The following is a 44,031-nucleotide window of genomic DNA, read 5'->3' on the forward strand; positions in this document are numbered from 1 at the left end:
TTATATCTAATGATTTTTAACTTTAAAATTATTTAATTATGCTCATCTCTATATTAAATTAATGGGAAATAAAAGTAATTCTCATATATTTAGATTTTATTAACGTCACATTAATCACACATAGGGCATATGTACATATAGTATATAATTCATCTACCAATATCTCAACTATACAACAAAAAAACACATTAGGATATGGTCCAAATGGACTTTTAAGAATTTAAATATAATATTATTAGGTTCTGTAAGTTTTACTTGTTTGCCGCATATGCCCCCTATTTTTTTAATCGTTCAGAGCTAATTAAAAGTGATGTCTGCTTTATCACGTTTGACCGTTATTCAATAACGGCCGTTTAATTGTTGCGGCATGCTTAATGAACATAAAAATACCCTTCAACTTTGTAAGTTTGGAGGGGAAGGGTATAAAATACATGATAAATCTCCCGCCAAACTCACGTTTTTTTGTTGGGCGGGTTGCGCCTTATCCTATTTAACCTCTATGTAAACCGTATATATACAGCCTATTTATAAATTTAAGGTGATAATATCAATGAATTTGTTCTCTCTGTATTTCCTTGATTTCCATCTTTTCAATATTCCCTTCAATTGCTTCAAGATAACCCTATATTTTGTGGAGTAATACTGTATTGTTTTTTAAATGCCGCACAAAAATTGCTTGCATTGGAATAGCCTCTGTCATAAGATATTTCATTAATTGTTTTTTCTATATCTAACAGCATTTAGGCAAGAAGTGGGCATAGAGAAAAATTATCTTAATAAACTTTTTAAAACTATTTTCAGTTCCTTAATATTATTATCAAGAATATTAAGTATATTGTCATTAATAATGTCTATTGGCCAATTCCACCATTTTATATCAAGCAGTTGATTTATTGTATCTTTATCGAATCTTTGCTTTATTTCTTTAGCAGGATTTCCTCCAACTAACATATATGGTGCTACATCTTTTATAACAACGGAATTAGCAGCTACTATTGCACCATCCCCAATTTTTACTCCTGGCATTATTATAACATCTTTTCCTATCCATACATCGTTACCTATTATAGTATCTCCTTTAATCGGTAATTGATCTAATCTTGGCATATGTTTCTCCCAACCATTACCAAATAAATTAAATGGATATGTTGAGCCATCCATCCTATGATTTGCTCCATTCATAATAATAGTTACACCAGGTCCTATAGAGCAAAATTTACCTATTTTTAATTTATCTTTTAAGATTGGATAATGATATAAAATTTGCTTATCAAAAGTTTCTCCATTCTTAGAATCATAATATGAGTATTCTCCAACCTCAACGTTATCTAAGTTTTCTAAAATAGGTTTGATAAACTGTACTGATTTGTTTCCTTCTATAGGATAGATTTTGTTAGGATTCGGTCCCATAAAATTAATACCTCCTTTAGTACATGGTTGCTTTTAGCATAGTTTAATTATGCGTGGGACAAAGCAGGAAACATTATCCGATTCTTTTCGGAGTATGGATTAGATTTGGCATAATATCGTTTCAATAAAGCGCAATCCTCTACACTCCCCATGTCAAGTTTCCTTACGTGTCCTTTTGTTGGAGTGATTAGACTGCTGCACTGGTATTCAATGACTTTTTCAAAACCAAACTTAGGATAAAAGTCAAGAACACTATCGTTAGCAAAAAGGTAAATGCTATCGCATTTTTCTTTCCATTCCTTCAAGATTCTTTCAATCAAATATCTCGACAAACCCTGGTTTCTATAATCAATATCTGTCATTACAGTACCAATTTGAAGGCATAGCCTTTCTTGCCCATAATAAAGAAACTTTATAATGTTCACAGATACATTGGCTATTACTTTTCCGTTATCAACTAGGGAATACGGAATATATTTATCTGTCCAATACCCGTTCTGATAGAATTCCTCAAAGGACAGGTCAAAGGTCTTCTCAGCTAAACTGTTATAACTATGCCTCAATGTATCATTGTCCTTAATGTTGCTAGTCAAAATATAATTCAAATAATCACCTTCCTTAACTCTATTATTATCTTTAGATTTATTATTTTTCATTAAACTACCTTTTTATATAAATTAATTACTTAAAAGTTAGCGCTTAACATTCAGTGTCATACCAACAGAAAATTTTTTAAATCCCAATTTTTCATAATAAGGCTCTAACGCTTCCACACAGAGTAACTGCGGAATTGCCCGTTTTTGTTCACAATATTGAACCAGTCTGCTTATTATTTCCTTACCAATTCCTTTCAATTGATAATCGGGTAACACGCAAACGCCACATATTATTCCTGTAATAACTCCATTGGATAGGACACGCCCCATACCTATCAGCTTATTCTCCATAAAAGCATATACTGCATACCAGCTATTCATACACATTTGTTCTAATCCATCAGCTGTTAAATTGAGTGAATTCCATCCTAAGGCTTTATATAAATCCAATAATTCTTTAAAATCAACAGGCGGTTCTACTCTATAATCAATTGTTTTCGTTATTCTACTTGTCATAAATAATTCTCATCTCTTATATCCAATAGTTAATCTCCTTTATATTGATTAAACGGTACCTTTTATTCAATATCCCCATTTTTTAGTATCCCAGATAATTTTATACTACTGATATATATTATAAAAATGGTGCTACGCTAATATGTGTATGCTTTATTTTTAAGACATACTTTTATTTTCTCAATCTCAAATAACATCCTATTTATTATCTGAAGCTAAACACATAGCATCACAACGATATTCTCATGGTACTTTTTAAATGTTCCATTGTTTTATTGTCTATTTCATCTGCCTTTTTACTTCCCTCAATAATAATGTCTTTTACCTTGTTTTTGTTTTGATCATAATAGCACCTTATACCACGACTGGAATTTACCAATTGTTTATAAAGACATCTTCGAGCATATTTAAATAACACGTCTGAATAATGTTCTGTTCTTTCAGCCTTAATAACAATTGATAAAAACCATCTCTATAATTGGAATAATGGGATATTTCTGCTTTTTCCATCATTGTTATAAACCGTTTCGAAAACTGCGGTGCATCACGCATCATACACTTGTAGTTCATAACCCATAGTTTTGTCAGATGGACCCATTGGTTATTTTCAAACAGAGTTTTATCATAGACTAATTTCTTATCGCTGTTTAGAATGCCAATATCATAAAATACAAAAGGATTATTTCCTCCAATAAATGTGGATACTAAAAATTTATCGGGCATCAGGCTGTTTGCAAAGTCATACCACACTGCCCTGAATTTTTCTTTTACACTTTCTGTAAGTTTATACAATGCTGTATCCTGTGTGATATCTTTAATTTTTATCAATAAATCTACATCCGAGTAAGCATCTGTAACTTGTTCAGCATGACTTTCTATAACATCTATTCGGGTAATGAAGTCCAATTTATTCAAATGGTCTATCAACTGTTCGATCAGGCCCTCATTTATTAATTTTTCCACAATATCTCCTCCACAAAGCTCTGTTTATCTGCGTCTATATGTCCAAGCCATAGACAATATAAATTTCTCTATGGAACAGCTATGTTTTACTGTTGCAATTGTTTGCTCATTTTCTCCATTAAAAAAGAAATTTCGTTTTCCCAGTATTTTTATCAATCTGCTCTCACGACATAGTAAATCCTTCTCTGAGGTAAGATTTTACTGATCGATTGTTCATATTATAAACTCACAAAGAAAACCTCCAACTCAAGTACAAATCCTACTACATTGTCATTTATAAGTGGCCATATCTAATAAATACGATTTCTCCAACCACTTCGAATTAGTTTACTTTTGAATGATATCCTGCAACTTATCACTGGAATTTTTTATGTCCTGAAGATGATTATAAATAATATCAACATTCCAAATTAAATGAATAGCAATTATTAACAGTAGTATGACCCCAAATAAACTCTCTTCTTTTGCAGGGGATAAGTCAAAATTGTATCTAATCCACACTTCGTTCCCTACAGCCGTATCCCCTTTAAAAGGAAGCTGCTCCTTTGTAGGCGTGCTCTTTCCCCAGCCGCTATGAGATTGAATGAATAGGTGGTGACTGAGTATGAAATTGTTACTATTTCTCTATCTCTCTTATTTTTGATACATTTTGATTCATAAGTTTACGCCCAATATGCTGATAAAACCATTTTTTTAGCGTTGACAGTTCTTGGCTATGCATGCTAAAGAATTCATCTGGCGAATCAAATACGCCAAAATCTTGATTAATACCTTCTTTTTGTATATAAGTATCATTTTTATTCCAATAAATTTGAGGATTTTTGAAATCATCAGTTGCTATTCCATATCCACAAAAGCTTCCTTTGCATTTAGAAAACTTATCTTGAAGTTTATTCAAATATGAAACATCAAGAATAAACCCCTCTAAATTCAACCAATTTCCATCAAATAAAATTTCTACCCAGCTATGAACAACATTTTGTGGCGCAATTTTATACATTAATCCTGTCATAGCTCCTTTTTGCAGCTCTTTATTAATTGTAAAACCGTGAATTCGACAAGGTATATCAACGGCTCGAAGTAAAGCCATAAACAAAGTGCCTTTAGTATTACACTGTCCATAGCCGTCTTTTAGAACCCTGCTCGCAGGTAATGTATCATCAATATTATAGCCGAATTTTATTTCATCTCTGACAAAGTTGTATATTTCAAGAACTTTTTGAAATTCATCTTTTTCTTTCCACTTTCTGTTCTTCACCAACTGCTGTATCTCATTGCAATTATAATCCAACATATGTGTTGTCTGTAAATACTTCTTCATAATATGACCTCCTACTTTTTAGTATAGTCATATTATAGCAATTCATTTATAGAATTACTTTCAAAAATCTGCTTTCCTTCATAATTTCCCTTGCTGACATTCCAGTCATTTTTTTATTAGTAAATGCCAAATGTGCAGCAGAATCAAATCCTGCCGCTATTGCTGCAGCTGTAATACTTTCACCGTCAAATATCTTTTCATACGCTTTTAGCAACTTGTGAAAAACAATATAACTTTTCAGCGGAATACCGGTTTCTTCTTTGAAAAGATGAGATAATCTACTTTCAGATATAGCCATTTCCTTTGCTATTTGTTTCACCTGATGTTCTTCCTCTTCGCAACCGCAAGTGTCTAGCCTTCTTAATATTATCTCAGTTCTTTCATCATATCCTTTGAAGTTGTCATCTTTAAAACAATAGACAACATTTCTTATAATCTCTGAATAATCGGCGTTTTCATCCTTACTAATAGCACTTGTAAGTTGCTTTTGCAATTCGATTGCTATATCTTCGCATAAAATATAGTAGGGTTTCTCATTTAAAAAATGTACTCGTATTGTTCTGCCTAATTGAGTAGTTGGATTGATTAGCATCGTAAAGTGAATTTGGTTGCCAGAACAAAACATATGCTTTGTGTTCATATTAACAACAATGGCACGACAATGTATTTTTTGATCATTTACATTAATCTCCAAATTTCCACCATTGCTAATAAACAATTGTATCATCCAATGCTTATGCACATCTGCTTTAACCATATTAGTTACAGCACCAAAATTTCGTCCCCACATAAAAATGTCATTTATATTCCTCACCTCCTGCAATACACATTATATAAATAATCTCTTCATAAGAGTTATTACATTCCCTTCTATATATCTTTGCAAATTATATTATCAGCTACCACTTTATGTATTTTACTTAATTCAGACTCAACAAGTGACCAAGTATTGTCTGCAACATATTCATGCTCTACATCTAAAATCTTATATTTCCTATTATAAAGGTTTCTTGATCGTTATGGTCCGTTACGAGACATTGCACCTGAACATGTTTGTATCCTTCTTAAATATCAGCAATTATACTTCATATCACATTACATTTTATTATAGTATGATCACATGATTAGTCCTAACAATTGCAACCGAATTCTGGCTTCATCGCTTTTATAATTAGAAATGTAGGTTTAACAAATTCCTTAATTAAATCTGGCTTTTCTTTTAATGCCCAGGCTTCTGGTATAGGTTCTATCATATCCTTAATAATAAAACCGGTATGGGCTAGTGTCGATATGATTTCTCCCATAGTACGATGGTAGTTAATTACACCATCGACAAACCACGGGCCAACACGTTGACCGCTTTTCGCATAGTCAGAAAAAGTATAGGAAATAAAGCTCCCGTCCTCATCCATGTTATGATGCCCTTTACAATCCATAGTGGCAGTCACAATGGGGTGTTCCTGCGAATAAATCAAGTATCCTCCCCTATTTAAGAGATCATAAATATCTTCTATAAGTTTTTGAAAATTTTCAGCGTAATGAAAAGCAAGCGAACTGTATACTATATCAAATTTTTGAGTAAACGCAGATAAATCTGACATATCCATGTGGCGGTACTCAATGCAAGGGTGGTCAAATTCCTTTTTTGCTACTTCCAGCATCTTTTGTGAAAGATCAATGCCGACTACTTTTTTAGCCCCATTTTGTACAAGTAAAAGACTGTTGTGTCCGTATCCACAACCTATATCTAAAATCGTCTTTCCCTTTATATCAGGTAATAATTTGCTTATTGCCGGCTGTTCTAATAAGTCATTATAGCTTTTTTCGTTCCTTACTTTCATATACTCCGTAAAAAATACTTCATTGTCGTATATGTTCTGGCTCATACAATTCCTCCTTAAAATTACTGTTTGTTTGCATCTATATCCATGTTTATTTTAAATTTCCTTGTTATCATTTTAGTAAAGTAAATACCATTGTTCGCCATGAAGGGTTAGGCTTGTCTAATAGATCTTCTTTTTCTGTGGCTACTGATACAATAAAATTATCTTCTGGTAAACTCTCTACACTGCTATCCTCATCTTTTCCCAAGGCTTGCAAGTATGTACTTTGAGTTAAATGTTCGACCAGATAATCCACATCTTTTCTGCCCAGCTCATGTAATACAAGGTCAATAAATTCCTTTTGTCCTACAATATCACTACTAGCTAAATGATAAATACCTTTTTTATTTTCTTTTATTAAGAACTCTATTGCCAGTGCGACATTTTCACCTGTATTTAAACTAATATACAGATTCTCAAAAATTGTTTCTTGTCTCTTTGCCACCCTCTCAACCATTTCTAATAAGCTACACCGTGTATATGTGTGAGGCAAACGAATAATAACCAGATTTTCTCCAAGAGCATTTTTTAATAAACGTTCACATTTAAACTTGAATATTCCATAGTCGCTAATAGGGTTGGGGTTATCAGATTCTGTTGCTCTTTTAGATGGATCTCCATCAAATACATTTGCAGTAGAAAGGAAGAAACATCGTCCCTCTGTCTGCTTTAAATATTTCGCAACAAGTTCGTGGGTTTTTAGTTGGTCTTCAAACTCACCACGCAAACAGGAAATAACAACGTCTGGTGAAAACTCCTTCAATATAGAACTGATATGTGAAAAGTCCTGTGCATCAAAAAAAAACAAATCGTTTCTACTTATGTTTTCTGGAATATTCTTGAAGTAAGTTCCTTTTACATTATAATTTTTATAAAAACATTGGTAAATATTTTTACCAATAACTCCACTCATACCTAATATTAATATTTTCATCTCACTTCTCCCTTAAACTATTAATTATATATTTTGCTGCGTAGTTTCTTGTTGTAAATCTTCTCTCATAACTAAATATAATTCCTCGATAGCGTGAAACATTTCTTCAGTAAAAATCCAAAAAATCTTTAATAAACAAAAAAGAGGCTAAGTCTGAACTAGTATAAGTAAGCGAGTTTTGAGACACTATGCAAAATCCTAAAACTCTTAATATTCCAGCTGATAATATTTTTTATTTCCGATTTACTATACATATTTCAAAATTCAACGAATTATAATTTAATGTAACTAGCTCTTTACTTAAATTACCTAATTCTGAATTAAAAATAATTTTATTTTTAGTAATTTCTTCCTCTTAGCGAATCATTGGAAATAACTTTTCTACTTTTTTATTAGATTTTCCCGATAGGATTATCTTCTCCAGATTCTTAATCTTGTATTTGCCACCATGAAAATCTTTGAACTCTTGCTCTATCCTATTTCTCCATCCAGTTGTGTCAAAGTGATATTCAACTAAGAATATCGTTGGAAAAAGTTGCTCTTCATTTATGGTCACTGTTGTATGAGCTTTAATATCCTCACCAATGCGATAAAAAATATTTTGTTCTTTTAACAAGTTGAACGTTTCTTCCAGTGTTTGTGATGGAATAAAAGCAACACCGCTTAAACCAGTAAAAGAATGTGCTTTCTTACCAAAGCGAAGTTTGAACCTAATAAACTCTATGTTAATTTGCCCAAAATTAATTCCTACACTTGAATAATCCTTTCCTTCAGAAAATGGGCATGCATATGGAAGTTCAAAGGTTTCTGAAAACTCTTTAGCCAATCTGAAATTAATTTAATGGGCAAGCCAAAGGTTATTATTTGCCCAGTTACAGTTACTATCTTTATAACTGAAGCACCAATACTCACTAATACGGCTAAAAACCTCTTAAATTGATATAGAAATAGCAAAATTATTGTTTTCATTCCGCCTGTATCTCTGTTTTACTTGTTAAGATATTGCAAATTAAGATTAATACAATTTATTTACTATCTATCTCTTTGTATGAAGTTAATCTTTTTTCTAATGTTTCCGTATGAAGTTCAAATAAATTATTGTCATAGTCATAAAAGTATATAGAATATCCTTCTCCTGGTACTCTTTCTCTTGGAGGCTTTAATTCCAAATTTAAATTTTTAATTTTACTTAAATAAATATCTACATCAGAATCTGATATTTTGAATGCCACATGATGATAGGTTCTGTTAAGTATATTTGTATCTTCCATAATAACAATCCATTGATTACCGATAATAAAAAAACGCTCCTTAAATAAAGAATGTTTTTTTTCACCACTATAATAAACTTCTTTTGCACTAAATAACTCTTTAAATAATTGAGTAGTTTTATCTAAATTATTAACAATAAAAGTAATATGACTTACGCCTTCAATCATAATATGCAGTCTCCTTTCTTTTAATTTAAAATGATGATAAAACATACCGAAGGAGCCGTTTACCTCGGTGTAAATGTCTTTAATGGATGTGTTCTCATATCCTTTTTCAATGAATAACTTTTCAGCAGCATCCAATAATTCATCTTTTCTTATTTCTGGCTTTTTACTACTCTGGACATAATTATAATCTACAACAGAGTTATGCTCTGTTTATAATTATACTTGACAGAGCATAACTCTGTCAATCTGGTTTTAAATACTTAGATCAAAATTCAACTTCTTGAAAGACTCAGGCAAAAAGCCTAATAAGAATTTGAAATCCGGTAATGAAAAATGAAGGCAGGAAAAATCATGGTAAAATTGAGGGATGCGATACCAGTTTGCTAACATTTGTTATTCCTTCCTTGTAATCAATTCTTGTACTGAATAAGGACAGTGTACAATCTAACTGTATGACACCTATTGAATACAGAAATCACCTGAAAACGACTGTATAAATAAAAATGCATCTTCGATTTCGTACTTCTTTGGTTCATGCTCCCAGGTTGATTACGTCCTAATACTTTTCATGGCGCCACATCATAAAGTTTTTTCTTGAATTGATGATAAATATCCATTTCTTCATGGCAGCTCATACTGCCCAGTTTGATGGTTGGCTTTGTTTTCCCATGGAAATCTCTACCCATCGTTTTCAGTAAATGAAATTTTTCAGCCTGCTTATTATAAAAAGCAACCATCTTTTCATCATGATAACTACTGTATACTTCTATCCCATCAACACCACAAGCAACAATTCCTTCTAGAATCTTCTGATCCTGCCCGATATTAATCCCTGGGTGAGCAAGAACAGCTATGCCTCTTGCTTTTCTAATCAATTGTATGGCTTCGTTCAGTCCAATAAACTGAACAGGTACATAAGCCGGCTTCCCTTGGGAGCAAAAGTCCCAATAAAAATTTACATAAGGATTATCACTACGCTTCCCGTTCTTTCTATATGGTTCCAGAAGTAGATTGTTTTGATTTCTTTTATCCTCAATAGCGATTTCAGCAATCATTTCACCCGTCACTACACCTTCTATGGAAAAATCCAAAACTTTTTCTATTTCAAAATGAATTCCTAAATCTTGCACTAGATGTATACGTTTTGAAGAAGCGTCTTGTTCTTTCTTTAAGATATCCATTTCATTTTTTTCAAATTCAGATACTGTTGGATCAATCCCATACCAATCAGAATAAACCCCAGTAAGTTGACATAGTTTTGATTAGAAATCAATAATAAGATAGCCCCAATACCAATGATGAATTGACCACTTCGAATCAACGTAGGATTACTCCACTTGGCAGTAATAAACCCATTGACTAACCTGCCTATGGTGATGCCAAGGTAATACAGGGATATCCAACCCGCGGCAACATCAGCAGAAACACCTCTTGTCTGCACCAGATAACTGGCACCCCATAAACCGGTGGTAGCCTCTAATGCGCAATAACAAAAGAAACCAAGAAGTGCTGAGCGTATCCCAGGCAATTGAAAGACATAATAGTTTTGATTTTCTACAATTATACCTTCTTGTCCATTTTCACCAAACAATCTCCAAAGCGGTAATGAAATCAGCAAAATTATCACTAAAAAAATCTGAATGATAGTAACAGATAAATAGCCCTGCTGCCACAACCCGTTATGAGAAATGGCAACTGACATAATAACGGGACCAGCTGTTGCACCAATTCCCCAAAAACAGTGAAGCCAACTCATATGTCTAGCTGAAAAATACAAAGCCACAAAATTATTCAAAGCAGCATCAACGGTCCCTGCTCCTAGTCCCAATGGAATTGACATCAGACATAACCATACATAGTTTTGACTAAAGGAAAACCCCAGCAAAGCCATGGCTGTCATAAATACACTGATTAATGTGAGTTTACCAGTACCGAGTTTCTGAATCAGTTTGCCACTCAGAATACTGGAGATTATGGTTCAATCATGGAGATTAATCCTGCGCCAACCATTGGCAAAGATAAATCAGCCCGAACCGTTGGCCATGCAGCTCCAAGCATAGAATCAGGAAGTCCCAAGCTGATAAATGCAATATAGATAATAATCAATAATAATGTCATCATGGTATCTTCTTCCTTATCGTTGCCATTTTGGTTCCAATGGTTTTAATGAGATTTGTTTAATACCCTCTGCAAAATCTTCGCCAAAGTTACTTGATACAATAATATCAGGCATCACTTCTGATTTGATCGTTTTTTTACAATCCTCAATAATGAGATCAATCGCTACTTCGGTGAGATTTTCTCTGTAAATGACTAGGATATCTGGATTTAAAAGACAGGTGAACGTAATGATTAATTTCTTAAGTGCCACTGAAATATTTTCCGAAACATATGCTGGATTCTTCCAATCAAATCCATCTGAAAGAAATTTAGCTTCACCTGCAAAGCCATCTTTTCCTTTATACATATCACCATTGATAAAAATACCTGCACCTAAAGGATATTTCTCTGGAATATAAATGCCAACCACGTTTTTATCGTCACATTGATTAGAAGTACAATATCCCAATACAGCTGCGTTAACATCATTTTCAAAGACTACAGGTATTTGAAATTGGTTCCTCAAATGTTCCACGAAGGATTTCCCTTCAAGAGATATATAGTCACTGTTCTTCATCTTCCCTCTGATTTCTTGTCCTGGCATACCAATGCCTATCAATTTAATGTTAGGATATTTTTTCAGCATTTTCTCGATTGTCAAATCGAAACTACGTTCCGATATTTCATTCAAGACAATCTCGTTACCCTCAATCACTTCTCCATATAGATTGATAACGGCAACATGGGTTAAATCCTTCATTTCATACTCATTTGTATAAATGACTAACGCCATACTGTATTCCTCATTAAAGGAATAAATTACTGCTGGTCTGCCACCACTGGATACTTCTAGCTCATCAACAAGAATCTCTCCATTTCCTAAGAGCACTTCAACAAGTGAATTAATTGTTACCACGCTTAATCCCGTCAAATTTGCCAACTGAGGTTTTGTTGCTTTTTTATTTTCTTTTATCACCCTTCTAACCGTGTCTAAATTGATTTGTTTCATCAAATTTACATTCCCTACAGCCATACTATTCTCCTTTATTAAATATACTTTATAAAGCATCTTTAACATATCAGACATGTAGCTATCTGTCAAGGTTATTATATAGCAATGCTATTCATACACTTTTTTATGGCTTCGCTTGGATAAATTACATTTGGATTCATTCTTTTATTTAGTTGTATAGCTCACAACAAACTGCTGCAACAAAAACGCTATTCAGCTTCGTAAGAAACAAAAGAGCGCTAACCTTTATAAATTTTGATAAAAACAAAATAAGTACAAGATGAAAATAAACTTTATAACATACTTATAATTTTGTATGCTCGCTCAATTACACTTCCGGGTGGAATTTTTATACATGTATATCCAAAAGACTTATACGTTTCTTCATGGAGATGCTCAAAGCATAAAGCTTCCTCAAAGCTAATCTTTCTTGCCTCTGAGGGCTGACAAAAACCCAGATTCTCAATAAAGAATACCGTCTTCTGATAGATTTGTTCATTCTCAATTCTATTTATTTCTTCCATAGTATCTTTAGATGGTTGATGTCCAAGGTATTTACTTAGAGCATATGTACAAAAAACTGAGCGGTCATAAATTTGAACTCCAGATGGAAGAGCTGAAAGCTGTACTTGTCTTTGTTTTTGCAATGCCACAATTTTATTAATAAAGGACGCATCCTTCCATGGTTCAGCATTACCTTGTACTTGCTCTAAAGCAATTATATCAGTTGCGGCTTCTTCCACTACTAGATACCCCATTGTTTCTAATAATCTAATAATTGAAGTTTTTCCACTTCCTGGTGTGCCTGTTAAAATATATCGTCTCATAAAACACCTCCTAAAAAATTTAATAATTTATCTGACTTTCAAATGAAAAGTTGTACAACCCTTGATACATTTTCAATCATCTCGAAGGGGTAGGTTTCGCTTTTATTTGTGCTGGACATTTCTCCCCGCTTATAAACCACTGACAGGTTATGCATCCAAAACAGGACTTGTAGTCATAATCTTTTAAAGAATGCTGCATCAGCTAAAAACAGCCTTGATGATGCAGCCCTAATTAAGTATAATGTTTTTAATTATAAGAATATATTCTTATTTTCAGAATCTAAATCCTTAGTTATTTTAATAATATAATTAAAGCTACTAATCAATTTAACAGATAGATTTTCAGCTTTTTTATAAATAGATTGAGCTGATTCAATATCCCCTATTTTTACTTTAAATATTGCGTCTTTACCATACTTATGCAAGTTTGAATGTTCCTCTTCCACGGCATTCCATATTTCAGCAATTTTTTCATTCCTAGGAACTATCGAATAGTAAAAATGACCCAATGAACATTTTTGGTCATTTACTTGCAATGGTGTAATATTTTCACTTTCTACAATAGATTTTAGGTTTTTAATCCAGTTTTTATGTGCTTTAATAACATCTTCTACAATATCTATAAACATTTTATTATTCATACCATAATAAGGATTATTAGTTAATTTTCCTACTAATTTTACAGCAGTATTTAAATCTTCTTCCATGGTTGTTACTGGTAAAATAGATTTTTTTAATGTAGAACTAGATCTATTTAAAACTAATGCCGCACTCTCTAATACTCCAACATTAGAATCTAACTCTTTTATACTTGTTGAGACCTCATCTATGGAGCTATTTATTTCTTCGCTTGATGATGCTAATATTGATATTTCATCTGTAATTTTATTAATAGTTAATTTATTACTTCTGATAGAATCTACTATCATTTTTAAATTCTTATTTACCTTTGATAGTGAAGAAACTGTATTATCAACACTTTCTTCGCTTTTAAATGATGCATCTTTAATTGCTGAAACGTATTCACCCATATTGGCAGTTAGTTTTTGTGTTTCATCTGCTAAACTTCGTATTTCATCAGCTACTATTGCAAAACCCTTACCATACTCACCTGCTCTAGCTGCCTCTATAGATGCATTTAAGGCTAAAAGATTGGTTTGTTTTGAAATTCCACTAATAGCTTTTATGACTTTATTAAGATTTTGTATAATATCAAAAAGCTTTCCCATATCTTTTTTCATTCCTACAGAATTATTTATTGCTATATCTGAAAAGTCTTTTATTTCTGAAATTGTATATTTACTTTTTTCTATTTCTGCTGATATCCCTTTAGCATCTTGAGATAAATTGTTTATACTTTCAGCAAAATATTTATGAGCTGTAAATATATCCTCTAATGAACGAACCGAAACTCCTGATATATTAGCTACTTTATCTGTTAAGCCATTAATTTCTATACTCACATTATTAATTTTTTCCTCACTATCCTTTAAAACTAAATCTAAGCTACTTACTTGCATAACTGAACTTAAAAGTAATTTTGCTATTTCTTCAAATGTATCTCTTCCATTATTTAATTTTAAGTATATCTCTTTGACTTTTTGCTCTGTATCTTTATCTAATCTAATAGAGATATTACTTTCCTCTAAGGAGGAAATGTCTTGTACTAATCTTTTTATAACTTTATCCTTTTTAAATTTAAATATCTTTATTCACTCCTATTCATTGCATTATATAAAGCGTAGTCAGTGATTGTATCACATGCATATAGTGTGATTACCATATCAACTTTGTTATATCTGAACTATTCTAGCTTTCTTATACATTTTTTCTCAAACATTCATAATCCTATCACTCCTTCAAGCCGAAACTACCACTTGGCTAATTTAAAAATCTTGACTATAGCATCTTATTGCGATAAAACTTTTTCTCGAAGCTGATACATGATACTGCGGTCAAAAAGTTGATTAGCTATGAGTGTTTGCATAATCAAAGGAAGATTCCAGAAAAACCTTTACTTGCTCATTTTTTATGGTATAATAAACTTTTTTCTAACCTTACGATTTTTAATTAGGTCAGCCATTCGTAATTTTCTAAGCTGATGGGAAATAGCAGACTTTGACATATTCATATATCGGGCTAAATCTCCGACACACATTTCACAGGTTGTCAGTATCCATAAGATACCAAGCCGCATCTCATCACCAAGTGCCTTGAATACGGTGCATCCAAAAGATAAATCAACAGCAGATGTATTATTCAATGCCATTTTTTCCTCCTCCCTTCTGTGTAAGGAATTGACAAATTTATAGTGCTGGAATATAATTAAACAATCAAATACTTGTTTAATTTGAAAGGTGGTATCTGTATGGATAAAAAATGTTTACCTCATAACCATGGCCAAAATATTGAAATGATCCTTGACAGAATGCCCGACGAAGAATATTTTTCAGATGCATCTGCTGTTTTCCAACAACTTTGCGATGGTACCAGACTTCGCATTCTGTGGCTTTTATGCCACTGTGAAGAATGTGGTATCAATATTGCCGCAGCCATTGGTATGAGTACTGCGGCCGTATCTCATCACTTAAAGTCCTTAAAGCTTAGTGGTCTCGTTACCAGCAGGCGTGACGGCAAGGAAGTCTACTACACACTAGCTAATACGGAGACCGCTCGTCTTACCCATCAAATGATAGATAATTTTTTTCAAATGTCCTGCCCAAGCAAGGGAATTGTCGACCATAAGGACTCTTAAATGTAAATGTGCTATTCACAATCCGACGTGAATAGCACGTTTAAAACACTAGGATAAACTGCTATTTCATAAGGAAAAATAATACGATAGTCATTCCCCGTCATTACTTATACGAATGACTATATTTTTTTACATTCAATGCGCGAATAGCGTTTAGTATGGCAATAATTGAAACACCCACATCTGCAAACACTGCCCCCCACATATTAGCAAGTCCAAAGGCTCCAAGCACCAATACTACTAACTTTACAAACAACGCGAAAACAATATTCTGCTTTACAATTCGTAGAGTTTTTCGACTTATTTTCATTGCTGTAGCAATCTTTGAAGGTTCGTCTGTCATAATTACAACATCTGCTGCTTCAATAGCTGCATCAGAACCAAGACCACCCATGGCAATTCCCACATCAGCCCGTGCAAGAACAGGAGCATCATTAATACCATCACCGACAAAGGCCAACATCGCTTTCTCACTCTTTTGCTTCATCAGTTTCTCAAGTTGTGTTACTTTATCAGCAGGTAACAGCTCCGTATATGCTTTATCTAATTTCAGCTGGGAAGCTACATTTTGACCTACAGCTTCGGCATCACCTGTGAGCATAACTGTCTGTTTGACTCCTGCTTCTTTAAGGTCACGGATAGCCTTAGGTGAATCTGCCTTTATTTCATCGGCAATAAGGATATATCCGGCATATGCTCCATCAATGGCAATGTGAACAACAGTACCAACAGAAGATGACTTTTCATATGAGATATCTTTCAACTTCATAAGCCTTGCATTACCAGCAAGCACCTCCTTGTCATCAATTATAGCCCTCACACCGTGACCGGCAATTTCTTCAATATCTTTTATCAATGAAGAATCCACAGTTTTGCCATAAGCTCTCTTGATACTTGCGGCAATGGGGTGACTAGAATAATCTTCCGCATGAGCTGCAACTTCTATCAGTTCCTCTTTACTCATGTTAAGAGCATGAATCTCACTTACAACAAAATTTCCTTTTGTAAGTGTACCGGTTTTATCAAATACAACAATTTCAGTATTAGCAAGTAATTCCAGATAGTTGCTTCCTTTTACCAAAACACCACATTTAGATGCGCCTCCAATCCCTCCAAAGAAGCTGAGAGGTACTGAGATAACCAGTGCACATGGACATGAAATTACAAGAAATGTAAGTGCACGTTCAATCCAAATTACAAATGATTGACCAGTAACAAGTGGTGGTATAATTGCAAGCGCTATGGCAGCAAAAACTACAACCGGTGTATAATAACGGGCAAAACGGGTAATAAAGTTTTCACTTTTACTCTTCTTATCTGAAGCATTTTCCACCAGCTCCAAAATTTTTGAAACAGTAGACTCTCCAAACTCTTTTGTAACTTTGATGATTAGCTTACCAGTCTGATTGATACATCCGCTGATAACCTCATCACCAGTATTCACATCACGTGGAATAGACTCTCCAGTAAGAGCGGAAGTGTCCAGAGCAGAGCGCCCATCTGTAACAACTCCGTCCAGTGGTATGCGTTCTCCCGGTATAACTACAATCGTATCTCCAATAACAACCTCTTCTGGATCGACTTGAATCAACTCTCCATTTCGCAAGACATTTGCATAATCGGGACGGATATCCATCAGATCAGCAATAGATTGACGTGATCGAGAAACTGCATATGATTGGAACAGCTCTCCTACTTGGTAAAACAACATTACCGCAACGCCTTCTCCGTACTCTCTAAGACAAAATGCCCCAATTGTGGCAACACTCATCAGAAAATTTTCATCAAAAACCTGTCCCTTGCTGATATTCCTAATAGCTTTTTTTACAATTTCGCCTCCGATGATAATGTAGGCGATTAGAAAAGCTGAAAACTCAATATAATCCATAATAGGTGATTGCAGAAAACTCCAGCCGAGAGCTTCTCTATTATGAATCAGCATAGCTAAAAAAAAGATTGGTCCCGCAATTAAAATTCGTATCAGAAGCCTTTTTTCTTTCTTAGTCATAAACGTAATCCCCCTTTTCTGTCAAAACGGCAGCGACTTAGTATATAGCGCTGCCGTTTCTATAATTAGTCTAAAAACACAAGATCTGCCTCGATTTTATTCGCAGTCTTTTTTGCCTGAGCTAAAATCTCGTCAAATTTGTGATCTGGGGCCTCTAATATCATTTTCTGTCCCATGAAGTTTACTTTGACACTAGTCACACCCTCAATTTTTGAAATGGCATTTTCAATTTTAGAAGCGCAGTTAGCGCAATCTAGATCTTGTAACTTAATTGTTTTTTTCATAATATATACTCCTCCCACTATCTATTTAATTCGAACAATGAAACAATCAAGCAATCGTTTTATCGTTATGTATTTAGTATATTCATTTATCAGTAAGATGTCAACAGATGTAATAAAAGAAAACCAATAGGGCTAAAACTTTGTCTATTTGGAACAAAATGTAAGGTAATACATAGCTTCCTATGATATAATTATGTTGTCAATACCCTAGAAAAAATATGAATGACAGTAATAATAGCCCATAGGTTGAGTCGATATTTTACGATTAAAATATATAAAGGCAGGTAATTAAATGACATTAAATACAATTTTAAATTTTGATGAAGGAATTCTTTTAGAAAAAAGCCATGACCATGCTACTTACAAACTCAAAGTCGAAGGTGGAGATGGCACTGCATCGGTATACTCCATATTTCCAGGTATTGAGGTCGCAAAGGTTAACATATCTTCTTATCAGTATTCATCAGGCATAGTAAAATCAGAGAATGCCATAGAAATCAATCATTGCTGGGCAGGACGGGTTGAATGTCGAATGAAGGATGGATGTTTCCAATACGTTGGTGAGGGTGATATCTTTCTCAGACACCCTCAAAACCACTGGGACAGTATTGAGCTTCCCCTAGGGTATTATCAAGGGTTTGTGATCACTATTGATCTAGATGCAGCACCAGTTCAATGGGAAAGCCTCCTTCCTGGTATGCCCAACAATATCTGCAAAACACTAAAACGTTTTTTTCTTCATGACGAATGTTTTATGATACAATCCAAGGGGCAAATCAAACATATTTTTTCAGGTATGTATTCTGCTCCGAAAGCAGTCAGAGGGGCCTATTACCGGTTGAAGATAATGGAACTGCTACTCTACCTTTACTATTTTGATCCTGCAAGCGAAAAGCAAGTACGTATTTATGCAAGGCAGCAGGTTGATATTGTAAAACAAATTCAAAAGCGTATTACTGAGCAGCTCTCCTATCGTTTTACCATTGAGGAGCTGGCCAGGGAATATTGCATCAGTTCTACTGCTCTAAAAAAGCATTTCAAGGATTTATATGGTCAATCCCTTGCGGCTTTTATGAAGGAATATCGAATACGAAAGGCAGCAGTACTGCTTTGTGAAACGGAACGGAGCATCGCTGATATTTCTATCTCTGTCGGTTATGAAAGTCAGAGTAAATTCACTGTTGCTTTCAAGAAGTTAATGAAAGTCACTCCATTGGAATACAGAAAAAACCACAGATTAATGAGAAGCTAATAATATTTATTATTAGCTTCCCATTTCTTATATCGTCCATTGCTATTTTCATCTTTCCCTATTTGAAATTTTTCATAGCTTCAATTCTTCTCTTAGTCATATATTCAGTCTTTTTAGCAGCAGCACCATCGGAATGAGCAATGGCTGCTTCTTGGCATCCATCATATAAACATATCTCTCTTCCAACAATCAATGAAATAATTTTGTTATTTTGATTTATGCAAACTAAAAGCACGAAGAGTTTTCGTACTTTTAAAAATTACTTTGTTAAATCGGAGTTATCTATGTTATCAAGCAAACTTTCAATGGACTTGTTCATAAAGGCAACAAGTGAAGTTATCTCAGCTTCTAAATCACTCCAGCAATCATCACATTCACCTAAATAGGCTTTTCGAGCTATTTCAAGTAGTACAGCAAGATTTTGTGGAAGTCTGGGAGTTACCCATTCTGCTGCCATATCTTTTGAACCAATTTCATCGGTGGCTATTGTAAACCACATTCTGGCTAATGTCAAAAGTACATTGCGTTCATCGCCTTTTACACCAGCAATCAATTCCGGTAAAGAACATCTAATTGCTTTTTGGATGTCTTTCATTGGTATGTGCTCTATTACTTTAATCGCTTCCGGTCCTTTCAAAGATAAACTATGGTTTCTTGCCTGCCACAAGAGTATTGCCACGTCAGGGTCATAACGTGATTGAGGAATATCTCCTGCTTCCATTTGCTCCCTTAGCCACTCTCCATACATGAATTCACATTTAGGTGGAAACTGCCAGGGAACAATATCATCTTGATTGATTACAGTCACTTCAAGGGGTCTTTTTAAGGTTTTACATCCAATTTTTCCGGATATAAGCATTAAGTGCTTAGTCAACTCATTTCTTGTTGCTTCTGTCAAATCTTGATTAATAATCACTAAAATGTCCACATCACTGTTAATGTGCAGACCTCCAAGTATTGCTGAACCATATAGATAAATTCCTATCAACTGATTTTCAAATAATTCTTCGATTATTTCCACTACCTGAAGAGCTTGATCTGGTGCACTTTTAAGGTGGATATTATTTGCCATGTAAATTTCCTCCTTCATCCTCAAAATCTCTTGTTTCTATTGTCATAAATCATCTTCAATCAAAGTAACCGCTTTAAACTTATAATATCAATCAATTTGACTTCTCCGTATTTCCTTGATTTCCATCTTTTCAAATATTAAATTTTCTTTTAAATATGCCACTAATTTTTCAAAGTCAAAACTTTCGAATCACATATAACAATTCCTACATAGGTATCCTCCTAACATGTAAGTATTATTATATGTGATTCTGAAATGATTAATATCCTAATAAATCCTCGAGGATGGAACTTATGAAATGCTTTTATAATAATTGCGGCACCTAATATCTTTGTTAAATTTTAAGCATTTCTATAGTATAGTCTGTATTTTCTAACCATTCAAAATCACAACCAAATAAATCAATCATTAGGCGATATCCTGTGTATCCAAAATTGAACTTCCGTCCAAATTTAATTCCATTGTTAATTACGTTTAAAGTTGTATCTTAAATATGGATACTTTCCCATGATGCACTAGATAAACTAAATATAACTTTAAATTCTTCACAAACAACAATCATTTTCTCATCAAAGTCGAGGTCATATGCTTTTAGTTCTCTTGAGAAAAAGTCTTTATGTACTTTTCTCCAATATGATATAAATTTGTCTCCTTCATCTTTTTCTACTGCTGCATTACATAAATTCAATGATATGACGCTTAATATAAAGAGCGCATCCTAGCTATTTTTATATATCGTGTAGTTTTTTCTACTGGAAATAAAAAGTATCAATGCAAAAATTGAATGTCCAAATGTTGAAAAATATTTTTTTTCAATTAATAAAGAATATAATGCTAGTACTACAAAAATAATTCCAAGAATTAAATCTAATTTCCAGAACCACGACTTTGATTTCAATGCTATTTCACCCCACTTATATTGAATCACATTCTACAACTAAGACGCATTATTTAATTATAATGTCAGCCTGGATTGCTGCGTTCAATGTAAACGTAACATTCAAGCCACTAATTATTATATACCTGCTTTTTCCATTCCATAACAAATTCTATTTCACCTGTAGTTTCATCTATTTGCTCCGAAGAAATAGTGAACCCTTCTCTCAAATAAAAACGTACTGCACGGTCATTCTTTTTATAAACTTGTAAAGATAATTTACTATGAGTATCTTTTACATGATCCAACAATTGTTTTCCAATTCCTTTTGATTGCGCCTCGTTGCTAACAAAAATTCCTGCGATGTAGTCACCTGTTATTCCAATAAATCCTTGTATTTTATTATCAAACTCTGATATATTTATCATTGCCTGCGGCATCATTTCCTTGACTAGCTTGAAGTTATCATTCCAATAACTGCTTTCAATAAAATCATGTGCTTGAATGTTGGTATCAAGCCACAGTTTCATTACTGCGTCAATGTCTTTTATACTAAAATCTCTAATCATAAATTCCTCCTATTATTCTCAGCAAGTAACATACGTGGAACCAGTTTACCATTATAGGCCTAACAATTACAACATTCATAATCATCCTCTAACCTATCTTTTCGACAATTTGTAATAAATAATTTTAGTTCCCTGTCTCTGGCAGCAAGTCCACAATTGTTACTATCCTAGCCTTTAGTTGTACTTCACATTTATAATTTTCATCATGTATTTGGTTAATGAGTCCTCTGTACCGCCCACAAAAAGGTACAATTTCTCCGCTTTCACACACGGCAACCATCTTTACAATGCAGCTATTTATCCTCTTGCACAAGCAATGATAGCTCATTTAAACCTTGCAGCATATCCTCTGATAAGGCAGGTATACCCAATTTGTCAAAAACATCTTTCATAAAAACGAATATGTTTCGCAATTTCTCAGGTGACCATTGATATAGCCATGGATTTATCCATACATTTAGAAATAACAAAATCATTTGCGATAGCTCGTGTGGGCGTTCAGTTTGAATCGTACCGTCTTTTATGCCGTCCTCTATAACACTGGAAAGTAAGTCAGATGCAACACCAAGAGTATCGTGCATATGCATTACCAATAGTTGAGGGTTCTTTTGATATGAATTATTCGAGTGAGAGTTAATTTCTTGCTTAGCAGATATAATAGCAAGCGATAATACTTTGCGCAGCTTTTCTATTCCAGGCAAATTGCTATCAACTATGACTGACTTTATAGGTTCAAATCTCTGCGCCATCATCTTTTTATTTACTTCTTCTAATACTTCTTCTTTTGATTTAAAGTGATGATAAAACATACCAAAAGAGCCGTTCACTTGTGTGTAAATATCTCTTACAGAAGTGTTTTCATAGCCTTTCTCAATGAAAAGCTTTGCAGCAATATCCAATAACTCATCTTTTCTTTCATCTGGTTTTTTTACTACTCTTGGCATAATTATAACCTCCTAACAGAACTAAGCTCTTTTAATATTATAATTAACAGAGCTTAGCTCTGTCAAGTCTTTTTAATACTTTGAGCAAAAATCCCGCTTGAATGCCTTATACTTCTCAGATTGTTAGACCATTCTTCATCGGATAACGCTTAACCATATTGGAGGGCCTGTGATAATCGTGCACTACAAAATACTGTCCATAGTATCTTAAGTCGCATGAATATTATAACCGAAGAAATTGAAGCATCATATGACAAAGCTGATTATTGTGGAATATCTCTTCTAAAGCCACACTCTCCTCGTTATGAGGGTTTTGCCCCAGTGCGATTTATTGAGAATTCAGGGAATAAATTTGTTCCTCGCACTGAAGAAGAACAGAGAATTTTGATGTAAAAACACTGTGCTCAATTTAAGACTAATAAAGTTGTAGGCTATTGCACAGGTTGCTTGGAGGGATTATCAATGGGAGGAACCAATGGAATTCATTTGATGGATTTAGTAATGAATTCCGTACAGGAGATAAAACGAGTAAAGAAATACCCGCAAGAGATTTTAGTTTATGAAACGATTGCGTCAATTTACTCTAGGAAAACCATAACAATAAGCTATTCAGGAGCTTGAACCTCCTGAATGGCTTATTGTGTTACTTCATTTTCAGCTCAGACTTATTCAGAGAACATACACGATGATAGAAATTATTCATCTTATACTTACCAAATATATGATTATTGAACATTTAGATCATTTAAGACTTCTTGAATATTTTTTAGAACTTTAATAGATAATCTCTCTCTTGCTTCTTTTGTCCAACCAGCTACTTTTTTAGACAAGATTATATTAGAGTATTTTTCAAATTCATTTTTATAACTTCCAGCACCATCTTCATCATAAATTGCGTAATTTCCTCTTCTCTGTATCCATTCTAAAAATGCTGGAACTTCAAATGGAGTACCTAAAGAAGTATTAATCAATATTTTTCCATCCCCAAACAAATCAAACTCATCTTTTCCAAGTATCACTGTATTTTTAGGTAAATGAATAGATATAATTTCTACTGTCTTTAGCAGTTCATTAAGTGGAAGATATTCTATTCCTTCCTTTTCAATGTCCATTTTTCTACTTCTACTAAAATAATAGACCTTCATCCCAAAAGCGGATGTCATTTTTGCTAACATTCTACCTGTTGTGCCCATTCCAATTATTCCAATTTTCCTTTGTGTTAGCTCTACAGCTTCATTTCTCCACTGATGCTCTCCTAACCCTTTAAGTAATCTTATTAATTCACTAATAATGAATTCAATTAATCCTTCATCTCCATAGTCTCTCACTCCTCGAACTTCAATATTACTTACCCTTGCAATCTTAATATCAACATTTGCGGAATTTTCATCATAAAGACTGCAGCACATTCCAATATATTTCAACTGCTTAGAGTTCTCAATTACTTTCTTACTTATCTGTGTATTCCAAGATACAAGTACACAATCAGCGCCCCTTATCCTATTAATAATTTCATTATCATTTTCTGGATAATCATCAAACACCTCAATAGGTTTTATAGAATATTTTTTTAGTTCTTCAATTGCCCAAGGCTCCAATCCTGTTTTGTCAATACAAACTATTTTGTTAAATTTCATCACTTCTCATCCTTTCATTGAATTTTTACTTTATACCATCTTCAATTATTGTTGATAAGATAAATGTGGTAGCGGTATCAATGGTAGATTTTATCTTCCATAGTTGGTCAATGAAATTTGTAATATCTGTAGTAGACTTCGCTCTAACCTTGATTACTATGCACCAATCACCATGAATTCTTTGACATTCTTCTACAACTACATTAGGTACAACAATGTTAATATATTGCTTTATATCTTCTTTAAAATTTGACATATTTACCTTTACATAAATATATGCTCTAGTACCTTCTCCCAATTCAGTCCAATCAATTATACTTTTATAACCTTTTATCACACCATTTTCTTCTAATTTCTTTATTCTTTGATGAATTGCTTGTCTTGATATATGGAGAATCCTGCCTATTTCTTCATGAGATATTCTTGCATTATTGCTAATAATATTAATAATTTTAATATCTAAATCGTCCATTAATCACCCCTCCTTACTGTATGTAATGTATTTTAGCATTAAAGTGTCATTAAGTCATTAGACTAGACAAACTAACTACTAGTAGCAACTAGAATTGCTTCACAAATAAAATTATTCATATTTGAGATTACTTTTTTATCAAAATATGCTTAAGGCAGTTGCTATTCGTAACATCTTAAAAATTAAGCAAATCAAATTACTGCTATCAACTTCGCCATTTATATATTTATTTATTGTAGCAACTAAATCTTCTTTATTTTTTATTTTACTTAGGTATTTCACCTGTTACCAAAATATTACATCAGATGTTTTGTGCTAAAACCTATATATTAATTGTAAACAAAATAAAAAAAGTATTTATCTTATATCCTTACGGTGCAAATATAAAGGGGAGGGAACAGCGCAAAAGCATTGATATATATTAATGCTTTTGCGCTGTTGGTTTTGTGTACGCTCAGATTTAAAGGTGTATAAGAAAATAAGCCGATAAGTTGATAGACTAACACTCAAGCTTTTGTACAATGCTCTTTCATCAATATTTTCTAAAATAGACGTTAAAAATTTTCCATCGATATTTCCACCTGACAAAATAAAAGCTATATTTTGTCCACCAATTCTTTTTCGGTGCTCCATAACGGCAGATACCGTCGGATGGTAATGGAATGAGAAAGTCCCTAGATACTGTCTACCATCTGTAAACTTTTTAACTAAAGCTACGGTTAAATATAAATAGCGAGACCTTCTTATACCCTCATTGGGGAGCTTTTCTTTCTGGATTTGAGTATAAAAAAGGCTGAGTCTATGGGGCATTAAAGTTGACCTAAAAACTCGGCCTCTTTCAATATTAGATTTCGTCCATAGATAATCCCGAGGATAAAAACTGGTCAGAAAAAGTGGATTTTCCTTCACTGGAAACTCCGTTGTATATCTCAGCTTCATAACCCTTCTGCTATATAATTTTTATTTCATTAATGAATTTGTCAGCTTCTGCAGAAATTTCTCTCTCTTCACTTGGGCTCCTTTAGAGACATCCCCGCAGTGGAGCCACTTAGCATTTTTAATTCCAACACCTTTTAATGTCGCATTAATAAATGTTTTCTGAATCATATTACCAGCAAAATATTTTACATACCAACGTGGAGCTTGACCTGTTGTTATCACTTTGGCAGATTTAATATGAGTTAATTTCCCCTTTAAACCTGTACTTGATTCTGTATATGAAAAATTTTTCAACATAACCTTATCAATGAAACCTTTAAGGATAGCAGGGATATTGTACCACCAAAGGGGAAATAGAAAAATAATTTCATCTGTTTTTTTTAACATATCTTGATACTTTGTTACCAAAGGGTCCTTATGTTGTCCTTTTGAATACAAAGCCAATTCCCCTTCAGTCATAACAGGGTTAAAATTCTCTTTATTTAAGTCAATTACCTGATATTCCTTTTTCTCTTTCTTTAAGACACTTGTTACCGTGTCCAGTATAGCCTTATTAAAACTTCCATGCCATGGATGAGCGAATACAATTGTTACCATCTTGAAACACCTCTTAATTAATATTTTAAAATATTTGTTCCTAATATATAGGCAGCTTTTTTAGATTGCTCGTTTTCAGAAACCTGTACCTCATATGTGCTTACATTAAGGTTTTGTATAAACTTCATCCCAAGATATTGGGAAAGCATAGTGATGGATTGGATGATATTTTGAACCCCTGCATTGTCTTCACTGATATCTCCATAAGTGGTTAACAATACAATTTTTTTGTTTAACAGAATATTATGATCCACTGCATATAATCGGTCCAAAAAAGTTTTTAACTGTCCAGTCATATTAAAAACATAAACAGGGGTGGCAAAAATCAAAACATCTGCCTTTTCCACATTTTTATAAACATCCTGCATATCATCCTTTAATATACATTTACTTTGACTGCTTTTTTGGCAGGCGTTGCAGCCTGTACAATATTGTATATTCTTTGATTGAAGATCAATTGTTTCTATTTGGATTGGGAGAGTTAAATCCTCTACACCTTTTAAATACTCTTTCAATAAAATAGCTGTGTTACCTTGTCTTCGGGGGCTTGCTAAAACGGATAATATATTCATATTTATTCCTTCCTTTCAATTAATTTGGTAAATAAATACCTTTATGCACATGTATGCACATTATTATATTTTAAAAAAGGCAGACCTGCCTTTTTTAATTTTACTGCTGTATTAATTTTTTTAAATTGATTGCTGTTAATTCGAATTTTTCAAGAATATATTTATCATTCAATTCATAAAGAACATTTCTATTTTCTTTTGTTTTATTGACTATCCCATATCTGTGCATTAAATCTAAATGTCTTGAAATAACTGAACGATCCTGGGTAAAATTTTCAGAAATATCTTTGATATTCTTCGTTCCGTTAATAGCCAAGTATTTCATAATATCGCATCGTACCGGATCGAATAAAGTCTTAAAAAATTCAAAATCAATGTTTTCTTCAATTTCTCTAGTACATTCTAAAATCAAATCATTTTTATTCATATATATCACCTAAATAAGATTATATATGCACACGCATGCACTTGTCAATAATAATTTTTTGATATTATTATTAACCATTTATATAATCCAATTAATTGCGATGTATTCAGCCTAAAATAATTTCTTCCTCAACTAACTTAGTCAATATTGGAGACAAGTACGTCGGAGAAACTTTTTGTTTCTCTGCCAACTTCTGTACACCGACAAGTTTATTTGATATATCCATTGCAAGAAAAGGCATAGTGTGAAAGGTATAGTTTGTAGTTTTTGAATACTTCATAATGTATAAATCGCCTCCAATTAGTGACTTAGTATATCTGTAATAGTCCTGATTGTATTATTTGTTAAATAATTTTTTATTTATTTTATATAACTTTTTTATTGTCTGTTTTTTCATCTATATATTTAGACATTCTAATTGTTTCTTTACTTCTTCCACAAAATAAGGAACTTTATAAATAGTATCTCTATTATCATTTATTAACTCGTTATTTTCATTTAGTATCCAGGGAGTTTTGTCTAGATCAAATACTAGGGTTCATTTTTATAATATATCTATTTAATACTGAGTTCAAACTGGCTTCCTATATCTCCAGCAAATACAATTGTTCCGCCTTCTGGAAGTACGGTTGTATTTTCATCGCTTATATAGCTACTATTTATACAATTTCCCTCAGAATTATATATAGTATAAGCTGCATTTTTCGGCATTTTTACAGTTAATGTCTTATTAGCTAATTCCTTTGGAATTTTATGCCATACTGCATATCCATCTTTTCCAATTTGTATTTTATTCTTGATTTCCAATGGTTTAAGGCTCTTTCCATTTATAGCTATAAGTTCATTTCCCTTCAAGTATTCATTACCATTTTCTTTGTAAAACTTAACTTCTACTGTATCTCTTCCTGCTATTCCCGGAATTTGAACCTCTGAAACTGCTATATTTTCATTTATTATTTTTTTGTCCATCCAGTAACCAATCTCTTCATCAACTTCTTCAATATCTGCTGCTGGAAGTCCTGAAATATATGCTGCTGCACTATATTTTTGGTTTAACATATAGTATATATCTCCTTCACGATCTTTCCATGCTTTTGCAACTTTAGTTGGTATTTCATTTTTTATTATCTTTTCTCCAATATATTGTGAATCAAACATTTGTGGAAATTCATCACTATTGGTATAACTTTCTTGCCATAGATAAGTCTTTTTATTTTTTTCATCAACAAACTGTATTTGACTACTTCCATCTTCTATTACAAATTTTCCATCTCCTACATGGATATATACCTTATCGGGTTCATTTGAAAGAGATAACTTTCCATCTTTAGTGATTTCCACTTCAAATCTTTCATTACTAAGTATATAAACTCCTCCATACTTTAAAACCTCTTCTGTAATTTTTGCAGGTACTGGTTTTTCAAAAGTTTTATTTTCTTTCTCTTCCTTTATCTTCCCTTTGTCTTTTAATCCAAGCATCAACATTTCAGATGCCAATGCTTGATTATTTCCACTATCTCCACCTGAAGTTAAAACAACTGCTGACATATTCTCTTCTGGTAATACTACAAGTGCAGCATGATATGTAAATATATCTCCACCTTTTGCAAGACCTTTGATACCATATTCTGAGAAAGGATAAAGTTTCGTACTATCCCAACCAAGTCCATATTTATCTAATTTTCCATAATCTATAGGCCCAAAACTTTGTTTATATTGTTCATTATACATATCTTTAGCACTTTTATTCGAGATTACACTATTGTTCTTATCCATAAATATTTCCGAAAACTTAAGCATATCCTCTGCTGTAGATATTACACCACCTGAACCTATTGTATTACAATATTCTAGTCTAGGAAGTATAGAGCCATCTTCCATATAGAATCTAGCAAATTTAGATCTATCAAGGGAACTCTGTGGTGTTCCAGAATTTTTCATCTGTAGTGGATCTAGAACATTTTTACTCAAAAATTCTGTAAAGCTTAATCCACCAACCCTTTCTACCAAGATTTCCGCCAATGAAAATCCTGTATTACAGTATACTGAAAATTCTCCTGGATCTGCTTTTAATGTTTGATCTTTTAAGACCTCTAAAAGCTTATCATGAACATATGAATCATTATCATCAAGTAATATATCATTTACCATTTCAGTACCTCTAAGTCCTGATGAGTGATCTAATAGCATACGAGGAGTTATCTCCTTGTATCTTTCATCTTTCATGGTAAACTCTGGAATATACTTATACACTGGTGTATCTAAATCAACTTTTCCATCCTCTACCAACCTTATCACTGCTACTGCTGTAAATACCTTACTAACTGATCCAATACCATATGTTGTATCTTTATTTAAACCATCTTCACTTTTACCTTTAACTCCTGATGATAATATCTTTCCATTATCTATTATGGCATATTGAACACTAAAGGCTTCACTTTCACTTAAAAGATGCTCAGCCTTTTTTTCAATTGTTTCTGAAACTTTATTTTCAGATTTTACAGCTTCTTTAGATTCTACTTTGGTGCTTGGAATCTCTTTGGTCTTTGTTCCACATCCTGTTAATAATATACATGTACTTAAAAGTCCAACAAGTACCTTTCTATAAAAATTCTCCTTTTTAAAGTTTATCATACACTTTCCTCCTAATATGGCTATTGATCTATGTCAAAGCCATTCTGTTTTTTATACTTCCTATATTAAAATCTTAAATAGTTATCTCAAAAACACTTCTATCTTCTTCTGATCTAACTACTATATTGCCTCCCTGCAATCTTATATACCCAAGGCTAAGAGAAAGTCCTATTCCACTTTGACCTTTATCTCCTTTATAAAATCTATCAAAAATATGGTTTATTTCATCTTTTTTTAAGCCAACTCCATCATTTGATATACAAATTTTTGCTTTGGATTCTCTGTTTTGGGTTAAATCTATTTTTATCTTAGTTAAAGCATAGCGGATACTATTGGTTAAAATATTGGAAATTGCTGAAAATAGCATCCCTTCATCACAACGTCTCATAATGGAGTTTGGCATATTGACTTCAATTTTTATATTTTTCTGTAGTGCAATAGGCTCTACAATACTCATAGCATCATAGATGATCTCACGTATATTTGCCTGCTCTATACTTGGACTCATCACACCACTATCCAATTTACTAAGCTCTAAAATATCTCCGATGAGCTTTGTCATCCTATCCACTTCTTTATTGATTATTTGATATGCTGCTTCTATTTCAACATAGCCATTTCTTATTCCATCTGCATTTCCTTGAATTGCCATAAGTGGCGTCTTTAGTTCATGAGATGCGTTGGCAAAAAATTGTTTAAGCCTATCATCTTTTTCATCAAGTACATTACCAAAATGTCTTCCTGCTAAAAATAACAACACTGTTATAAATCCAAGGGCAACTATTAGGATCTCAACTGTCTGTTTAACTAAATCCTCTGAAAAAGTAACATCTGTGTAGATTAAAAGTGGATTTTCTTTGGCATTTCCATTGTTTTCTGCTGGGATAAAAAATATTTTACTTCTATACATTTCAAATTTACTTATTTCATCATCAGGTATCCAGTCTATATTATCTAAATAGTAATGGATCAATTTACTCTCTGTCTTGGTGGATATACCTTCATTAGCATAATCAGCATATATGGTATAGGCCTCTGGCAATTTCCCGTCTACATATCTTCCCTCTTTTTCAGCATGTTCTATTGCAAGAACTGCACTTGTTTGAATGTTTTTCATCTGTACTAAATAGAATAGCCCTATTAAAAATAAACCCGATAAAAAAGCTATTATGGTAAATTTATATAGTATTTTTCTATTTTCTGATTTTATCCTTATACCATTTTTTGTGATTTTCATATCTCTACACTCATATCTGTTAATTTAAAGCCATACCCCCATATTGTCTCAACATATACATCTGCACCTGCTCTGGTCAATTTTTTTCTAAGCCTTCTATTTGTTTCATCCGCAACTCGTGTTTCCACCTCATAGTTCATATCCCAGATAACATCCAAGATTTTACCTTTGCCTACTGCTTCATCATAATGTTCCATCAAATAGACCAAGAATTTTAACTCTGTTGGTGTTAAATTTACTATCTCGTCGTTTACTTTAACCTCATGTCTTAATTCAGAATAATATAAATTCCCACATCTCAATTCCTTATCTGTCTTTATAGCTCCTGTCTGTATCTCTTTTTCAAATCTTACTCGTCTAAGTAGCGCATTTATTTTTGCCAAAAGTATAATTGGTTTAAAGGGTTTTGTTATATAGTCATCACTTCCAAGGGAAAGTCCACTATAGTAATCACTATCTGTATCTTTTGCTGTCAACAATATTATTGGAACTTTGGATACCTTTCGTATTTCTGTCAATATGCCAATACCATCTGTTCCTGGCATCATAATATCTAGCAACACTAAATCACATGGCTTTTCTATAAATTTAGCAAAAAGTTTATCTCCATCTTGAAATGTTTTTACTTCATATCCTTCATTCTTTAAAAAAGATGTAACCACATCCCTTATTTCTTTTTCATCGTCTGCAAAATAAATTGTTGACATATAATCCCTCCTTTTAATCCATTCCTTAAGGTCTATTTTATTGTATAATTTTTTATTTTTAAAAAACTTGTAAACTTGCCACAACTTTGCCACAAAAATGCAACAACTGTAATTTATAAAATACCCTCTTAAGAAACTATAACACCATATTATAAATTAAATTTTATAGGTATTTCTATTAAAAATCTACCCCCTTTAACCATCTACTGTAGTAAGAACATGTAGCTTGAAACCATAAGAGGTTTCTTTTTTAGGAACTCAGTATTTTGTAAGAAAAGCCTAACGTAATTACCTAATCTGAAACGGGTTGCCACTAAATTGGGTATATTTTTTCCTACCATAGTCCAGTAAAGAGCAGACCTCCCCCAAACAGGAACCCCTGCTTTTTTGCTTTGTTTCGATGATTCCGAAATCAAGAAATATAAATGGTATCAACTGACAGATAATATTTATGGTACTATTCACTTTTTTATAATTAGGTGCAGTCTGTATTAACCAACACATAAAAAAGTCTCGCCAAGCCTACATTTTTTGGTATGCATGAGAAAGAGCCGATGACCATGAATTTTCTCAATGGTTATCGGCTCTGCGTCTTAGCGTCTCGCTCTTTGATAACTGTATTTCTTTGCGGTTCTTTTTTACTAACTTTTCCTCTTTTCTGCGTATTCATTTTTCAGAATTGCCATATGGATGATATCGTGCCATTGCCCACCACGAAAAATGCTTTCCCGTAGTTTTCCTTCCCATTGAAATCCTAATTTCTCGTATAGTTTTATTGCTCTATCATTAAAAGAAAAAACCCTTAAGAATATTCTGTGTAAATTCATTTCTAAAAAGCCGAAATCAAGAAGTAATTTCATTGCCTCCGCTCCATACCCTTTCCCCCATGCTTCTTTATCTCCAATGTCAATAATACATTCTGCATTGCGATTCTTATAATCAATATTAATCAAAGAAGTAACTCCAATTGGTTTCTTAGATTCTTTCTCGACTATAATATAGCTCTTGGAAAAATGTGATCCTAATATCACATGTGTAACAAATTCTTCTGTTTCTTTAATATTATAAATATCTAAAAGAGGGGCAGTAGACTGCATAACCTCTATATCATTTCTCCATTGATGATATAATTCTGTGTCTTCTAATGTCATCTTACGTAAAATGATTCTACCTGATTCAAATAGCATACGAACATTCCTTTCATTGATTTATTTTTATTCTTTTACTGTTTCAGGTCTAAGTATCGCCCTTAGAGAGTGCTTGAATGCAGCTAGCTGATCGTCGATTTTAGTTTCTTTTGCGCCAATACTAAGCGAATTAAACGTCAACCCGTCAATAAATGAAATCATATATAGAGCTATACTTTCAGGTGTAAGAACAGGATCGAATTCATTTTGTACTAGCCCCATATTAATAAACTTCTCAATTGCATTTTTCAATTTAATATATCTTTTCGTGATATAATGCACTAATTCTTTGTTCTCAATAGAGTCTAACCGTAAAAAAAACTCTGATTTTGCACGTACAAGCGAATCTTTAACATTTTCGATTTCTGTTTGCTGTAATTGTAAAAATTCATCCAGTTGAGTCCATAATGATATCCCTTTAACCGGTTCTATAAAAACTTTGGAATCCTTCTTATCATCAAGCTTCAGAACTTCTACAAATACATGTTCTATATTATCAAAGTAAGCGTAGACACCTCCCCTTGACATTTTAGCTTCTTCAATTACATCTTGCATTGTAGCTTTATTATATCCGCACATAATAAAAACACGTTTTGCTGCTTGGAGTATTTCCTCTTTTCTGTTTTGTTTATACGTATCTCCAACTCTAGGTGACATTTAATCTCTCTCCTTTTAAAATAGACACGCATGTCTATTTTGATTATAAGCGACAATAATGTCTAAGTCAAGCTATAATTTTAATATGATTTTGTTTAAGCGAATTACCTAAACATGCAATTAAAGGGACTGGAAAGCGGATTGAACATCAGCATTGCTATAAAAGATCGAAAGACTGCTTCTCTGGCTGCTAAACAGTTCTTGGAGTATCTAAAATAAGGACAAACCAAAGGTTTTCTCAGCTAAATTGTTATAACTACGCCTCAATGTATATTGTCCTTAATGTTGCCTCAACTCTACAAATTAGATTTGGATGGGCTGAGCTAACATAATCTCTATGGTAATCAGAAATTATAGTTCAACATCTACTTTGTATTCATCATCAATCAGAATATAGTCGCATCTATATTTTTTACACATCTTTAAATTAGAATCATTTTCCTTTATCAGCATTTCTGGCCTTAAAAATGAATCATAAAGGCGACCCTCTATTACATTTTCATATCCTATAATATCTGAAAAGTGATTATCAATGTATTTTTTTGTCATTACCAGACAATAATACCGAATGTGTTTAAGATATTTATCGCTAAAATCATCCTTCCAGTTGAAGGGAATATAGCACCCCTCAACAACTAAATTTTGATCGTTTTCTATTGCAGTCTTTACCATTTCTCTTACAATTGGCCATAAATAATTTGTTAATAGGCCATCATCTTCTGGAGTAAGGGTAGTCTGTCCACTACGAATTAAACCCATTTTCAAATGGTCTATAGATAGATATGGATAACCGTATTTTTTAAGTAACTTCTGGGCTAAAAGTGTTTTTCCAGTATGTGAACTACCAGCAATTAGAATTATCATTAAAAATTCACCCCCTAATGTAGGTTATATAAATAGTCCATACTTTAAATTACTAGTTATTAAACATCTTCAGAGTCAATTACTTTATATCCAGCATAAATAAGAGCCTTGGTAAACAGTCCTCGACCATTAATCAAATGTAGCTATATTAACCTCACATGGTTATCTCTTAGTTTTTAAAAATGGCAGGCGAAAACCTGCTGTTTCAGACTGTAGACAAACTAATTTCTCTGTTTTTAATATACAAAAACAGAATATTTATGAAAACTAAAAGCACGAAGAGTTTTCGTGCTTTTAAAAGTTACCTTGTTAAATCCAAATTATCTATGTTATCAAGCAAACTTTCAATGGACTTGTTCATAAAGGCAACAAGTGAAGTTATCTCAGCTTCTAAATCACTCCAGCAATCATCACATTCACCTAAATAGGCTTTTCGAGCTATTTCAAGTAGTACAGCAAGATTTTGTGAATGTCCACATCACTGTTAATGTGCAGACCTCCAAGTATAGCTGAACCATATAGATAAATTCCTTCCTTCATCCTCAAAATTTCTTGTTTATATTGTCATAAATCATCTTCCATCTTCTTCCGTTTCTCGATAAAAACCATCTGTAGAACATGTCTTCACTTCGTCAAAGGCAAATCTGGCCTGAGATACAGCTGTTTCTACAGTCTGTATCCCTTTTCTTGATACTGCAATCTCTCTGGAAGGCGGTAGATAATGGTAAGGAAATCCCCTCGTCCTTAAAGCTAATATTTGAACCATAAATTCATTCTCGGGAATATCCACTCAAATTCTGATTTGCTTAATTATATCAAACTTTTGCACTAAAATATAGTAGTGATATTTATGACCTTAATATATACTACCTATGGTTATCCAACTTTGTCTACAGTCTGAAGCCATACATTTCTGTGTGGCTTCGGAATTAAAATTTACTTTTATATAATTCCATGGTATAATATATGCTAAATTACACAGAACGGGGTGGAAATATGGAACTGGCAGTTAAGGTAGCTCCTAAATGTTAAATCTAATTTTAATTTTAGGAGGATAATCATGAAATTTAATAAAATAAACATGGAACAGTGGGATCGCAGAGAGCATTTTGAACATTATTTTAAACACGTAAAATGCGGATTTAGTATTACAAAGAATATTGATATCACAAAGCTTCTGACCATGAGCAAGGCAAAGGAATTTACTTTTTATCCCCTTGTTCTGTATATGGCCTCAGTTGGGGTAAATGCTCAAGTGGAATTGAGAACTTATGTCAATGAAGCTGGAGAAGTTGGGTACTGGGAACAAGTCCACCCATCGTATACGATTTTTCATAAGGATACACATACCTTTTCGGAGCTTTGGACGGAATATTCGAAAGAATTCAAGGTGTTTTATCAAAATTATGAGGCAGATATGCACTTGCACACCAATGATCACAGCCTCTTACCTAAAAAGGATTGCCCGCTCAACAACTTTCCTGTATCTTGCATTCCGTGGAGTAGTTTTTCTGGATTCAATTTGGACTTATTCGGAGACAGTCAATTTCTCTCGCAAATCATAACCTTTGGTAAATACTTTGAGGAGGGAGATACTGTACAAATACCAGTTTCCGTACAAATCCATCATGCAGCTGCAGATGGTTACCATGTTTCTCAGTTTCTTGTTGAGCTACAAAAACTCGCATTAACAGCAGAAGAATGGTTGTTGTAAACCATTTCTATTACATTATATATTTTTAATCGTATTTCATATAAAAAAGGAAGCATATCATAATAGTTTCTGCTTCCTTTTTTATTTCCTCTACTTCGCTAACATTTTCATCATCTATAAGCGAAAGACAGGATTTTCCCGCAGGTTACAAACACAGCAAAATGCATTGCCGTAGATGAAATGTTAGGTGTTGAATTTAACCGTAGGCTGGTCATGCAGCAATGCAGATATCATAACACTCTAAGGGATTTTAGAAGCCAGATGTAGCCTTTTGCGCCTTGAACATAGATATATTTTTCCTGAAAACCATCAATCTCATCAATGATTTCGAGGTATTACTGCAGAATCTATTTCTCAGATTCTTTAAAACCTGAAGCTGATTGATTTATATAAACCTGTGTATGTTTTATTGACAAAATCCACTTTAATATATATACTTGTGTCGTAGGAGGTGCTGGAATGAAAGAATGTTTATATACTAGAAACATTGAAAATAATAAACATTTCATTTCTGTTTTCGATAAATAAATTTCTATCAATGGATAACTATATATTATAAGCAATATATAGCGGTAGAAATTATTTTATCCCAATACAGAAAGGATTTTATAAAATGAATAATAATGTAGTTAGTAGATTAGATTCTTCAGAAGTAAGTAGAGCAGTAGGTAATTATACTCACATAACAAAAATAGAGCCTAATGCAACATTTTACACATTTTCTGGTCAGGTTGGAGCGGATTTAGATGGTAATTTTCCTGAAGAATTCAATAAACAAGTTAACAATACATTTTTAAATATATCAAATCTATTAAAGAGTATAGATTTAATACCGGATAATGTTATTAAGGTTAATATATGGTCAACAGAAAAAATTGACTGGGATTACTTTTATAAAGTATATGATGATTTTTTTGGTAAGCTCTCCCCTTCAATGACTGTTGCTTATGTAAATGCCTTAGGGTTAGAAGAGATAAAATTAGAAATTGAAATATGGGCAGCAAAATAATTTTGTCCCATACTCCTAGATAAAAATATCTTATTATAATCATGACCACCCGTAAATGAAGTGCACCCCAAAAGTTAGACAAGAATTTTAACTTTTGGAGTGGACTGAACCCCTTTTAGTAGACGTATAGATTAGTAGATTTAGTCAATACTTTTATTAAGAGGGGTACTTTATGTCTAGAAAAAAATATAGTAATGAATTTAAAAGTTCAAGAACAACTAATAAAAGATAATATTCTTATGCAAAATTTCTCTGCTGATATGAAAAATAAAACTTGGGTTGGTGACATAACATATATTCCTACTAAAGAAGGATTTCTATATCTGATGGCTTATATGGAATGAATCACCCAATGAAGGTCTTGTTGTACATACAGATAAGGGATCTCAGTTCATTGGCAAGAGGTACCAGATCGAGGTTGAAAAACATGGTATTATTCCAAGTATGAGTAATGCTGGAAATCCTTATGACAATGCTATTATGGAGTTCTTTAATAAATCATTAAAAACAGAAATGATGGATAGTAACAAAGTCTTTGCTACACGAGAAGAGGTTAAAAAAGCTGTATTTGAATATATAGAACTTTTTTATAATAGGAAGAGAAGGCACTCTTCTCTTGGATATTTATCTCCTATAGAATATGAAAAACTGAACCTGAACAAATAGACTATTTATCAAGTCTACCTAACCGGGTTCAGTCCAATATTTCATTTATTTACCCTGTCTACTTGACAGGGTGCACTTCAATCATTTAATTGACCTGAAAATTTAGCCTCTTTTAATTTCTATATTTAGTTTTGGATTTATATAAAAAAATGTATCAAGATTTTTTATATAAATCTCAATGCATTTACGGTTTGATTTTTATATATTTACAGGAATCCAGATTTCACTTCCTACAGTTTCAGAAAATCAGTTATCTTCTTATATTATCCATAGTATTAATGGCTATTCAACTGGCACTATTTAGCAATGTCTAAATCTTTTGATATCAGCTAATTACTGCAGTGAACAAAGTTTTACATCCTCTTTGTTCACTTTAATAATGTATATCCAAGGCCAGTTTGGCTTATATCAACACCTATACGATTACAATTCTCTATTACCATTTTACTCTCTCCTTTGGTATAGTATATAACTTGAAAATGCGTACTTTACATAGAATATATCTTAAGATACAATTATACAGGAGTCAAATTTAATAAACTTTTAAAGGTATATCTAGGAGGGTTAATTATGAATAAAGCAACGGTACTTGGTGCAACTGGTAAAACAGGACATTTAGTGTCAAAAGGCTTATCGGATAAAGGATGGAATGTGAATGCTGTTTCTCGTTCAACCTCTATTCGCTTTGATTGGGATGATGAATCCACTTGGAACCCAGCAATTTCAGATTCAAAAGCGGTCTATATTGTTGCAGATGAGCGCCCAGGGGGTGTCGAACGCTTAGCACGTTTCTTAAATCAATGTTCTGCTAAGCAAGTTGAACATATTGTCCTATTATCTGCCCGTGACTGGATTGATACGGACTTACCAGAAGGGCATATGCGTGAAGAATTGGTCCGTCACAGTGGAATGACATGGACGATTTTGCATCCAGCATGGTTTGTGCAAAATTTCCATACTATACCTGCTTTTAGCCAGGGAATCAAAGAAGGAAGACTTATTTCTGCATCTGGGAGTGGAACAGCACCTTTTGTTGATGCTTCAGATATTGCTGCGGTAGCTGTTGCTGCAATTACGGAACCAGGTCATGAAAATAAAATTTATGAAGTCAGTGGACCGCAGTTGTTATCATTAGGTGATGTATCAGAGATTATGGCACGTGAATTGGGCAAACCAATTCAATTAGTTGAAGTAGATTTAACAGAGTATAAACGTTATCTGTCTACTTTAGGTTATGATGAAACAAACGGCTACGGTATGGTCTTTTTTAATAAATCAATGAAACACAATGAAATGAGCTATCTATCTAGTGGAGTGTGGGATGCATTAGGACGCCCAGCTCGTCAATTTCAAGAATATGTTCGTGAATTTGCCGATTTATTACGATAAGTGAATTAAATCAGATACAAACAAAACATAGCTGTCAATTACAACACACCTATAGAAGAAGTCCTATCTATGAGATAATGATATTATCATAAATAGGGCTTCTTCTATTTCTTGGTATTAAATAATATTTTACTTTCCATCTTCAACATATTCATTTAATGGCTTTACAAAGTATCTCACTGGTGGTAATTCATTACCTGTTATAAATCCTGCCGGAGCATTGATTACATCAACAATTCTATGAATCATCAGGAAACAAATCATTTCCCTATTTTTGATATGTGAATTTGAAATATATACATCTGCTTCACAATATATTACCCAGTCATTTGTGTCAACTTCGTCTTTAGATATAATTCTATCTAAAGTCTTTGAGTAAATATCTCCGTTATAAAGTATAGGTTTGTATATCTGAACTTACTTTTTTACTGTAAGACCTAATTTCGCACATAACCAGCTATTAACATTCCACATAGGTACCGGCTTAAACTCTCCTCTTTCTATTAAATTCTTAAGCTCTTCTTCATTCAGTCTGTTGGGAACGGCAATTTCCTTTTCAAATTTTTCCTGTGAATATCCAGCTCCATGATGTTCAGCAAGGGCTATTCCATAATCCTCTACATTATAGCTGGCACTTCCTATAATTTTAGTGATCTTATGAGCACTTTCTGCTGTAGCCGCCACCAAATGGCAATAAGATAAATCAACCCATTAATGTACAATTATTTTTCTTAGCCAACTCATCCAATTTTTTAGTGATATTTGGTGAAGAACTCCATGGATACAGTGCTTCATCACATGTGGTTACTACGTTTACACCATTTTCAAAAACATAACTCATTGGTTTTACTGTATCTTCTGATATATCCCATAGTATTTCATCAGAAGTCAAAAGAAATATGACGGCAATGTATCTTGGAGATATATCATAAATATCAAGGTCTTGTTCATAAATCACACGATAGAATCTTTCCTTATGATTAAGATTTAAAAATATTTCTCCTTTAAAGTTGTTTGTGAGAAGTTTTAGCCTATTTTTCAATGAATGATTTTTTATTTTTCCAAAGCAGTATCTGATCAAATCCTTATATTCCATTTCATAAACATTTAGCTTTTCATCAAAAAAATACCTTCACAAGTAGCACATCCATTCCTGACATTAACCACATTGCAATTACAGTCTTTAACACCTCCTTCACAATTAAAATAGTTGTTAATGATTATGCCGCTTCTCCTTGGTTCAAAATTAGGCACTAGCATCATCAATTGTTCTATCCCTTCCAGTGATGTATCATACATAAATAATTTTGACATTGTTCTAAATCCTTTCGAATTTATTTTTGGATACCAAAAAGAGGCTAAGTCTATTTGGTCTTTAAACTGACCTGCAAACTTAACCCCTCTTATTTTCTCTATTTAGTTTTCAGAACAACACACTAAGGAATTTTATATCTTAGTACATTTATAGTTCACCTTTATTTAATTTATATATATAATATTTGACCTGTTTCTAATGTGTAAGATGAACAAAATATTAAATGATGTATAACTATTGGGTATTATTTATTTTTGTTTCTTATTGTTTTTTATATATTCTAATTTCTCCAAAAGTTCCTTTTTAATCTCTTGAGTTAAGTATCTTGTCGGAACAATATGTGCAGTAAATCCACTTAAATAAATGAGTATCATATCATCATAGATTTTTATATCTTTTATACCTTCTTTTGATGTTATTTCAGTAGAGTGTTCATTAATAACTTTTATATCATTTTCTTCTATTATCATGGTATTTTGGCATATCATAGATGAATTATCTCCATCTTTAAGCATATCTTTAGCAGATTTTTTTATTAACTTTTCATATGTCTTAGGAAACCTTATTATCCATATTATCATAAATAATATTGCAATAATACCCCAATAAAGTTTAGGTTGTTTATGTAAACTAGGACCTGTAAAAAATATCACTACTCCACATAAAATAGGAATCCAATATTTCAACATATTATATGTCTTTTTATGAGATCTTGAATTCTTAGCATGATATATATTGAATTTTATATAATCCTCTTCTGTTACCTCGTACTTTAGCTCCATAATATTCCTCCATCTTTCTGCGTATTAATAAGAATATTTTTATATCTATAACTTCAATATCATTGAATATTCTTTATTTGCTTTTTCTTCTTTAACTTTAAAGCTATGCTTCTTATATAGATTTATAGCCTTTAAATTTTTAGAATAAACGTTAATTTAAAATCGAATAGCCTTCTTTACATCTTTCGAGCAAAATCAGCATTGCAGTTTTCAATAAAAAACCCCTTTCATTTGTTCTTACTCTATCAACGAATGAAAGGAGCCTTTTGTGACACTTAATTTAAATATATTTATTTTTTATCTATTATACTCTCTGCCATCTTTAACAACTCATTTTTATCGTATTCTGAAATGATTGTATATGTATAATTATCATCATACCAATATATTTGGTTTACATTTTTATTGGTAAAATAAATAATTTTTTGTTCTCCTATAAACTTCTCTTCTACTTCTATTCCTTCTGTATCAGTTATAATAGCATTCACCATAATCTTAGCTTGTTCAAACATAATTTCAATGCCATTACCATTTTCCCAATAAGCAAATTGTTCATAAGAGTTAATTTCATGCTCTACAATTTTAAAATCATCTGGGATAAACGTTGGATTTATTGGTATCAATTTTACATCATCTATATTCTCTTTATTCTTAAAAATTATTGATGTGAATTCTTCCCACACTTCTTTAATTACTTCAAAAAATTTAGTCCTATATGCTTCCACACTCATTGTTGTAGTAAATACTATAGATATGATTACTAAAAATATAATTGCAACTCTTTTACCATGATTTACGAAAGATTTCATGAAGGGAGATCTCTTTTGTTGTTGTATCAATTTATTCATCTTTCTTTGAAATCTCTTTGAGAAGTTATAAGATAATTCTTCTTCCTTAGGCAAACTGTCAAGCATTATATTTTCTGCACTTTTAACATATGTATATAGAAAATCATCATCAATTACATATTTACTCATAAGCCTTCTCACTCCCTTCTTCTAATATTTTTTCTAGTCTTTTTCTCCCTCTCACTAACCTTTGTCTTACATTTTCTTCAGATATACTCAAAATCTCTGAAACTTCTTTATTATTGTATCCTTGAGAATATTTTAATCTTAAAACAGCGGAGTAATTTATAGGAAGTTTTAATATAGCTTCTTCTATATCATTTGTTATTAAATTACTCTTACTTTTTATATCTTCTATATAAATCGCCACCTCTTCAAAAGATATACTATCTTCACGTTTTCGTTTACGATAAAAATCAATTGCTATATTCTCTACTATAACAACGATGAATCTTTTGGTTTTGTGACAATCAATTTTACCTACTTTAGATAAATTATCAACAATTCTTAAAAATGCCTGATGAACAACATCCTCTGATAAATATTTATCTTTAAGTATCCTATTGGCAACATAAAACATTGTTTGTTTATATGTGATATATAGCTGCTCAAATTTACTTTTATCCTCTTCTAACTCAATCATAGATAAATAAATCAGCATAAGATTCACCCCCATTTTTAACCCTAGTTTTTCTATCCCTACTTTATTTATCACCCAAATTATCCAATGTCATCTATAAATCACTCTATTTTTAAGGGCCAAAAAATGGTATTTTTTCACCGATTTTCGTCCTCCAACCGCTATATGTTGTGGTTAAATCCTATCATTTCTCCTTCAAACCACAATACCTCATCATTATTATACTCTCAACGCGCCTTTTCTTCCACTTGATATACTCCTTAACATCAGTCCGTACGCTCAATAACATAGCTTTTACCTACAGCACCTATAAGTATTTTGTAACCTACACCTGTATGTCGATCGCGGAAGACCTACTTCCATCTCTCAGAAAGCATTGCTTTCAGTTACAATAATTCTTTTCGTATCCTTTAGCATTCAGGACACACTATGAGCTAAACTATTCATATCCATTTTGGATACCTCCTATGTATTTTGTGGTTGGCAAACCTACAATTATTATATCATAGGCGATTTTTTACTTGAAGCTAAAGCTAACTGAGGACACACCAGCGCAGCCAGTAATTTATTTTTATGTTCATACAATAATTCCATAACATTCCAATACAATTGAAAAGTTATGGCATTATATTATCTTATTTTTATTTTAAATACATTTTCTTTATTACCAACAAATACTATGAAACCATTCTCTGGTAATCTACTCTTATCTTCTTCCATCACAGAATTTAATATTATACATTGTCCATTTTCATCATACACTGCAAAATTTCCATCCTTTGGTGATTCAACCTCAATCATTTTATTTTTACTTTTTTCGTCTATCTTAAACCATTCTGCATATCCATTTTCTTTTATTTCCACTAAATCTATATCATTTCCTATAGGCTCTATGAAATCTTCTTTGATAAAAGTCATATTGGACTTGTGTCAATAGCTTAGACACAAAAAGTTTAACTTTCTATGCCGCCAC

General features: G+C 32.5%; 55 protein-coding genes. 7 read left to right on the forward strand and 48 right to left on the reverse strand.

Translation table 11 applies throughout. The features are described from left to right. Positions 1-611 precede the first annotated feature (611 nt). From ABWP20_RS18480 to ABWP20_RS11870, 18 genes are all read right to left on the reverse strand, one after another. Positions 612-740: a helix-turn-helix domain-containing protein gene (locus tag ABWP20_RS18480; protein ID WP_503012537.1), complete on the reverse strand. Its 129-nt coding sequence runs from the start codon at positions 738-740 to the stop codon at positions 612-614. Between the two features lie 28 nt (positions 741-768). Then, the gene (gene vat(D) / locus ABWP20_RS11790) at positions 769-1,410 is read right to left on the reverse strand and encodes a streptogramin A O-acetyltransferase Vat(D) (RefSeq protein ID WP_353096008.1); all 642 of its coding nucleotides are present in this window, start codon (positions 1,408-1,410) and stop codon (positions 769-771) included. A gap of 47 nt (positions 1,411-1,457) precedes the next feature. Then, the gene (locus ABWP20_RS11795) at positions 1,458-2,066 is read right to left on the reverse strand and encodes a GNAT family N-acetyltransferase (protein WP_353096009.1); all 609 of its coding nucleotides are present in this window, start codon (positions 2,064-2,066) and stop codon (positions 1,458-1,460) included. A gap of 36 nt (positions 2,067-2,102) precedes the next feature. Continuing rightward, positions 2,103-2,522: a GNAT family N-acetyltransferase gene (locus tag ABWP20_RS11800; protein WP_353096010.1), complete on the reverse strand. Its 420-nt coding sequence runs from the start codon at positions 2,520-2,522 to the stop codon at positions 2,103-2,105. A 372-nt stretch (positions 2,523-2,894) separates the two neighbouring features. Further along, positions 2,895-3,485, reverse strand: a complete 591-nt coding sequence (locus tag ABWP20_RS11805; RefSeq protein ID WP_353096011.1) for a hypothetical protein — start codon at positions 3,483-3,485, stop codon at positions 2,895-2,897. Between the two features lie 616 nt (positions 3,486-4,101). Beyond that, on the reverse strand, positions 4,102-4,806 hold the full coding sequence (locus tag ABWP20_RS11810; protein ID WP_353096012.1) for a transglutaminase-like domain-containing protein: 705 nt from the start codon (positions 4,804-4,806) through the stop codon (positions 4,102-4,104). A 46-nt stretch (positions 4,807-4,852) separates the two neighbouring features. Then, on the reverse strand, positions 4,853-5,620 hold the full coding sequence (locus tag ABWP20_RS11815) for a helix-turn-helix domain-containing protein (RefSeq protein ID WP_353096013.1): 768 nt from the start codon (positions 5,618-5,620) through the stop codon (positions 4,853-4,855). Positions 5,621-5,936: 316 nt separating this feature from the next. Continuing rightward, positions 5,937-6,692: a class I SAM-dependent methyltransferase gene (locus tag ABWP20_RS11820; RefSeq protein ID WP_353096014.1), complete on the reverse strand. Its 756-nt coding sequence runs from the start codon at positions 6,690-6,692 to the stop codon at positions 5,937-5,939. 67 nt (positions 6,693-6,759) lie between these two features. Continuing rightward, positions 6,760-7,623, reverse strand: a complete 864-nt coding sequence (locus ABWP20_RS11825) for a sugar nucleotide-binding protein (RefSeq protein ID WP_353096015.1) — start codon at positions 7,621-7,623, stop codon at positions 6,760-6,762. A 355-nt stretch (positions 7,624-7,978) separates the two neighbouring features. Then, positions 7,979-8,449 (reverse strand): hypothetical protein, encoded by a 471-nt coding sequence (locus tag ABWP20_RS11830; protein ID WP_353096016.1) that lies wholly within the window; start codon positions 8,447-8,449, stop codon positions 7,979-7,981. A 199-nt stretch (positions 8,450-8,648) separates the two neighbouring features. Further along, positions 8,649-9,197 (reverse strand): FosX/FosE/FosI family fosfomycin resistance hydrolase, encoded by a 549-nt coding sequence (fosX, locus tag ABWP20_RS11835; protein ID WP_353096017.1) that lies wholly within the window; start codon positions 9,195-9,197, stop codon positions 8,649-8,651. Positions 9,198-9,628: 431 nt separating this feature from the next. Continuing rightward, positions 9,629-10,243 (reverse strand): PHP domain-containing protein, encoded by a 615-nt coding sequence (locus ABWP20_RS11840; protein WP_353096018.1) that lies wholly within the window; start codon positions 10,241-10,243, stop codon positions 9,629-9,631. Next, positions 10,231-11,037, reverse strand: coding sequence for an MFS transporter (locus ABWP20_RS11845; protein WP_353096060.1), 807 nt, complete (start codon positions 11,035-11,037; stop codon positions 10,231-10,233). The genes ABWP20_RS11840 and ABWP20_RS11845 overlap by 13 nt, the downstream gene beginning before the upstream one ends. Further along, positions 11,034-11,183, reverse strand: coding sequence for a hypothetical protein (locus ABWP20_RS11850; RefSeq protein ID WP_353096019.1), 150 nt, complete (start codon positions 11,181-11,183; stop codon positions 11,034-11,036). Before ABWP20_RS11850 ends, ABWP20_RS11845 begins: the two co-directional genes overlap by 4 nt. A 13-nt stretch (positions 11,184-11,196) precedes the next feature. Then, positions 11,197-12,195 (reverse strand): ROK family protein, encoded by a 999-nt coding sequence (locus ABWP20_RS11855; protein ID WP_353096020.1) that lies wholly within the window; start codon positions 12,193-12,195, stop codon positions 11,197-11,199. A 272-nt stretch (positions 12,196-12,467) separates the two neighbouring features. Further along, positions 12,468-13,001, reverse strand: a complete 534-nt coding sequence (locus ABWP20_RS11860) for an AAA family ATPase (RefSeq protein WP_353096021.1) — start codon at positions 12,999-13,001, stop codon at positions 12,468-12,470. Positions 13,002-13,252: 251 nt separating this feature from the next. Further along, the gene (locus ABWP20_RS11865) at positions 13,253-14,464 is read right to left on the reverse strand and encodes a methyl-accepting chemotaxis protein (RefSeq protein ID WP_353096022.1); all 1,212 of its coding nucleotides are present in this window, start codon (positions 14,462-14,464) and stop codon (positions 13,253-13,255) included. Between the two features lie 566 nt (positions 14,465-15,030). Then, positions 15,031-15,270 (reverse strand): ArsR/SmtB family transcription factor, encoded by a 240-nt coding sequence (locus ABWP20_RS11870; RefSeq protein ID WP_353096023.1) that lies wholly within the window; start codon positions 15,268-15,270, stop codon positions 15,031-15,033. 99 nt (positions 15,271-15,369) lie between these two features. Between ABWP20_RS11870 and ABWP20_RS11875 the strand changes: the two genes are divergently transcribed. Continuing rightward, on the forward strand, positions 15,370-15,756 hold the full coding sequence (locus tag ABWP20_RS11875; RefSeq protein ID WP_353096024.1) for an ArsR/SmtB family transcription factor: 387 nt from the start codon (positions 15,370-15,372) through the stop codon (positions 15,754-15,756). A gap of 103 nt (positions 15,757-15,859) precedes the next feature. On the opposite strand, the gene ABWP20_RS11880 is transcribed toward ABWP20_RS11875, so the two are convergent. Both ABWP20_RS11880 and ABWP20_RS11885 read right to left on the reverse strand, forming a co-directional pair. Next, on the reverse strand, positions 15,860-17,764 hold the full coding sequence (locus tag ABWP20_RS11880; protein WP_353096025.1) for a heavy metal translocating P-type ATPase: 1,905 nt from the start codon (positions 17,762-17,764) through the stop codon (positions 15,860-15,862). A gap of 65 nt (positions 17,765-17,829) precedes the next feature. Further along, a complete protein-coding gene (locus ABWP20_RS11885) occupies positions 17,830-18,048 on the reverse strand; it encodes a cation transporter (RefSeq protein ID WP_353096026.1) in 219 nt (72 codons plus the stop codon). 292 nt (positions 18,049-18,340) lie between these two features. Between ABWP20_RS11885 and ABWP20_RS11890 the strand changes: the two genes are divergently transcribed. Then, a complete protein-coding gene (locus ABWP20_RS11890; RefSeq protein WP_353096027.1) occupies positions 18,341-19,300 on the forward strand; it encodes a helix-turn-helix domain-containing protein in 960 nt (319 codons plus the stop codon). A 58-nt stretch (positions 19,301-19,358) separates the two neighbouring features. On the opposite strand, the gene ABWP20_RS11895 is transcribed toward ABWP20_RS11890, so the two are convergent. The 7 genes from ABWP20_RS11895 to ABWP20_RS11925 form a co-directional block, all read right to left on the reverse strand. Further along, a complete protein-coding gene (locus ABWP20_RS11895; protein WP_353096028.1) occupies positions 19,359-19,535 on the reverse strand; it encodes a hypothetical protein in 177 nt (58 codons plus the stop codon). A 24-nt stretch (positions 19,536-19,559) separates the two neighbouring features. Next, positions 19,560-20,372, reverse strand: coding sequence for an aminoglycoside nucleotidyltransferase ANT(9) (gene ant(9), locus ABWP20_RS11900; RefSeq protein WP_353096029.1), 813 nt, complete (start codon positions 20,370-20,372; stop codon positions 19,560-19,562). 487 nt (positions 20,373-20,859) lie between these two features. Then, entirely contained in the window at positions 20,860-21,060 is a 201-nt protein-coding gene (locus ABWP20_RS11905) for an ASCH domain-containing protein (RefSeq protein WP_353096030.1), read from the reverse strand. A 30-nt stretch (positions 21,061-21,090) separates the two neighbouring features. Further along, the gene (locus ABWP20_RS11910) at positions 21,091-21,270 is read right to left on the reverse strand and encodes a hypothetical protein (RefSeq protein ID WP_353096031.1); all 180 of its coding nucleotides are present in this window, start codon (positions 21,268-21,270) and stop codon (positions 21,091-21,093) included. Between the two features lie 110 nt (positions 21,271-21,380). Further along, positions 21,381-21,818, reverse strand: coding sequence for an N-acetyltransferase (locus ABWP20_RS11915; protein ID WP_353096032.1), 438 nt, complete (start codon positions 21,816-21,818; stop codon positions 21,381-21,383). 124 nt (positions 21,819-21,942) lie between these two features. Continuing rightward, on the reverse strand, positions 21,943-22,089 hold the full coding sequence (locus tag ABWP20_RS11920; RefSeq protein ID WP_353096033.1) for a hypothetical protein: 147 nt from the start codon (positions 22,087-22,089) through the stop codon (positions 21,943-21,945). A 22-nt stretch (positions 22,090-22,111) separates the two neighbouring features. Beyond that, positions 22,112-22,762 carry a TetR/AcrR family transcriptional regulator gene (locus ABWP20_RS11925; RefSeq protein WP_353096034.1) on the reverse strand — a complete coding sequence of 217 codons (651 nt, stop codon included), beginning with the start codon at positions 22,760-22,762 and terminating at the stop codon, positions 22,112-22,114. Positions 22,763-23,224: 462 nt separating this feature from the next. Between ABWP20_RS11925 and ABWP20_RS11930 the strand changes: the two genes are divergently transcribed. Then, positions 23,225-23,383 carry a hypothetical protein gene (locus ABWP20_RS11930; protein WP_353096035.1) on the forward strand — a complete coding sequence of 53 codons (159 nt, stop codon included), beginning with the start codon at positions 23,225-23,227 and terminating at the stop codon, positions 23,381-23,383. Positions 23,384-23,487: 104 nt separating this feature from the next. On the opposite strand, the gene ABWP20_RS11935 is transcribed toward ABWP20_RS11930, so the two are convergent. The 14 genes from ABWP20_RS11935 to ABWP20_RS12000 all read right to left on the reverse strand — a co-directional run bounded on the left by ABWP20_RS11935 (position 23,488) and on the right by ABWP20_RS12000 (position 35,461). Next, the gene (locus ABWP20_RS11935) at positions 23,488-24,399 is read right to left on the reverse strand and encodes a D-isomer specific 2-hydroxyacid dehydrogenase family protein (RefSeq protein ID WP_353096036.1); all 912 of its coding nucleotides are present in this window, start codon (positions 24,397-24,399) and stop codon (positions 23,488-23,490) included. Positions 24,400-24,424: 25 nt separating this feature from the next. Continuing rightward, entirely contained in the window at positions 24,425-24,871 is a 447-nt protein-coding gene (locus ABWP20_RS11940) for an Lrp/AsnC family transcriptional regulator (protein ID WP_353096037.1), read from the reverse strand. Between the two features lie 357 nt (positions 24,872-25,228). Continuing rightward, positions 25,229-25,780, reverse strand: a complete 552-nt coding sequence (locus tag ABWP20_RS11945) for a hypothetical protein (protein WP_353096038.1) — start codon at positions 25,778-25,780, stop codon at positions 25,229-25,231. 51 nt (positions 25,781-25,831) lie between these two features. Then, positions 25,832-26,407, reverse strand: a complete 576-nt coding sequence (locus tag ABWP20_RS11950) for an NAD(P)H-dependent oxidoreductase (RefSeq protein WP_353096039.1) — start codon at positions 26,405-26,407, stop codon at positions 25,832-25,834. A gap of 17 nt (positions 26,408-26,424) precedes the next feature. Beyond that, positions 26,425-26,979 (reverse strand): flavodoxin family protein, encoded by a 555-nt coding sequence (locus ABWP20_RS11955; RefSeq protein WP_353096040.1) that lies wholly within the window; start codon positions 26,977-26,979, stop codon positions 26,425-26,427. Positions 26,980-27,079: 100 nt separating this feature from the next. Next, entirely contained in the window at positions 27,080-27,406 is a 327-nt protein-coding gene (locus ABWP20_RS11960; protein ID WP_353096041.1) for an ArsR/SmtB family transcription factor, read from the reverse strand. A gap of 106 nt (positions 27,407-27,512) precedes the next feature. Continuing rightward, positions 27,513-27,686, reverse strand: a complete 174-nt coding sequence (locus tag ABWP20_RS11965; RefSeq protein ID WP_353096042.1) for an Rrf2 family transcriptional regulator — start codon at positions 27,684-27,686, stop codon at positions 27,513-27,515. A 275-nt stretch (positions 27,687-27,961) separates the two neighbouring features. Beyond that, entirely contained in the window at positions 27,962-30,043 is a 2,082-nt protein-coding gene (locus ABWP20_RS11970) for a serine hydrolase (protein WP_353096043.1), read from the reverse strand. A 73-nt stretch (positions 30,044-30,116) separates the two neighbouring features. Further along, positions 30,117-31,280, reverse strand: coding sequence for a sensor histidine kinase (locus tag ABWP20_RS11975; protein ID WP_353096044.1), 1,164 nt, complete (start codon positions 31,278-31,280; stop codon positions 30,117-30,119). Further along, entirely contained in the window at positions 31,277-31,987 is a 711-nt protein-coding gene (locus ABWP20_RS11980) for a response regulator transcription factor (protein ID WP_353096045.1), read from the reverse strand. Before ABWP20_RS11980 ends, ABWP20_RS11975 begins: the two co-directional genes overlap by 4 nt. A 641-nt stretch (positions 31,988-32,628) precedes the next feature. Continuing rightward, positions 32,629-33,174 (reverse strand): GNAT family N-acetyltransferase, encoded by a 546-nt coding sequence (locus tag ABWP20_RS11985; RefSeq protein WP_353096046.1) that lies wholly within the window; start codon positions 33,172-33,174, stop codon positions 32,629-32,631. A 27-nt stretch (positions 33,175-33,201) separates the two neighbouring features. Continuing rightward, positions 33,202-33,831 (reverse strand): TetR/AcrR family transcriptional regulator, encoded by a 630-nt coding sequence (locus tag ABWP20_RS11990; protein ID WP_353096047.1) that lies wholly within the window; start codon positions 33,829-33,831, stop codon positions 33,202-33,204. A gap of 351 nt (positions 33,832-34,182) precedes the next feature. Continuing rightward, positions 34,183-34,695 (reverse strand): hypothetical protein, encoded by a 513-nt coding sequence (locus ABWP20_RS11995; RefSeq protein WP_353096048.1) that lies wholly within the window; start codon positions 34,693-34,695, stop codon positions 34,183-34,185. A gap of 571 nt (positions 34,696-35,266) precedes the next feature. Continuing rightward, the gene (locus ABWP20_RS12000) at positions 35,267-35,461 is read right to left on the reverse strand and encodes a nucleoside phosphorylase-I family protein (RefSeq protein WP_353096049.1); all 195 of its coding nucleotides are present in this window, start codon (positions 35,459-35,461) and stop codon (positions 35,267-35,269) included. Between the two features lie 294 nt (positions 35,462-35,755). Between ABWP20_RS12000 and ABWP20_RS12005 the strand changes: the two genes are divergently transcribed. From ABWP20_RS12005 to ABWP20_RS12020, 4 genes are all read left to right on the forward strand, one after another. Further along, a complete protein-coding gene (locus tag ABWP20_RS12005; protein ID WP_353096050.1) occupies positions 35,756-36,409 on the forward strand; it encodes a CatA-like O-acetyltransferase in 654 nt (217 codons plus the stop codon). A gap of 613 nt (positions 36,410-37,022) precedes the next feature. Further along, positions 37,023-37,418, forward strand: coding sequence for a RidA family protein (locus tag ABWP20_RS12010; protein WP_353096051.1), 396 nt, complete (start codon positions 37,023-37,025; stop codon positions 37,416-37,418). Between the two features lie 435 nt (positions 37,419-37,853). Further along, complete coding sequence (locus ABWP20_RS12015) at positions 37,854-38,084, forward strand: IS3 family transposase (RefSeq protein ID WP_353096061.1); 231 nt, start codon at positions 37,854-37,856, stop codon at positions 38,082-38,084. Between the two features lie 570 nt (positions 38,085-38,654). Next, positions 38,655-39,473 carry an NAD(P)H-binding protein gene (locus ABWP20_RS12020; RefSeq protein WP_353096052.1) on the forward strand — a complete coding sequence of 273 codons (819 nt, stop codon included), beginning with the start codon at positions 38,655-38,657 and terminating at the stop codon, positions 39,471-39,473. Positions 39,474-39,890: 417 nt separating this feature from the next. Here ABWP20_RS12020 and ABWP20_RS12025 read toward each other — a convergent pair whose 3' ends face one another. From ABWP20_RS12025 to ABWP20_RS12055, 7 genes are all read right to left on the reverse strand, one after another. Beyond that, entirely contained in the window at positions 39,891-40,157 is a 267-nt protein-coding gene (locus tag ABWP20_RS12025) for a hypothetical protein (protein ID WP_353096053.1), read from the reverse strand. Positions 40,158-40,176: 19 nt separating this feature from the next. Further along, positions 40,177-40,554, reverse strand: a complete 378-nt coding sequence (locus ABWP20_RS12030; RefSeq protein WP_353096054.1) for a hypothetical protein — start codon at positions 40,552-40,554, stop codon at positions 40,177-40,179. A gap of 26 nt (positions 40,555-40,580) precedes the next feature. Continuing rightward, on the reverse strand, positions 40,581-40,787 hold the full coding sequence (locus tag ABWP20_RS12035; protein WP_353096055.1) for a hypothetical protein: 207 nt from the start codon (positions 40,785-40,787) through the stop codon (positions 40,581-40,583). A gap of 249 nt (positions 40,788-41,036) precedes the next feature. Further along, a complete protein-coding gene (locus ABWP20_RS12040; RefSeq protein ID WP_353096056.1) occupies positions 41,037-41,570 on the reverse strand; it encodes a YcxB family protein in 534 nt (177 codons plus the stop codon). A gap of 290 nt (positions 41,571-41,860) precedes the next feature. Beyond that, complete coding sequence (locus ABWP20_RS12045; RefSeq protein ID WP_353096057.1) at positions 41,861-42,547, reverse strand: DUF4367 domain-containing protein; 687 nt, start codon at positions 42,545-42,547, stop codon at positions 41,861-41,863. Next, the gene (locus ABWP20_RS12050) at positions 42,540-43,079 is read right to left on the reverse strand and encodes an RNA polymerase sigma factor (protein WP_353096058.1); all 540 of its coding nucleotides are present in this window, start codon (positions 43,077-43,079) and stop codon (positions 42,540-42,542) included. Before ABWP20_RS12050 ends, ABWP20_RS12045 begins: the two co-directional genes overlap by 8 nt. Before the next feature lie 609 nt (positions 43,080-43,688). Further along, positions 43,689-43,976, reverse strand: coding sequence for a hypothetical protein (locus ABWP20_RS12055; protein ID WP_353096059.1), 288 nt, complete (start codon positions 43,974-43,976; stop codon positions 43,689-43,691). Positions 43,977-44,031 lie beyond the last annotated feature (55 nt).

Origin of the sequence: Tissierella praeacuta, assembly GCF_040396155.1 — a bacterium.
Taxonomy (GTDB): Bacteria; Bacillota; Clostridia; order Tissierellales; family Tissierellaceae; genus Tissierella; species Tissierella praeacuta_A.

What these genes read in the sequence shown, in the direction of transcription:
- ABWP20_RS11985 (WP_353096046.1), bottom strand. Translation starts at nt 33,174, where the DNA reads ATGCTATTTGAATCAGGTAGAATCATTTTACGTAAGATGACATTAGAA.
- ABWP20_RS11880 (WP_353096025.1), bottom strand. Translation starts at nt 17,764, where the DNA reads ATGACTAAGAAAGAAAAAAGGCTTCTGATACGAATTTTAATTGCGGGA.
- ABWP20_RS11840 (WP_353096018.1), bottom strand. Translation starts at nt 10,243, where the DNA reads ATGGATATCTTAAAGAAAGAACAAGACGCTTCTTCAAAACGTATACAT.
- ABWP20_RS11970 (WP_353096043.1), bottom strand. Translation starts at nt 30,043, where the DNA reads ATGATAAACTTTAAAAAGGAGAATTTTTATAGAAAGGTACTTGTTGGA.
- ABWP20_RS12045 (WP_353096057.1), bottom strand. Translation starts at nt 42,547, where the DNA reads ATGAGTAAATATGTAATTGATGATGATTTTCTATATACATATGTTAAA.
- ABWP20_RS11915 (WP_353096032.1), bottom strand. Translation starts at nt 21,818, where the DNA reads ATGATTAGAGATTTTAGTATAAAAGACATTGACGCAGTAATGAAACTG.
- ABWP20_RS12055 (WP_353096059.1), bottom strand. Translation starts at nt 43,976, where the DNA reads ATGACTTTTATCAAAGAAGATTTCATAGAGCCTATAGGAAATGATATA.
- ABWP20_RS11935 (WP_353096036.1), bottom strand. Translation starts at nt 24,399, where the DNA reads ATGAAATTTAACAAAATAGTTTGTATTGACAAAACAGGATTGGAGCCT.
- ABWP20_RS11825 (WP_353096015.1), bottom strand. Translation starts at nt 7,623, where the DNA reads ATGAAAATATTAATATTAGGTATGAGTGGAGTTATTGGTAAAAATATT.
- ABWP20_RS18480 (WP_503012537.1), bottom strand. Translation starts at nt 740, where the DNA reads ATGCTGTTAGATATAGAAAAAACAATTAATGAAATATCTTATGACAGA.
- ABWP20_RS11800 (WP_353096010.1), bottom strand. Translation starts at nt 2,522, where the DNA reads ATGACAAGTAGAATAACGAAAACAATTGATTATAGAGTAGAACCGCCT.
- ABWP20_RS11980 (WP_353096045.1), bottom strand. Translation starts at nt 31,987, where the DNA reads ATGTCAACAATTTATTTTGCAGACGATGAAAAAGAAATAAGGGATGTG.
- ABWP20_RS11925 (WP_353096034.1), bottom strand. Translation starts at nt 22,762, where the DNA reads ATGCCAAGAGTAGTAAAAAAACCAGATGAAAGAAAAGATGAGTTATTG.
- ABWP20_RS12005 (WP_353096050.1), top strand. Translation starts at nt 35,756, where the DNA reads ATGAAATTTAATAAAATAAACATGGAACAGTGGGATCGCAGAGAGCAT.
- ABWP20_RS11975 (WP_353096044.1), bottom strand. Translation starts at nt 31,280, where the DNA reads ATGAAAATCACAAAAAATGGTATAAGGATAAAATCAGAAAATAGAAAA.
- ABWP20_RS12040 (WP_353096056.1), bottom strand. Translation starts at nt 41,570, where the DNA reads ATGGAGCTAAAGTACGAGGTAACAGAAGAGGATTATATAAAATTCAAT.
- ABWP20_RS11890 (WP_353096027.1), top strand. Translation starts at nt 18,341, where the DNA reads ATGACATTAAATACAATTTTAAATTTTGATGAAGGAATTCTTTTAGAA.
- ABWP20_RS12000 (WP_353096049.1), bottom strand. Translation starts at nt 35,461, where the DNA reads ATGGTTCAAATATTAGCTTTAAGGACGAGGGGATTTCCTTACCATTAT.
- ABWP20_RS12035 (WP_353096055.1), bottom strand. Translation starts at nt 40,787, where the DNA reads ATGTCAAAATTATTTATGTATGATACATCACTGGAAGGGATAGAACAA.
- ABWP20_RS11875 (WP_353096024.1), top strand. Translation starts at nt 15,370, where the DNA reads ATGGATAAAAAATGTTTACCTCATAACCATGGCCAAAATATTGAAATG.
- ABWP20_RS11795 (WP_353096009.1), bottom strand. Translation starts at nt 2,066, where the DNA reads ATGAAAAATAATAAATCTAAAGATAATAATAGAGTTAAGGAAGGTGAT.
- ABWP20_RS11850 (WP_353096019.1), bottom strand. Translation starts at nt 11,183, where the DNA reads ATGATGACATTATTATTGATTATTATCTATATTGCATTTATCAGCTTG.
- ABWP20_RS11885 (WP_353096026.1), bottom strand. Translation starts at nt 18,048, where the DNA reads ATGAAAAAAACAATTAAGTTACAAGATCTAGATTGCGCTAACTGCGCT.
- ABWP20_RS11940 (WP_353096037.1), bottom strand. Translation starts at nt 24,871, where the DNA reads ATGGACGATTTAGATATTAAAATTATTAATATTATTAGCAATAATGCA.
- ABWP20_RS11855 (WP_353096020.1), bottom strand. Translation starts at nt 12,195, where the DNA reads ATGGCTGTAGGGAATGTAAATTTGATGAAACAAATCAATTTAGACACG.
- ABWP20_RS11820 (WP_353096014.1), bottom strand. Translation starts at nt 6,692, where the DNA reads ATGAGCCAGAACATATACGACAATGAAGTATTTTTTACGGAGTATATG.
- ABWP20_RS11860 (WP_353096021.1), bottom strand. Translation starts at nt 13,001, where the DNA reads ATGAGACGATATATTTTAACAGGCACACCAGGAAGTGGAAAAACTTCA.
- ABWP20_RS12050 (WP_353096058.1), bottom strand. Translation starts at nt 43,079, where the DNA reads ATGCTGATTTATTTATCTATGATTGAGTTAGAAGAGGATAAAAGTAAA.
- ABWP20_RS12020 (WP_353096052.1), top strand. Translation starts at nt 38,655, where the DNA reads ATGAATAAAGCAACGGTACTTGGTGCAACTGGTAAAACAGGACATTTA.
- ABWP20_RS11965 (WP_353096042.1), bottom strand. Translation starts at nt 27,686, where the DNA reads ATGAAGTATTCAAAAACTACAAACTATACCTTTCACACTATGCCTTTT.
- ABWP20_RS11870 (WP_353096023.1), bottom strand. Translation starts at nt 15,270, where the DNA reads ATGGCATTGAATAATACATCTGCTGTTGATTTATCTTTTGGATGCACC.
- ABWP20_RS11995 (WP_353096048.1), bottom strand. Translation starts at nt 34,695, where the DNA reads ATGATAATTCTAATTGCTGGTAGTTCACATACTGGAAAAACACTTTTA.
- ABWP20_RS12010 (WP_353096051.1), top strand. Translation starts at nt 37,023, where the DNA reads ATGAATAATAATGTAGTTAGTAGATTAGATTCTTCAGAAGTAAGTAGA.
- ABWP20_RS11990 (WP_353096047.1), bottom strand. Translation starts at nt 33,831, where the DNA reads ATGTCACCTAGAGTTGGAGATACGTATAAACAAAACAGAAAAGAGGAA.
- ABWP20_RS11960 (WP_353096041.1), bottom strand. Translation starts at nt 27,406, where the DNA reads ATGAATAAAAATGATTTGATTTTAGAATGTACTAGAGAAATTGAAGAA.
- ABWP20_RS11810 (WP_353096012.1), bottom strand. Translation starts at nt 4,806, where the DNA reads ATGAAGAAGTATTTACAGACAACACATATGTTGGATTATAATTGCAAT.
- ABWP20_RS11950 (WP_353096039.1), bottom strand. Translation starts at nt 26,407, where the DNA reads ATGGTAACAATTGTATTCGCTCATCCATGGCATGGAAGTTTTAATAAG.
- ABWP20_RS11955 (WP_353096040.1), bottom strand. Translation starts at nt 26,979, where the DNA reads ATGAATATATTATCCGTTTTAGCAAGCCCCCGAAGACAAGGTAACACA.
- ABWP20_RS11930 (WP_353096035.1), top strand. Translation starts at nt 23,225, where the DNA reads ATGGGAGGAACCAATGGAATTCATTTGATGGATTTAGTAATGAATTCC.